Origin of the sequence: Amycolatopsis sp. NPDC051372 (genome assembly GCF_040682095.1) — a bacterium.
Lineage (GTDB): Bacteria > Actinomycetota > Actinomycetes > Mycobacteriales > Pseudonocardiaceae > Amycolatopsis.
Map to the genome: position 1 here is coordinate 56,505 of NZ_JBFBAF010000021.1, position 55,727 is coordinate 112,231.

The window sequence follows — 55,727 nt, forward strand, 5'->3', positions numbered from 1 at the left end:
GCTGCCGGTCGCCGCGCACGCCCACGGCGCCGGCGCGATCGCCGACTGCGTCGAGGCCGGTGTCTCGACGATCGAGCACTGCACGTTCATGACCGGCCCGCAGCAGACCGACCTGCGCCCGGAGGTCGCGCGCCGCATGGCCAAGGGCGGCGTCTCGGCGTGCTCCACGAGCAGCCGCAACTGGCGGATGATGGTCGAGCGCATGGGCGAGGAGCTCGCACGGCGCGTCTACGGGCGGCTGCCGTGGCTGGAGGAACACGGCGTGCGCCTGCTCTCGGGCACCGACGCGGGCCTGCCCGGCTCGACGTTCGACGACCCCGTGGGCGCGCTGGAGCTGTACGAATGGCTCGGCTTCTCGCGGCGGCGGATCCTCGAGATCGCCACCGAGGACAGCGCGGCGGGCCTCGGCCTGGGCGCGGTCACGGGCCGGCTGGAGCCCGGGCTGGCGGCCGACCTGCTGGTGGTCGACGGTGATCCGCTGGCCGAGCTGGCGGCGCTGGGCAAGCCGTTGCTGGTCATGGCGCGCGGCGTCGCGGCTTCTTGAACTACTCACTTGCTGAAGTACTGAGTCACTGAACAGGGTCGATCTTGACCTTGCTCACGCTCCCTTTCGATACATCGGTGCATTGAGTACGCTGGCGTATCGAAAGCGGGAGGCCTGATGATCGAACCGACGGCGGACCGCGTGCCGCGCCGTCGCGCGGAGACCCGCCGGCGCCTGCTCGAAGCCGCTCTTCCGGTGTTCGCCGAAGAGGGCTTCGGACGGTCTACAGTGGAGCAGATCTGCGAGCGCGCGGGCTACACACGCGGTGCGTTCTACTCGAACTTCGCCTCGCTCGACGAGCTGTTCCTGGCCATGTGGGAAGGGCGGTCGGCGGCGATGATCGCGGCCGTGCGCGCGGCATTCGACGCGTTCACGCCGGTCGAGCTGCCCGACGTGCGGGCGGTCGTCGAGCACGTGCTGCCCGCGATCCCCGTGGACGACGCGTGGTTCCGGGTGAGCGCCGAGTTCACCGCCCACGCCTTGCGCAACCCCAGCCTACGGCGCGTGATGACCGCGCGGGAGGAAGCCATCGCCGAAGCGCTGATGCCGCTGATGGTCGAGCTGCTCGCGCGCGCCGGCCGCTCGATCCCCGACCCCGTTGCGCTGGGCCAGGCGCTCGTCGCGATGCACGACGGCACCAGCGCGCAATGCCTGATGGACCCCGACAACCCGCTCGTGTGGCAGCGACGCCGTGAACTGTGCGTGCAGGTGATCACGGCCTACACCGAGGAGACTTGAGTTGGACGCAGCTTCTGCGGACGCGATCGTGGTCGGCGCCGGCCTGGCCGGGCTGGTCGCGACCCACGAGCTCGTGAAGGCCGGGCGCCGCGTGCTCGTGCTGGACCAGGAGAACCGCGCGAACCTCGGCGGCCAGGCGTTCTGGTCGCTGGGCGGGCTGCTGTTCGTGAACAGCCCCGAGCAACGCCGGCTCGGGATCAAGGACTCCTACGAACTGGCGTTACGCGACTGGCTCGACTCGGCCGGCTTCGACCGCGAGGACGAGGACCTGTGGGCGCGCAGGTGGGCCGAGGCCTACGTCCGCTTCGCCACGTACGAGAAGCGCGACTACCTGCATGAGCTGGGCCTGCGCGTGACGCCGCTGGTCGGCTGGGCCGAGCGCGGCGGCGGCAAGGCGGGCGGGCACGGCAACTCCGTGCCGCGGTTCCACCTCACGTGGGGCACCGGGCCCGAGGTGGTGCGGGTGTTCGCCGAGCCGGTGCTGGCGGCGGAGCAGCGCGGCCAGGTGCGCTTCGCGTTCCGGCACCAGGTCGACGAGCTGGTGGAGACCGACGGCGTGGTCACGGGCGTGCGCGGGACCGTGCTGGAGCCGAGTGATCTGCCGCGGGGCAAGAAGTCTTCGCGGGTCGCCGCCGGCGAGTTCGAGCTGTCGGCGCCGGCGGTGCTGGTGAGCTCCGGCGGCATCGGCCACAACCACGAACTGGTGCGGCAGAACTGGCCCGTCGACCGGCTGGGCCCGGCGCCGGCGACGATGATACCCGGCGTTCCGGCCCATGTGGACGGTCGCATGATCGGCATCAGCGAGGCCGCGGGCGCGCGCGTGGTGAACCGGGATCGCATGTGGCACTACGTGGAGGGCATCCACAACTGGGACCCGATCTGGCCGGACCACGCGATCCGGATCATCCCCGGACCGTCGTCGATGTGGTTCGACGCCAACGGGGTGCGGCTGCCCGCGCCGAACTTCCCGGGGTTCGACACGCTGCAGACGCTGAAGGCCGTGCTGTCGACCGGTTACGACTACTCGTGGTTCGTGCTCACGCAGTCGATCCTCGAGAAAGAGTTCATGCTGTCGGGCTCCGAGCAGAACCCGGACATCACGGGGAAAGACCTGAAGCAGACGTTGCTCAGCCGCGCCGCGAAGGGCGCGCCGGGGCCGGTGGACGCGTTCAAGCGGCACGGCGTCGACTTCGTGGTGGCCGACAACCTGGCGAAGCTCGTCGACGGGATGAACAAGATCGCTCGCGGGCCGGCGCTGGACGTTTCCTCACTGGAGCGCCAGATCGTGGCTCGCGACCTCGAGGTCGGCAACCGGTACTCGAAGGACCTGCAGCTGATGGCGGTGGCCAACGCGCGCAAGTTCGTCGGCGACCGCGTGGCGCGCGTGGCGAAGCCGCACCGGATCCTCGACCCGGCGCACGGGCCGTTGATCGCCGTGCGGCTGAACATCCTCACGCGCAAGACGTTGGGCGGCGTGCAGACGGACCTGGACTCGCGCGTGCTGCGGGCCGACGGTGCGCCGCTGCCCGGGCTGTACGCAGCGGGCGAGGTCGCGGGCTTCGGCGGCGGTGGCGTGCACGGCTACAACGCGCTGGAGGGCACGTTCCTCGGCGGCTGCATCTTCTCCGGCCGCGCCGCCGGGCGCGCCATGGCCCGGGCGGTGAAGTGACGCGGCGAACGACCGGCACCGTCCTCGACGTCGACGGGGTCGCCCTGCACCTGCGCGAAGACGGCCCCGCCGACGCGCCGGTGGTGTTGCTGGTACACGGCTTCAGCGGCTCGCTGCACTCCTTCGACCGCCTGGCGCCCCTGCTGGCCGACCGCTTCCGCGTGCTGCGTCCCGACCTGCGCGGCCACGGCTGCACGGGCGGCCACACGGGCCTCGACGCCGTCTCCCAGGCCACGACCCTGGCCGACGCCCTGAAGCTGATCGGCGCCGACCACGCGACGGCCGTCGGCCACTCCTTCGGCGCCGACGTGGTGCTGGCGCTGGCAACGCTTTCGGGGGCCGTGACCCGGACCGTCCTCATCGGACAGGCACCGGACTACAGCCACGCCACTTTCCCGCCGGGCAACGGTTTGCTCGCGGCGCCGTTCGCCGGCCGCTTGCTGCACCGCCTGGTTTCGTTCGCCCCAATCGGTTTCGTGTTGCGCCCCACCCCGCTACGCCAGGCCCACGCCGACTTCTCCGCCACCAGCCCGGCCATGGCCCACGCCGTCCTCACCGAACGGCGCCGTCTCCTGGCCGCCAACCCGCTCGACGCGCAGATCTCCGCGCTCGGCCTGCCCACCCTCGCGATCCTCGGCCGCCGCGACCGCCTCTACGACCACACCTCCGCCGCCACCCGCTACCGCACCGCCGGTGCCGACGTCACGTTCCTCGATTCCGGCCACACCCCGCTCGTCGACCAGCCCGCCGAAGTCGCCTCGCTGGTCGCCTCCTTCTCCCTCCGGCCCTGACCCGGCCCCGCCGAGGGGGCGGGACCGCTGCAGCGGCTGCGCGGGAGACACGAAACAGCCCCGCCGGGCTTGCGCCGGGCGGGGCTGTTTCGTGTGATCTACAAGGAAAAACTCAAGCCGGCGTAACCAGCCCACCCACGGTCGCGGCGACGTCGGCCAGCGCGACCTGCTGCTGTTCCCGCGTGGCCAGGCTCCGGACGGTCACATTGCCACCGTCCCAGTCCTCCTGGCCCACGATCACCACGGCCGCGGCGCCGGCTTTGTCGGCGCGGGTGAGCTCTTTGCCGAGCTTGCGGTGCTCGATCGGCGTCGACGTGCGGAGACCGGCCTTGCGCAGGGAGGTCGCGACCTGCCGAGCGGCGTCGGCGAGTTCCTCGGTGACCGGGATGACCATGACGTCCACCTCGTTGCGCGGGGCGGGCGTGAGGCCGTGGGTGTCGAGGAAGTCGATGAGCGTGACGTCGCCCATGCCGAAGCCGATACCCGGGATGCGCTCCTTGGTGAACATCGACGCCAGGTCGGCGTAACGGCCACCGCCGAAGAGGGCGCGGCGGTTCTTCGGCGAGGTGTCGAAGACCTCGAACACGGTCGACGTGTAGTAGGCCAGCCCGCGCACGATCATCGGCTCGAACTTCACCAGGCTCGCGGCCGAACTGGACAGCACGCGCACCAGGTTCGACTGCTCCTTGACCTCCGCGGGCAGCTCGTCGAGCAGCGCGGCGCCGGAGCCGAGGGCCTCGGTGAGCTTCTCGAACTGCTTGTCCGTGAGCCCGATCTCCTCGGCCGACGTCGCGTGCTCCTCCGCCGATGTCTTCTCCCAGCGGTCCACCAGGCCGAACACGGCCGGCAGGTGCTCCGGGGAGACGCCCACGACGTCGGTGAGCGCCGACGTGAGCAGGTTCCGGTCGTTCACGCGCACGGCGAACATGTCCGAAGACGCGCCCACCGACTCCATGAGGTCGTGGATGAGCTCGAACATCTCGATCTCGCAGTTCGCGCTCTCGGAACCGAAGATGTCCGCGTTGATCTGCCAGTGCTCCCGCACGCGGCCGCGCTGCGGGCGCTCGTAGCGGAAGCAGTTCGGGTGGCTGTACCAGCGCACGGGGAACGACAGCGACTTCGCGTTGCCGGCGATCATCCGGGCCACCGACGGCGTCATCTCCGGGCGCAGCGCGAGGCGCTCGCCGCCCTTCGTCGTCAGCGTGTACAGCTGCTGGTCGGCGATCTCCTGGCCGGACTTCCGCTCGTAGATCTCGGCGGGCTCCAGCACGGGACCGTCGTAGCGGAGGAAGCCGTAGCGCTCCAGGACGTCGTAGAGATGGCCGAACACCTGCGTGCGAACGGACATTTCGGCGGGGAGGAAGTCTCGGGTCCCCTTGACAGGCGCGGTCGACAGGTATTCAGGCACGTCATCAAGCTTAACGACCGCGCCCAACCCTTAAAGGAAGGCCACCCCGTACGCCGTGATCAGCATGGCCGCGCCGAGCAGCACGGCTCCGGCGGTGGTGATCGACATGCCGACCCGCGTGCGCAGCATCGCCAGGAAGAACCCGCCCGACTGCGCCAGCACGCCGAACAGCAGCAGGAGGCACACCACCCACCGCAGCGAATCCGACAGCCCGCTGTGGTCGAGCACCTGCAACGCCACCAGCGCGAGCACGAGCAGCACTCCGGCGTGCGCGTGGCCGGCGCGGAAGAAACTCTCCTGCTGGTCGTTGAGCACCCCGCGCTTGAGCAGCCCCATCAGCGCGTAACCCCCGTACATCACGGTGGGCAGCGACACGAGGGCGATGACGGTGAACAGCTGGACCGGTCCGTGCATGGCTTTCTCCTCCCAGAGCGTTCTGGGAGCAACCATAACACCGTTTTAAAACACTGTCACGGACGATGCTGCGCCCACGGCCGAGCCCGCTCGAAGTTGGCCGCCGCCCGCAGCACGGCGGCGTCCGCCTGCTGGCGCCCGGTGATCTGCAGGCCGACCGGACGGCCGTCGGACGTGAAGCCCGCGGGCACGGAGATGGCCGGCGTCGTGAGCATGTTGAACGGGAAGGTCAGCACCCACTCCAGCGCCTGGCGCCGCAGCGGCGCGTCGAGCAGCCGGTCGGGTGCGAACTGCGTGAGCGGGAACGCCGCGTCGGTCAACGTCGGGCAGACGAGCAGGTCGTAGCCGGTCATGAACTCGGCGAAGGTGTCCCACATGGCGCCGCGGAACACGTCGGCGCGCGCGACGTCGACGCCGGTCAGCCGCTCGGCCTCGTGCATCAGCTCGATGAGGTTGTCGTCGACGCGGCCGCGCTCGTTCTCCCAGTCGACCAGGTCGTAGCCGCTGCCGATGCCCGGCACCCAGACGCCGTTCCACATCGCCTCGACGGGGTCGCCCCACGCCGGCGTGGCCTCGGTGACATGGGCGCCCAGCTCCTCGAACGCCGCCACCGCCGTCCGGCAGATCTCGGCGACCTCCGGGTCGACGTGGGCGTAACCGAGGTCCGGTGAGTAGGCGACGCGCCAGCCCTTGATGTCGTGGTCGATCTCCGCGACGTAGTCGATCACGTCGTCAGGCAGGCTCGTCGGGTCGGAGGAGTCCTTGCCGGCGAGGATGTTCAGCATCAGCGCGTTGTCGGTGACCGTGCGCGTGATCGGCCCGTGGTGCACCCAGGTGTTGTAGCGGCCCGGCAGGATGCTCTGCGGGATCCGCCCGCCCGTCGGCTTCAGCCCGACGACCCCGCACAGCGAAGACGGCGAACGCACGGAACCGGCGCCGTCACTGCCTTCGTACAGCTGCCCCATCCCGGCCGCCGCGGCGGCGGCCGCCCCACCGCTCGACCCGCCGGCGATGCTGCCGTGCTTCCACGGGTTGTGTGTGGGGCCGAAGAGGTGGTTGTCGGTGCTCCCGCAGTGGTAGCCGCTTTCGATCGTGTTCGTCTTGCCGAGGAACAGCCCGCCGGACTCGCGCATCCGTGTCACCACCGCCGCGTCGCGGTCGGGGATGTTGTCCTTCAACGGCGCCAGCCCGAACGTCAGCGGCAACCCCGCCACAGCCGTGAGGTCCTTGATCGAGTACGGCACCCCGTGCAGTGGCCCGAGCTCGTCACCGCGCCGCTGCGCCTCAGTGAGCTCCGCCGCGTCGCGCAGCACCTGCTCGCGATCGAAGGTGACGAACGCGTTCACCTCGGGGTCGACCGCTTCGATCTTCGCCACCACCTGCTCGGCGACGTCGGTCGGCGTCACCTCGCCCCGGCGGATCTTCCCGGCCAGCTCGGAGGCCGGGATCCAGCACAGCTCGTCGGAGTTCGTCATCGCCGGTGCTCCTGGGTGGTCTGGACGGGGTGGCGTTCCACCCCGTCCTAGACCACTGCGCAGCGGCGCACTGTCTCATGTTGAGACGTCCGCTCAGGCCCTCGTGAACCTCAACGTGAACGTCGCCCCGACGCCCGGAACCCCGGCCGCCGCGATGGTTCCGCCGTGGCCCGTCACGACTTCGTGCACCAGCGCCAAACCGAGCCCGAACCGGCGGCCCTCACCCTGGCCGCCGTGCGCGAACCGCTCGAACAGCCGCTCCGCATCCCGTTGCGCGAAGCCGACGCCGGTGTCGGCGACGCGGATCTCGACGTGCCGGTCGTCCGGGTTCTCCAGCGTCACCTCGATCGACCCGCCGGGCGGGGTGTGGCCGATCGCGTTGTCCAGCAACGCCGACAGCACTCGCCGCAACGCCGCGGGCACGCCCGGCACCACGTCGAGCAGCCCCGGCGAACGGCGCACCTCGATCCGCACGCGCCGGTCCCCCGCGCGCACGGTTTCTGCCTCCACCGCCTGCTCGGCCAGCAGGCCGAGCTCCACCGGCTCCAGCAACGGCCGCTCGTTGCACGCCTGCGTCGACAGCAGCAGGTCTTCCACGACCTCACCCAGCTCGCGCGTGCCGGACACCAGCAGGTCGAGGTCGTCCGACGGCACCGGCGTCACCCGGGCCCGCCGCGCCAGCAGCTGCGCGCGCGTGTGCAGCCGGGTGAGCGGCGCGCGCAGCTCGTGCGACGCGTCGGCGACGAAGGTGCGCTGGCGCCGCAACGCCTCGCCCAGGGGCCGGATCGCGCGGGCGGCCAGGACGTAGCCGCTGAAGACGGAAACCAGCAGCACCACCAGTTCCGCGATCACCAGGCCCATCAGCAGCTGCTGCCGGTCGGCGGCCTGGTAGCGCTGGTCGACGAAGACCTGCCACACCTGGCCGCCGTGGTCGACCGCGCGGACCGTGAATGTCGAGCCGGCCAGGTCCTGTTCCGTGGTCACGGATCCACCGGGCGGCACCGCCGGCGCGGGCGGCGGCACGAACGGCAACGCGGCGGGCACGTGCCCGGCCGGCGTCACCAGGAACACGCAGCCCGGCGGCGTCGCCGACAGGCCCTGGGCCAGCGTGTAGTCGATCTGCCGGTCGACCTCTTCGCCCTGGCCGTGCACCAACACCCAGTACGCGATGGCTCCGGCGGCGAGCACGACCAGCGTGATCACCACCGCGATCTGGCTCGCGATCGTCCGCCGCGCGCGCCGCAGCGCCCGCGTATCGGGATCGACGACCACCGTCACATGGCCCCGATCTGGTAACCCAGGCCGTGGACGGTCTTCACCACCTCGCGCCCCAGCTTGCGCCTCAGGTAGTACACGTAGGTGTCCACAATGGATTCCCCCGTCGAGTCGGCGAACACGTGGGTGCGCAGCGCCTCCCGCGGGTGGATGGCCTTCGGCCGCTGCGCGAGCGTGCGCAGCAGCTCGAACTCGCGCCCCGACAACGTCACGCGCTCGCCGCGGGGCAGCACGACCTCGTGACGCAGCAGGTCGAGCGCCGCGGTGCCGAGCGGCAGGCACTCGGCGCCGTCGAGGTCCCGCCGGCACAACGCGCGCAGCCGGGCCAGCAGCTCGTCGGTCTCGAACGGTTTCACCAGGTAGTCGTCGGCGCCCGCGTCGAGACCGTGGACGCGGTCGGCCAGCTCGCCCAGCGCCGAGAGCACCAGCACGCGCGCCGTTACGGCCCGGCGCCGCAGCCCGGCGAGCACCTCCAGCCCGTCCATCACCGGCAGCCGCCGGTCGAGGATGATCACGTCGTGGTGGCCGGTGAGGCCGCGGTGCAGGCCGCGCTGGCCGTCGTGGGCGAGCTCGACCTCGTAGCCCTCGTCGGCGAGCAGCTCGGACAGCATTCCGGCCAGTTCACGATCGTCCTCCACGAGGAGCACTCGGGCTGCGCTTCCTGCCTCTTCGTGCACGTGTTCATACTCGCAGTCAGCGCGCCGATTGAACCCTCAACTTTCGTAGGGAATCGATCATTTACCAGCTGGTTGGGCCGAAAGGAGGAACTCCGGCAGCTGATCGGCCGAGTACTTCTTCCGGTCCCGCCGGTCGAGCCAGCTCAGCACCGGCGCGGTCATGATCGTGGTCACCAGCGCCACGAGTACCAGCACCGTGAACAGCGCCGGTGACACGATCCCCGCCTGCAGCCCCACGTTCAGCGCGATCAGCTGCATCAGCCCCCGCGCGTTCACGAGCACACCGATCCGCAACGCGACCGGCTGCGGCTCCCCGGCCAGCCGCGCCGCGCCCCAAGACGCCCCGAGCTTCCCGACGATCGCCACCACCACGCACAGCAGCGCGAACAGCAGCAGGTTCGGGTCGGCCAGCAGCGCGAACCGCGTGTTCAGGCCGGAGTAGGTGAAGAACAGCGGCAGGAACACGATGTTGCCCACCGGCAGCAGCTTCGAGACCACGGCATCCGCCGCTTCACCGCGCGGGAACGCGATGCCGGTGATGAAGGCACCGAACACCGCGTACAGCCCGATGGTGTCGGTGAACCACGCGGCGGCGAACAGGATCATGGCGGTGACGAGCAGCCGCTGGTCCACCGACATCCGCGGGCTGGTGAACATCTTCGCGAACACCCGCCGCGCCACGATCCACACGAACAGCGCGAACACCACGCCGCCGCCGAGCGCCAGCGCGATCGGCCCGACCGACCCCGCGTGCATGCCGACGACCACCGCCAGCAGGATCCACGCGAGCACGTCGTCGACCGCGCCGCACGCGAGCGCGAGCGAGCCGAAGCGCGTTTTCGTGAGGCCGCGTTCGGTGATGATCCGCGCGAGCATCGGAAACGCCGTGATCGCGATCGCGACGCCCACGAACGCCGCCGACACCACCGGCGAGACGCCCGGCTTGAGGATGCCGACCCAGCCGGTGCCCAGCACGGCGACACCGATCCCCAGCACGAGCGGAATCCCCGTGCCGGCGCTCGACACAGCGGCCACCAGCTTCGACGACTCCCGCACAGTCTTGGTGCGGAACTCGTAGCCGGCGCCGAACATGTAGAGCACGAGCCCGATCTGCCCGCCCAGGTACACGAGCGTGCGCACGGTGTCGGGGAACAGGTACGACTGGACGCCCGGCAGCAGGAGCCCGAGCAGCGACGGCCCGAGGAGCACCCCCGACACCATCTCGCCGACGACGGGCGGCTGCCCGAGCTTCACGGCGAGCATGGTCACGAGCCGCACCACCACCAGGATCACCACCGCCGCGAGGAAAAACGCGGGAGCCGCCTCTGACGCGGTCATCATTCGCCTCCGTGGTTCGCGAAGTAGTTCACGCACAAGCGTTTGTGCCGCGCGTCGAGCACCATGTAGGTGCCGAACACGAGCTGGGCGAGGCTGCGCCACACGTCTTCCCAGCGGTCGCGCACGGCGAGGTACGCCAGCGGGCCGCGGGTCGAGCGCGCCGAACCGCGCGGGGTGAGGAACACCGGGCCGCGGTTGGGGATCGAGCGCGTGTGGGCCGCGCTCGACGCGACGGAGTAGCGGCGCAGGAACTCCCGCGTCACCACGCGCATCGTGATGGGCGCGAGCCCGCGGGCCGGGCACGCGCGGTTCTGCGCGACGCCGAAGGGCAGGAAGTTCACGTCCTTCTTGGCGGGAGCTTTGCCGGGCACTTTGTCGGGCGCTTTGTCGGGCGCTTTGTCGGGCACTGCCCCGTGCGCCGGGCAACCGACGGGCGGCTCCCAGCGCGACGGGTCGAACTCGTCGGGCCGCTCGAAGCCCGCGTGGTGGAAGTCGGGGTAGCTGAACAGGAGCACGGTGCCGGCGTCGATCGTCGTGTCGTCGAGCTCGATGTCGCCGGTGGTGATGCGGTGGGCGATGCCGAAGAGCGGGTAGGTGCGTAGCCCCTCGTCGATCACGCGGTCGAGGTACTCGTCGTCGTCCGGGTCGGCCGCCAGCCGCCGCTGCACGTCCGGGTGCTGCGCGATGATCATCAGCAGGTGCGCCATCGCCTCCGACATCTGCACGACGGCGGTGTTGAAGAACGTGCCCTGCAGGTAGAACACCTGCTCGTCGCGCGTGAGCCGGGTCGGCAGCGCGTGCGGGATGTCGCCGAGGCGGCGGCGCAGGTACTTCGTGAGCTTCGCGCGGCGGCGCATGTTGCGGGGTCGCACGCACTTCAGCGCCGCGACGACGTCGTCGGCGTGGCCCACGATGAGGTCGCGCGCCTCGGGCGGGCACGGCTCGCCGAACACGAGCTCGTAGTACAGCTCGGCCCAGATCGGCATCATCTCGTCGCGCAGCCGGATCAGCCGGCCGTCGCCGACCCCCAGCCCGTCGAGCACGTGCTCGGTCACGCGGCGCGTGAGCTCTTCGGATTCAGCGCGCGTCTTGACGAGGATGTGGCGCGTGGTCTTGGCGACCTCGTCGTAACGCGGCCCCGCCTCCAGGTGCTCCTGGTGGACCTCCGGGCCGGGCGCGAGCCAGTACCAGAACAGGTCCGACAGCGCCGCGCCCTTGCTGCGCCCGTTGGCGGCCGGGTCGGCGTACACGCGGCGGAAGTCCTTGACCCCGACGCGGTGACCGGGGATCGGCAGGCCTTCGTCGCCGTTGACCAGCGCGAAGATCTTCACCCGCAACGCGACCACGCGGCCGGGCAGCCACTTCGGCAGCGAACCGACGAGCCCGGCCGCCAGCGCGGCCGTGAGCAGCCGCCTCATCGGACGAGGTCCGCGGTCAGGTCGCCGAGCGTCGCGGCCCCGCACAGCGCCAGCGTGTGGTCGGTCTCTTCCCGGAGGCGTTCCAGCACTTCCGTCACCCCTTCCTCACCCGCCGCGGCGAGGCCCCACACCACGGGCCGGCCGACGCCGACGGCGGTGGCGCCCAGCGCGAGCGCCTTCACCACGTCGGTGCCCCGCCGCACGCCGCCGTCGAGCACGAGCGGGATCTGCCCCGCCACGGCCTCGGCCAGCGCAGGCAGGGCGTCCACAGTAGACACGGCGGTGTCGAGCTGACGGCCGCCGTGGTTCGACACCACGAGCCCATCGACGCCCGCCTCCACCGCGAGACGGGCGTCCTCCGGATGCAGCACTCCCTTGAGCAGCACGGGAAGCGCCGTCGTTCGCTTGAGCCAGGCCACGTGTTCCCACGTGAACTCGGCCGACATCTCGATGTCGCGCACGCGGCCCAAGCCGTCACGCAGGTTCTCCACGACCAGCCCGGGCGGCAGGTCGTGGAAGCCGTTGCGGTGGTCGCGTTCGCGCCGGCCGAACACCGGCGAGTCGACCGTGACCACGAACGCCCGCACGCCCGCGCGTTCGGCCCGGCGCACCACGGACTCCGTGAACTCCAGGTCCGGCTGCAGGTAGAACTGGAACCACAGCGCCGGGTCGGCCGCGGCCTGGCGCGCGGCGTCGGCGATGTCCTCCACGGCCGTGGTCGCGGCCATGCTCACCACCAGCACCGTGCCGGCTTTCGCGACCGCCTTCGCCGTCGCCAGTTCGCCGTCGGGGTGCGCGAGCCGGTGGAACGCCGTCGGCGACACCAGCACCGGCATCGAGAGCGGCGAGCCGACCAGCTCCGTCGCGAGGTCGCGCTTGGCCGCGCCCCGCAGCACGCGGGGCACGAGCACGCGCCGCGAGAACGCTTCTTCGTTGGCCCGCAGCGTCAGCTCGTCGCCGGCAGCACCCGCGTAGAAGTCGTAGTGCGCCGGGTCGAGCCGCTCGCGCGCCGCGGCCTCGAGTTCCGCGATCGTGCGCACGGATCAGGCCAGCTGGTCGGTGAAGAACTTCGTGAGCGCGTCCACGTGCACGGGGCGGTCCCACTCGTTCTCGAGGTTCTCCGTCACGTGGTGGGTGGCCACGAGCTCGCCGCGCCGGTAGTGGCGGACGATCGGGTGCAGGTAGTGGCCCTCGCCGTTGTCGTTGGCGACGTCCTGGCTCGCGCGCTTAACGGTGAAGTCGAACGGGTCGACCTTGTCGTGGTCCGGGCCGTAGTCGAGTGTGATGAGAAACGCGTTTTCGGCGTCGTTGAGCGGAGTGTCGGCGAAGCGGGCCACCGGCATCTCTTCGAGGTAGCGCGCCTGGTCACCCTCGACGAGGAGGATGTCGGCGAGGAAACCGAACTGCTGGAACAGCCCGGACGTGCGATTGATCCGCTTGAGCACGGCGTCGACCAGCTCGCCGGTCTCGGCCTTGAGCACGGTCTGCGGCCACTCGTTGTCGTGGTAGCGCTCGTCGAGCACCTTCGACAGCGCACGCACGCCGTACCGGAAGCCGTGGATGAACCCGCTGGTGGCCTTCTTGAAGTCGCGAGCCTGTGTGATCGTGCCGGCGAAGTACAGGCCGGGCACGTTCACCGACTCCCACGACGACGTCTGAGCCGGGAAGCGGTCGTTGATCGTGAGCTCGGGGCGGCAGTCCTCGTCGAACATCGAGGCGTCGAAGCGGAAGCCGGTGGCGGCGATCACGCGGTCGTAGCGGATCTCCTTCACGACCTCGTCGGCGCGGGCGAAGGCGAACTTCACGTGGTAGCCGTCTTCGTCCTTGCGGATCTCCCGCACGTCGCCGTCGAGGATCGCGTGCTGCAGCTTGAGCTGGTACATGTCGAGCACGCCGGCGTTGAACGCACGCAGGTGGCCGACGAAGTGCGTGCGCCAGGCGAGCTTCACCGGCCGCGGACCTGCGACGTGCAGCACGGCCGCGTACGCGTTGATGCTGTCGGCGGTCTCGAAGGCCGAGTTGGCCTTGCCGAGGATGAGCACGCGCTTGTTGGTGAACTGCGCGGGGTCGGTGTCGAAGTCGGCGTACTGGTCCACGAGCTCCATGCCCGGAACGTCGGGGATGTACGGCTTGGTCACACCGGTCGCCATGATCAGGCGCTTGGTGGTGTAGATGTTCCCGTCGCCGTCGGTGATCGTGAAGAGAGCGCTTTCCTCGTCACGGCTGATCCGCGTCACCCGGGTGTCGTAGCGGATGGCGACTTTGTGCTTCGCCGCGTAGTCGGCGTTGTAGCGCACGAACGCCTCGGCGGGAGGGAACAGCTCGGCGCTGTAGTCGGTGAACAGCAGGGGGTCCGGGCCGTCGTCGAGGAGTGAATTCCAGTCGACGCGCAGGTTGAGCTCCGGGTCGGTCCAGCCGGTGTGCTTCTTGTTGATCGAGATCAGCGTGCGGTGACGCGGGAACCTCGTGAAGAACGTGGCCGGCGTGGGGCCGGCTTCGAGCAAGAGATAGCGGTGACCCGCCTGTTCGAGCTGCCGGCCGAGCTGCAGGCCCGCGGGCCCCGCGCCGACCACCAGATAGTCCAGAACGTCGTCCACCACACCGGCCTCCAGGCTCGATCTTCATCGTCTGACGGCCGACAGCCTGAACCGGAGATCTCAGAAAAGGCTCAGAGATCCCGATCAGTGGGTGGGTGAAAATCCGTGAAGGGCCCCTTGCGGGAATCAGCGTCCCTCAAGGTGCCCTTCACGGTCAGGTGGCTCAGCGTGACAGGAGCTTCATCGCCGTCTCGGAGTAACGCGGGCCGGCCACTTCGGCGGCGGGCACGGCGGTCTCGATCGCCCGGATGTCCTCTTCGGACAGTTCGAGCGCCACGGCGCCGACGTTCTCTTCGAGGTACTTGCGCCGCTTCGTCCCGGGGATCGGCACCACGTCGTCGCCTTGGGCCTGCACCCAGGCGAGCGCGAGCTGCCCCGCGGTCACGCCCTTCCGCTCGGCCAGCGCACGCAGCGCCTCGACCATCGCGAGGTTCTTCTCGAGGTTCCCCTCGGCGAAGCGCGGCTGCGTCTGGCGGCGGAAGTCGTCCTCACCGAAGTCGGCGGCGGAGGTGAACTTGCCGGTCAGGAACCCACGGCCCAGCGGCGAGTACGGCACCAGGCCGATGCCGAGCTCGCGGCACGTCGGCACCACGGCGTCCTCGATGTCACGCGACCACAGCGACCACTCCGTCTGCACGGCCGAGATCGGGTGCACGGCGTGGGCGCGGCGGATCGTCTCGGCGCCGGCCTCGGACAGGCCCAGGTGGCGCACCTTGCCCTGCCGCACCAGCTCGGCCATGGCCCCGACCGTCTCCTCGATGGGCACGCTCGGGTCCACGCGGTGCTGGTAGTAGAGGTCGATGTGGTCGATGCCCAAGCGCCGCAACGAGTTCTCCACCGCCTCGCGCACGTACGCCGCGTCGCCGCGCACCCCGCGCTTGCTCGGGTCCTCGCGGTCGCGCACGAAGCCGAACTTCGTGGCGAGCACGACCTTCTCGCGCCGGTCGGCGATCGCGCGGCCGACGAGCTCTTCGTTGGCCCCCAAGCCGTACATGTCCGCAGTGTCGAGCAGGGTCACCCCCAGCTCCAGCGCGCGGTGGATGGTGGCGATCGACTCGGTGTCGTCACCCTCGCCGTAGAACTCGCTCATCCCCATGCAGCCGAGGCCCTGCGCGCTCACTTCGAGCGTGCCGAGGCGGCGGGCGGGCAGCGTCGATCCAGCCATGTTTTCTCCTGGCGTTCGGTCTGTGAAGGGCCCCGGAAGTCCCTTGGGCCCTTCACGAAAGTGGTCTACTTGCCGGCTGCGCGAGCGAGCCGCTCGGGGTAACGAGCCCCGGCCACGGCGTCGGCCGGAGCCGCCTGCTCGATCGCCGCGATGTCCTCTTCGGACAGCTGCAGCTGCGCCGCGGCGACGTTCTCTTCGAGGTACTTGCGCCGCTTCGTGCCCGGAATCGGTACCACGTCGGCGCCTTGCGCCTGCACCCACGCGAGCGCGAGCTGCCCGGCCTTCACGCCCTTCGCCTCGGCCAGCGCGCGCAAAGCGTCCACAATGGCCATGTTCCGCTCGAAGTTGCCGTCGGCGAAGCGCGGCATCCCGCGGCGCATGTCGTCCTCGGGCAGGTCCTTCACCGACGTCACGGCTCCGGTCAGGAAACCGCGGCCCAGCGGCGAGAACGGCACCACGCCGATGCCCAGCTCCCGGCAGGTCGCGAGGATCTCGTCCTCGATGCCCCGCGTCCACAGCGACCATTCGCTCTGCAGCGCCGTGACCGGGTGCACCGCGTGGGCGCGCCGGATCGTGTCGGCGTTCGCCTCGGAAATCCCGGCGTAGCGGATCTTTCCGGCAGCCACAAGGTCGGCCAGCGCGCCCCACGTCTCCTCGACGGGCGTGTCCGGGTCCACGCGGTGCTGGTAGTAGAGGTCGATGTGGTCGACGCCCAGGCGCTGCAGCGACTCGTCGCAGCACTGCTTCACGTACGCGGCGTCGCCGCGCGCGCTCATGCCGCCGTCCTTCCACACGATGCCGAACTTGGTGGCCAGCACCACCTGGTCGCGCCGGTCCGCGATCGCGCGGCCGACCAGCTTCTCGTTCTCGCCCGCCCCGTACACGTTGGCCGTGTCCAGCAGCGTCACACCCAGCTCCAGCGCGCGGTGCACGGTGGCGATCGACTCGCTGTCGTCGTCGCGCACGCCGTAGGCCTGGCTCATTCCCATGCAGCCCAGTCCCTGGGCGCTTACTTCCAGCTCACCGAGTTTCCTCGTAGCGATCACGCGGAGATCTCCTCCATGGCGGACACGTGGCCGAGGACCTTGCGTTCCACCTGGTCGTAGTTGCTGATCTTGTAATCCAGAATGTCCAGGCACCCCTGGAGCTCGGCGATCCGGTCGGCTACCGACTGGCGCTGCTCCACGAGGATCGCCTTGCGGCGCCCGGCGCTCGCGACGCCGTGGCGCCGCAGTGACGCGTACTCGCGCATGCTCTTGATGGGCATGCCGGTGAGCCGCAGCTTGGTGAGGAACCCGAGCCAGTTCAGATCGTCGTCCGAATACGCGCGTCGCCCCGCCGCGTCGCGGGCCGGCGGGTCCAGGAGCTTGATCCGCTCGTAGTACCGAAGGGTGTCGATCGACAGGCCGCTACGTCGTGCGGCTTCCGCTATCGAGTAGCTCATACGCTCGACAGTACGACCTGGAGTGCGCTCCAGGTCAAATCCCGACCGGGTGGGGTGATGCCCGGATTGCGCAGGTCAGCCGGGCAACCCCGGTGAAATGCGCGCCGGCCCGCGAACTCACGCCCATCCCTCGACACCCTGGACCGACCACATCACCCGACTGACGGTCGCGTACCGTAACACCGTTGCGTTACCCTGAGCGCATGCCCCGTCCCCGTACGCACGACGAAGCCCTCCGGCTGAAGCTGCTGGACCGGGCCGGCGAGCTGATCTCCGCCGACGGCCCGAAGGCACTGTCCCTGCGCAAGCTGGCCGCCGACGCCGGGACGTCGACCACGGCCGTGTACTCGCTGTTCGGCAGCAAGCCGGACCTGGTCAACGCGCTGTACGTCGAGGGATTCCGCCGCTTCGGCGAGCGGCTGAACGCTGTGGCGCGGACCGGCGACGCCGTCGCGGATCTGGTGCGCCTCGGCGTCGCCTACCGCGCCAGCGCGCAGGCCGATCCGCACCTGTACGCGATCATGTTCACGCGCTCCGTACCCGGCTTCGAGCCCAACGCCGAGGCCGACCGCCTCGCCCGCACGACCCTCGAGCCGCTCGAGGACACCATCCGGCGCGGGATCGCGTCGGGGCAGTTCGCGGACGTCGCGCCCGAGGTGATCATCGTCAGCTCGTGGGGACTCGTGCACGGGCTGGTGTCGCTGGAGCTGTCGGGGAACCTGCCACCGGAGTTCAGCGTGAGCGGTGCGTACGAGGAAGCCTTGCGCGCCAACGCTTCTGGCTGGCTCAAGGGACCGAACCCGGCGTGAGCGCCACAAGGGGCGAGGATCGCCGCCGCCGTCAGCTCAGCTTGAGCGACGCCTCGATCACCACGTTTCCCGCGGCGTCGTAGGCCTTCACCTTCGACCCCGGGTCCGTATCCGGGTAGTTGTCGGCGTCGGTGTGCCAAAGCGCGAAGGTGCCGTGCGACAGCACCGCGTCCTGCGGCTGCCGGCCCGGGTAGGTGACCGAAACCCGCGTCACGTTCGGCGGCACACCGCCGGCGAACACCTGTCGCTCGGGCTCACCCGTTTCCTTCACCGGCGCCAGCACCGGGCTGAGCGCGCCGAACCCAGAGACCGGCTTCAGCTCACCCTGCCCGCCGGTCGGGTCGACCGCGTAGTAGGTGTCCCCCACCCTCCCCGGATAGGGGCGCGCCGAGCAGGTGATCACGTGCTGCCCCAGCCGCGCGACAACGAACTCGCGGTTGTTCCAGCTGAGGTAGGCGCCTGCCACGTAGGCGTCGCGGTCGGGCACCTGCAGCTGGGAACCGGCCAGGCACTCACCGAGGAACTTGCCCGCTTCCGACGTCCGCTCCTCCGGCGCCGGGAGATCGACCGTCGTCACCAACGGCGCCGGGACGACCGGCACGAGAGCGGACTCGTCCACCGGCCTGAGGGGCAGCACCGGTCCGAGGGCGACCGGCACGGCCGGCCCAGCGTCGGTGAACACCGCGAACTGGCGGGACTTCGACGAAACCGTCGAAACAGGAGGTCCGCCGAGCAGCAGGTTCGACCCCGGCGCAACCGCCTGCACGCTCTGCCATGACGGGTCCGCCAGCCCCGCGACCAGGCCGTCGGCCGTGCGCAGGAGCACCTTCGTGTTCGTGCCGGGCACCGGCACGGGCTTCGCCCCCGGGTCCGAGACGGTCACCGACGTCGCCGTCGCCTCGCAGAACACCGGCTTGTCCCCGATCGTCGCGGCGATCACGGTGGCGGCGCCGTGGACGGCGATGAACTCGATGTTCCAGCCCCGCGGATCGGTGATGGCGGAGCTGTAGGGCTTCGCCGCGTTCCAGCAACGATCGAGCACCGCCTGCCCGGCGCTACGCCCCTTGCTCGGCGCGGCGGGCGTGACCGGCCCGTTCGCGCCGTCGCGCAATACGCCCGTCGCGAACACCGCACCGGCCGCGAGCACCACGACGGCCGCCGTCGCCAGCCACATCGGACGGCGGCGCGGGGCCCGGCTCGCGTCGGCGAGCCCGGCTCGCACACGCAGCCGCATGCGGTCGCGCACCTCGGGCGGCAGTTCGCGGCGCGGGGGGAGGTTGTCGATCATTTGTCCTCCAGAAGGGCACGCAAATGGGCTCGCGCCCGGGACAGGTGCGAGCGGACGGTGACCTCCGCTACTTCGAGCAGCGCCGCCGCGTCGGTGGTCGGCACGTCGCCCAGCAGACACAGCTCCACGATCTGGCGCTGTGCCTTGGGCAACCGGGAGACGGCGTCAAGGATCGCCTTCAGGCGTTCCTCGCCGTCGAGCTGGGCCGCGACGGCTTCAGCGTGATCCCAAACCAGCTGCGGTTCCGGGATCCGGCTCAGCAGCCGCAGTCGCCGGTGGGCTCCACGGCGCTCCCTGCGGGCGAGATTGCCCGCGACGGTGTACAGCCACGGCAGCGCGCTGTCCCTGATCAGCTTCAGCTCGGCCCGCTTGCGCCAAGCGATCAGGAACGTGTTCGACGTCAGGTCCTCGGCCACCGCCCACGACCCGGTCAGCCGGTAGGCGTGGTTCCACACCGCCTGCGCGTGGCGTTCGAACAGCTCGCCGAACGCCCTCTCGTCCCCGCCTGCCGCGCGCCCGAAGAGCTCGGCGTCCACGGTTGCCCCTTGGATGGTCACACCGGGAAGTGGCCGGGAACCTCGGAAGTGTTGTGGGTGTTGTTCTGCTGGTTCAGACGGCTTGGTTCAGAGGGCTTGATTCAGACGGCTTGGTTCAGACCGCGCCGTACTGGCGGTCTCCCGCGTCGCCGAGCCCGGGGACGATGAAGCCGGAGTCGTTGAGCCGCTCGTCGATGCTCGCGGTGACCACGCGCACCGGCAGCCCCGTCTTCTCCAGGTGCGCCAGACCTTCGGGGGCGGCCAGGGCGCAGATGGCCGTGACGTCCGTGGCACCCCGGTCGGTGAGCAGCCGGATGGTGTATTCCATGGACCCGCCCGTCGCGAGCATCGGGTCGAGCACCATCACGGGCCGGTCGGCCAGCGACTCCGGCAGCGATTCCAGGTAGGGCGTCGGCTTGAGGGTCTCCTCGTCGCGCGCGAGCCCGACGAACCCCATCTGCGCGTCGGGGATCATCTTGTGCGCCTCGTCGGCCATGCCCAGGCCGGCGCGCAGCACGGGGACCAGCAGCGGCGGGCTGGCCAGCCGGTAGGCCTCCGTGCGCGCGACGGGCGTGTGGATCCGCTCGGTGCGCACCGGCACGTCGCGGGTGGCTTCGTACACGAGCATCACGGTCAGCTCGTGCAGCGCGGCCCGGAACGCCGCGCTGTCCGTCCGCGCGTCACGCATCGTGGACAGGCGGGCCTTGGCCAGCGGGTGATCGACGACGTGCACATCCATGCCGCCTAACTTACCGTCTAACTCAGCTGCCGGGTGTCGTCCGCGTCTCGGCTCATCTCGTAGTAGTTCACCGCCTCGAAGAAATGCCCGACGACAGGAGCCAGCTTGTCGAACGGCCACGCCGGCACATCCGCCACGTTCGCATCATCCGGCGGCTCGATGCAGACAATCATCCTCCAGTTGGCGTACGATCCACTGATCTTCCAAGACTGGCGCATGGGTTTCCTCCTCCGCGAGAACACGAGCCAAACGTTCTCCCGATGCCAGAACCGCACGCAACCTTCCTTCAGGTGAGCGATCTTTCGTGCCGACCGTGGCAAGAGGACAAAGTGTGCCCATGACGAAGAACAAAGGGGTTTCCGTTCGCCAGCGGAGAGTTTCCGGCGAACTGCGCCGGCTTCGGGTGCTGCGCAAAATGACCTGCAAACAGGTGGCCGAGGGCGTGGACTTCTCGGAGAGCAAGATCTCCCGCATGGAAACGGGCGACCGTGGCCTGTACCCCGACGACGTCGCGGCGATCCTGGGTTTCCTGCAGGCTCCGTCGGATCTGCGGCAAGAGCTCATGGCGCTCGTGAGGGGTGGCGAGGAGCGCAACTGGCATGAAGTGAACGGGAAGTTGCCACCAACGTGGAAGGACCTGATCCGGTTCGAGGAGCAGGCTTCGGTCATCAAGAACTACGAGACCCTGCTGATCCCTGGCATCGCGCAGATTCCAGAGTACGCCCGCGCCCTACTTCACGGCGGCGACCCGAAGCTCACAGAAGCAGAGCTCGAAAGCCTTGTTGCCGCGCGGGCCAAGCGCCAGTTGATTCTCAGCCGGAGCAACGCGCCCATTGTGCATCTTCTGGTCGATGAGATGGCCCTTCATCGGCCGATCGGCGACCAAGAAACCATGCGCGCCCAGCTCCACCACCTCCTGCTCGTCGGTCGCAGGTCGAACGTCACATTCCAAATTGTCCCCTTCGCGACCAGGGCGCATGCCGGATTACAAGGGCCGTTTGTCCTGCTCGAGTTCTTCAACGAACCAACACTCGCGCATGTCGAGACCCGCGGAACCAACAGCTTCCTCGAAGAAGACGACTTCGTCGACACGATCAAGTCAGCTTGGCGTGATGTTCGCTCGGTAGCGCTGTCAACTGGCGACTCGGCACGGCTGATTGCCGATATGATCGGCGAGACGTCTCAACGTGAGGAGTATGAAACATGATCGCCCCCGACTTCGCTCAGGCCGAGTGGCGCAAGAGCTCCTACACCACCAACCAGTCCAACTGCGTCGAGTTCGCAGCCTGGCGGAAGAGCTCCTACACCACCGACCAGTCCAACTGCGTCGAAGTTGCCACCTCACCGGTCGAGATCGGGATCCGGGACACCAAGGATCGCGCAGGTGGTCACCTGACCGTCTCGCCTGGCGCCTGGGTCGCCTTCCTCAGCTCCGCGCGCTAGCGAACCAGCGAACCCACTGCCGCTGCCAGGCCGTTTCGACGGCCCGGTGGTGGTGGTTCTCGCGTACCCATGTCACGGCTTCGTCGGCCCCGAGGCCGGAGAGTGTGGCAAGACAAGCGAGGACCGTCCCGGTGCGGCCGACCCCTCCGTAGCAAGCCACCTCCACCGATTCCCCCGCCAGCGCGCGGGCGTGCAGCGCCAGGATCTTGCCCCGTGCATCAGCCCAGTTCAGCGGCAGCAGGAAGTCCGGCCAGCGAATCCAGTCGTGGTCCCAGGTGAGCCCACCGTCGTACTTGCGCCGCAGCCGGCCCGACCCGAGGTACAGGCCATACGTCGGCTCCGGGCCTTCCGGGTTCGGCCGGCCGAGGCCACGTCCGCGCAGCACGGCGCCGTCGGGCAGTGCGAGGGTCCCCACCAGAGCAGATGCCATCGCCCCATCTTGGCCCTTATCCGTCGTTGGATGGACCCCGAGCGACCCCGACCGGGCTAGGCTGCCCCGGGTGAGTGACGACGCAGCCCTTCCGAGCCCCGACCAGATGCGGGCCTCCGACGCCGACCGCGAGCAGGTCGCGCAGGTTCTGCACCAAGCCCTGTCCGAGGGCCGCATCACGATCACCGAGCTCGAAGAGCGGCTCTCCACTGTCTACGCGGCGAAGACCATCGGCGAGCTGAAGCCCGTGACCCGCGACCTGCCGATCGGCGCGTCGCCGACCACGCCCGCAGCGCCCTCTTCGGCCCTGCAGCCGGCCACCAGCCGTGCCCTCGGCCTCCCCGACAACCGCATCGGCGGCCACCCGGGCTCGAACGTCTCGATCGGCGTCCTCTCCGGCGCCGTCCGCAAGGGCAGCTGGGTGCTCCCGCCCCAGCACACCAGCGTCGCCTTCTGGGGCGGCGCGGAAATCGACCTCCGCAGCGCCCGCTTCGCCGACAAACAGTCGACCATCACCGCCGTCGCCATCATGGGCGGCATCGAGATCACGGTCCCCGACGACATCAACGTCGACGTCACCGGCCTCGGCCTCATGGGCGGCTTCGTCCTCGAAGACAAATCCGGCGCCCCACCCGCGCCCCCCACGGCTCCCACCCTGACCATCAACGGCCTCGCCTTTTGGGGCGGCGTGGTCGTGTACCGCAAGAAGGCGAAGAAGGACAACCGGCAAATCGAGTCCTGAGCCGCGTTCCGATGTCCGTGGAGGAGGTTGTCCGCGCAGTCGCCGCCACGATCAGCGCACTCCGAGGCGCCTCCCTCGACCACGCCGGACGAGCGCTCGAGGACGCTCATGCGGCTCTTCGCGACGCAGTCATAGGCACCGACGACCAGGACGCCGGCGATGCAGTAGGCCTTCTCGCCGAAGCGATGCGATCGCTGGATCGTGTGAACCAGACTCTGGCTTCGACCGCCCGACGGCTCACCGACTACCTGGCCAAGATCGGAGAGGCGGAATCGCCACGGCCGACGTCCGAGCGACCGGAGGCTTCCGGAAAAGGGTCCTCGACAGCGACTGAAGGACTACCACCAGGCAAGATCGAGGAATTGCGTGCCGGTCTCCCCACCCCTGTGCCCAAGCCGAACCCCGACGGCAAGAAAACGCACGGCACTTGGATCGACGAGTCGGGTGTCATCCGGCAGATCGCCAGCGGAAGAGATGACGATGCCGAGGAAGCCTGGCGCCAGCTGCAAGCGGCGGGTCTCTCATCGGCCAGACGGCCCACAATCACCGAACACGTGGAAATGAAATCGCGGTGCGGATGGTGGAGCAGGGAATGCGGCACCTCGACCTCGTGATCAACAATCGACCGTGCGTCGGGCTGCTCGGGTGCGACCGCCTGCTCCCCGTCATCCTGCCGACGGAATACTCGATCACCGTGCACGGACCGAACTACCGCAAGACGTTCAGGGGAGGAAAGAAGTGGTCGAGCTAGAGATCTGGTACGACCAACAGCCGGAGAACGATTTCGCCGAAGGCGACCCGGCCATCGTCGTGAGCACCGCCGCCGCGCTCGACCAACTGCTCGACCGCGTGCTCAACGAAACGCGGGACAACCGGCTCGGCCAGATGATCCAGGTCGGCATCAAGGGCCGCACCGGCTACCCCGTGCTCGAGGTGGGCCTCGGCGAGGCGGTCGGCTTCATCATCTACCACGACGAGCCGGGTGGGAGTACCAGTGGCAGCGGCAGCCCCGACGAGTTTGTCGAGTACGTCTACCAGGGCAACCTTTCCGAGGTCCCGGCCGACGCCGAAGTGCCCATCGCCACTGTGCGCCGCGGACTGCACGAGTTCCTCACGAACGGGAAACAGCCCAGTGTCGTGCAGACCACCGTCGAGTAATCCACAGATTTCCGTGAGTGACCCGGCACAGGACGTGGCCGACCTACACTCACAGGCATGACCACAACCACCAGCCCGAACGCGGCACCGGACACCCCGGCGCCGCTGGCGGACGTGACTCGCGACGAGGCGAGCCTGCGGCGGTTCCTGCACGGGCTGCCCGGCGTCGACCAGGTCGGGGTCGAGCAGCGAGCGGCGGCCTTGGGCACACGCAGCATCAAGAAAGACGCCAAGCGCTGGGCGATCGACACCGCCATCTCGATGGTCGACCTGACCACGCTGGAAGGCGCCGACACACGCGGCAAGGTCCGCGGGCTGGCGGCGAAGGCCCTGCGCCCGGACCCGGAGCGGCAGGACTGCCCGCGCGTGGCCGCCGTGTGCGTGTACCCCGACATGGTCGAGGCCGCGGTCGACGCGCTCAAGGGCAGTGCCGTGCACGTGGCGAGCGTCGCGACCGGGTTCCCGTCCGGGCGCACCAGCCGTGAGGTCAAGCTGGCCGACACGAGGCTGGCCGTGGAGTACGGCGCCGACGAGGTCGACATGGTGATCGACCGCGGCGCGTTCCTCGAGGGCCGCTACATGGACGTCTTCGACGAGATCCGCGCGATCAAGGCGGCGTGCGGGGAAGCGCATCTGAAGGTGATCCTGGAAACCGGCGAGCTGGCGACGTACGACAACGTCCGCCGCGCGTCGTGGCTCGCGCTGCTGGCGGGTGGTGACTTCATCAAGACGTCCACCGGCAAGGTCTCCCCCGCCGCGACGCTGCCGGTAACCCACGTGATGCTGCAGGCGGTGCACGACTGGCACGAGCAGACCGGCGAGCTGCGCGGCGTGAAGCCCGCGGGCGGCATCCGCACGGCGAAGGACGCGATCAAGTACCTCGTCGCCGTGCACGAGGTGGCCGGCGAGCAGTGGCTGACCCCGGACCTGTTCCGCTTCGGCGCGTCCAGCCTGCTCAACGACCTGCTGCTGCAGCGGCGCACCCAGGTGGACGGCCACTACAGCGGCCCCGACTACGTGACGGTGGACTGACCATGGGCATCTTCGAATACGCCCCCGCGCCCGAGTCGCGCGACATCGCGAACCTCAAGGACCACTACCGGCCGTTCATCGGCGGCGAGTTCGTCGACGGTTCGGGCGAGCCGCTCAAGACGGTGAACCCGGCCACCGAGGAAATCCTCGCCGAGGTCGGCACGGCGTCGGTGTCCGATGTGGACACCGCGGTGCGCGCGGCGCGCAAAGCCTACGACACCGTCTGGTCGAAGATGCCGGGCAGCGAACGCGCGAAGTACCTCTTCCGCATCGCTCGCCTGATCCAGGAGCGCTCGCGCGAGCTGGCCGTGCTGGAGTCGCTCGACAACGGCAAGCCCATCAAGGAATCGCGCGACTCCGATGTCCCGACGGCCGCCGCGCATTTCTTCTACCACGCCGGATGGGCCGACAAGCTGGAATACGCCGGCTATGGCCCGAACCCGAAGCCGCTCGGCGTCGCGGGTCAGGTGATCCCGTGGAACTTCCCGCTGCTGATGCTGGCGTGGAAGATCGCGCCCGCGCTGGCCACCGGCAACACCGTCGTCCTCAAGCCGGCGGAGACCACGCCGCTCACGGCGCTGGTGTTCGCCGAGATCTGCCAGCAGGCGGAACTGCCGCCGGGCGTCGTGAACATCCTGCCGGGCGCCGGGGACATCGGTGCGGCCATCGTCGAACACGGTGACGTCGACAAGATCGCGTTCACCGGCTCCACCGAGGTCGGCAAGCTGATCCAGCGCACGGTGGCGGGCACGCGCAAGAAGCTCACGCTGGAGCTGGGCGGCAAGGCGGCCAACGTCGTGTTCGACGACGCGCCGCTGGACCAGGCCGTGGAGGGGATCGTCAACGGGATCTTCTTCAATCAGGGCCACGTCTGCTGCGCGGGTTCTCGGCTGCTGGTGCAGGAATCCGTGGCCGAGGAGGTCATGGAAAAGCTGCGCTACCGCGTCTCGACGCTGCGGATGGGCGACCCGCTCGACAAGAACACCGACATCGGCGCCATCAACTCCGCCGAGCAGCTGGCGAAGATCCGCGGGCTCGTGGAATCGGGCGACGCTGAGGGCGCGCAGCGCTGGACCAGCCCGTGCCCGGTGCCCGACCGCGGATTCTTCTTCGCTCCCACGGTGTTCTCCGACGTGCACCAGTCGATGCGGATCGCGCGCGAGGAGATCTTCGGGCCAGTGTTGTCGGTGCTCACGTTCCGCACGCCGGACGAGGCCGTCGCGAAGGCCAACAACACGCCGTATGGGCTATCGGCCGGCATCTGGACCGAGAAGGGCTCGCGCATCCTCTGGATGGCGAACAAGCTCCGGGCCGGCGTCGTCTGGGCCAACACGTTCAACCGCTTCGACCCCGCCGCGCCGTTCGGCGGCTACCAGGAGTCCGGGTTCGGCCGCGAGGGTGGCCGCACGGGGCTGGAGGCCTACCTCAGTGTCTGATTCAAAGCAGTCTGAGTCGCGCATATCCGTCGCGAAGACGTACAAGCTCTACATCGGCGGGGCCTTCCCCCGTTCGGAGTCGGGCCGGGTCTATCCCGTCACCGATCCGCAGGGGAAGTTCCTGGCCAACGCGGCGCACGCGTCGCGCAAGGACGTGCGTGATGCCGTCGTGGCGGCGCGCAAAGCCTTCCCCGGCTGGTCGGGCGCCACGGCCTACAACCGCGGCCAGGTGCTCTACCGCGTCGCCGAGATGCTGGAGGGCCGGCGCGAGCAGTTCGTGAGCGAGGTCGCCGCGTCGGAAGGCGTCTCGCCGAGCCAGGCGGAGTCCCTTGTGGACGCCGCCATCGACCGCTGGGTCTGGTACGCCGGGTGGACGGACAAGATCGCGTCGGTGCTCGGCGCGGCGAACCCCGTTGCGGGGCCGTACTTCTCGTTCACCGTGCCCGAGCCCACGGGCGTGGTCGGCGTGCTCGCGCCGCAGGAGTCGTCGCTGCTCGGCCTGGTAAGCGTGCTGGCGCCGGTGCTGGCCGGCGGTTCCACGGCCGTCGTCGTCTCGAGTGCCGAACGGCCGCTGCCGGCGATCACGCTGTCGGAGGTCCTGGCGACGTCCGACCTGCCCGGCGGCGTCGCCAACGTGCTGACCGGCCGCGCGGCCGAGCTCGGCCCGTGGCTGGCCTCGCACGGTGACGTCAATGCCCTCGACCCGACGGGCGCCACACCGGAAGACCGCATCACGCTGGCGCGCGAGGCCGCGGGCACGGTCAAGCGTGTGCTCACGGTCCCCGACGCCGAACCCGACTGGACGCCGACTCCGGACCTTTCGCGCCTGCGCCGGTACCTGGAGACGAAGACCGTCTGGCACCCGCTGGGCGTCTGATCCCGGACTGACCAACGGAAAAGGGGCGGGCGGCACCCCCTGGTGTGCCGCCCGCCCCTGAAACAAGAGCCGTCACGCAGTCGGCGCGAGCCCCTGCGTCACCGCGCCGACGTCGATGGTGTGGCTGACCGAGTCGGCGTCGACCTCGCCGAGGGTCCAGTCCACGGTGATGTTCGGGTTGATGTAGTCACCGTGCTGGTTGGAGTCGGACGGCGCCACGACGTTGAGCCCGTTGGGCGTCTGCTGCTGGGCGTAGGGCTCGATGCCGGTCCAGTGCAGCGGCACGTAGGCCGAGGAACCGTCGACGAGCGCCACGGCGGGCGCGTCGGCCGGGGCCTGGTTGTTGATCAGCACGTTGTGCGCGCCGACGAGGTCCACCTCGAGGTTGCCGGGCAGGTAGCAGCGCTCGCCCGGGTTGGCGGTGAACTGCAGGGCGCCGTAGCGGTTGCCCGCGCCCGCGCCGCCGTAGACGAGCTTCGAGGTGAACTGGTTCGACGTGCACGCCTGCACCGACGAAGCAGACGAAGCAGGCGCCGCACTCGCGGTCCCGGCGGCCAGAGCCGTTGCCCCGGCGGCGATCCCGGCCACGGCGACGGCGGCGACAACGCGGCTGATGGTCTTGCGTGTGGTCATTTCGGACTCTCCCCTTGTTCGAAGCCCGGGCAGCCTTTCCGCCCGGCAGAACGACCGTTTTGGTGATTCATTCCCCTCGGTCGCTCTCACCAGGAAAGACGTCCACGCCACAAGCGGGATGTCCGGCTGTGGGATCAGCCGCAGAAACGCAACCCCAGCCGCCCCGAAGCGTCACAAAGAGTGAACCCGCGCGCGGGCGCGGTTCAGTTGACCAGTGCCGTTCAGCCGGTCAGCGCGATTCAGTTGATGTCGTGCCGGCCCAGCGGCCGACCCGGCAACGGCGTCCCCGGCCGGGCCTGCAGCCCGTCGATCATGATCGCGATGCTGCGTGCGGTGGACATCTTGGCGACTTCCGGCGAACGAGACTCCAGCTGACGCAGCAGCAGCGCGAACAGCATGGCCACGTCGCCCTCGGCGACGTCCGTGCGCAACGTCCCCTCGTTCTGCGCGCCCCGCACCATCGCTTCCAGCTCGATCAGCAGCTCTTCGCGCAGCGTCGCGATCGCCGGGTCTTCCTTCAGGATCTCGTGCGCCTTCTTCGACAACATCGCCAGCTGCACGGAAAGGTGCAGCTCAACCGACTGGTGCAGCAGCCGCACCAGCGCCTGCCAAGACGTCGGCTCCTGCTCGGCCGCCTCACGCGCGTCGTCGAGCACCCGCGAGAAGTTGTCGACGGCGACCGCCCGGATCAGCGCTTCGCGATCAGGGAAGCGCCGGTACAGCGTGCCGACGCCGACGCCGGCCGCGCGGGCGATCTCCTCCATCGGCACCTCGGGCCCGAACTCCGCGAAGATCGTGCGCGCCGCGGCGATGATCTGGTCGCGGTTGCGCCGCGCGTCCGCGCGCAAGGGGACCTGGGGATCCGCACTCATGGCCCACCTTCCGCTCGCCGGAAACTCGTTACGCGCGCAAATTCTCGCATGGACAGCGCTCCGCGTATTGCGACCACAACCCGTCACCCCTTTGCTAGTGGACGAAGATCCTCCGTTTCGGTACCGTGGGCAATGAACCGGAATGTAATCCTCCACATACATTGCGTAAAGGTTCAAAACCACCAAAAGGGGATCCCACCATGACAGAAGTTGCCGAACCCGAGCTCGCCAGCTTCCCGATGGCGCGCACCTGCCCGTTCGCGCCGCCGCCGGAGTACAAGCGTTTCGAGGACGAGCGGGCGAAGCTCGTCGAGCTCGACTCCGGGCAGCGCGCCTGGGTGCTGTCGAAGCACGAGGAGGTGCGCGCGATGCTGAACGACCCCAGGTTCAGCTCCAACCGCTTCAACCCCGGCTTCCCGGTACTGTTCCGCGATGGAGCCCCGCGGCGCGAACGCAAGCTGAACCCGTCGCTGATCAACATGGACGCGCCGGAGCACGGCCCCGCACGCCGCGAGGTCGTCGGTGAGTTCACCGTGAAGCGGATGAAGGCGCTGCAGCCGCGCATCCAGGAGATCGTCGACGAACACATCGACGCGATGCTGGCCGGCGACCAGCCCGCCGACCTGGTTTCGGCGCTGTCGCTGCCAGTGCCCTCGCTCGTGATCTGCGAGCAGCTCGGCGTCCCCTACGCCGACCACGACTTCTTCCAGAAGCACAGCTCGCGCATCCTCAACCGCGAGGTCACCTCCGACGAGCGGCTGGAATCCGTTCTCGCCCTGGAGGAGTACCTCGACAAGCTGGTCGCGGCCAAGGAAGAGACGCCCGCCGACGACCTGCTCGGCCGCCAGATCGCGAAGAAACGCGAAGAGGGCGAGTACGACCGCGACGACCTCACGTCGCTCGCGTTCCTGCTGCTCATCGCCGGTCACGAGACCACGGCGAACATGATCTCGCTCGGCACCGTCGCGCTGCTGGAGAACCCCGACCAGCTCGAAGCGATCAAGGCCGACCCCGGCAAGACGCTCGACGCCGTGGAGGAGCTGCTGCGCTACTTCACCATCGCCGAGTTCGCTACCACGCGCGTCGCGGTCGAGGACGTGGAGCTCGCGGGCGTCACGATCAAGGCCGGCGAGGGCGTGCTGGGCCTGAGCTACGCCGCCAACTTCGACGGCGACGCCTTCCCCGAGCCCGAAAAGCTCGACATCACCCGCGGCGGGCGCAAGCACGTGGCGTTCGGCTTCGGCGCGCACCAGTGCCTCGGCCAGAACCTCGCGCGCATGGAGCTGCAGATCGTGTTCGACACGCTCTTCCGCCGCATCCCGACCCTGAAGCTGGCCGCCCCGGTCGACCAGCTGCCGTTCAAGCACGATTCCGCGATCTTCGGTCTCCACTGTCTGCCCGTCACCTGGTGAGGGAGGAAGCATGACCGCGATGGAGGAACTCCCGGTCGCCCGGAAGTGCCCGTTCGCGCCGCCGGAGGAGTACACGGCCACGCGCGAAGAGGCACCCGTGCACCGGGTGAAGATCCCGGACGGCAAGCAAGCCTGGACGGTCTCGCGGCACGAGGACGTGCGGGCCGTGCTCAACGACCCGCGGTTCTCCGCCGACCGCCTCCACCCCGACTTCCCGACGCTCGTCCCGGGCGGCAACGTCATCCGCCGCACCGAGGCCGAGCGCACGATGCTGGCGATGGACGCGCCGCAGCACGGCCCGGAACGCAAGGCGGTGCTCGGGGAGTTCACCGTCAAGCGTGTCGCGGAGCTGAAGCCGCGGATCCAGGAGATCGTCGACGGCCTGACCGACGACATCCTCGAAGCCGACGGGCCCGTCGACCTGGTGGAGAAGCTCGCGCTGCCGGTCCCCTCGCTCGTGATCTGCGAAATGCTCGGTGTCCCCTACGAAGACCACGACTTCTTCCAGGAGAACACCAAACAGCTGATCAACCGCGCGACCACCGCGGAAGACCGGCGCGCCGCGTTCGAGCGCGTGCAGGCGTACATGGGCGAGCTCATCGCGAAGAAGGAAGCCGACCCTGGTGACGACCTCATCAGCCGGCAGATCGCGAAGCGGCGCGAAGACGGCACGTACGACCGAGCGAAGCTCGTCAGCCTCGCGTTCCTGCTGCTCGCGGCCGGACACGAGACGACGGCGAACATGATCTCGCTCGGCACCGTCGCGTTCCTGCGGAACCCGGAGCAGCTCGCGCTGATCAAAGCCGACCCGGCCAAGACGCTGACCGCCGTCGAGGAGCTGCTGCGCTACTTCTCCATCGTCGACAACACCACGCGTATGGCGAAGGAGGACGTCGAGATCGGCGGCGTCACCATTCCCGCCGGCGACGGCGTGGTGGTGATGACGTACGCGGCGAACTGGGACCCCGAGGCGTTCGAGGATTCGTCGGCGTTCGACATCGAGCGCGGGGCTCGCCACCACGTGGCGTTCGGATTCGGGCCACACCAGTGCCTGGGCCAGAATCTCGCGCGGACGGAGCTGCAGATCGTGTTCGACACGCTGTTCCGCCGGATCCCTTCTCTGCAGCTGGCCGTCGACGTCGACGAGCTGCCGTTCAAGGACGACGCGCTCATCTACGGCCTCTACGAACTGCCCGTGACCCGGTGAAGGAGCAGCGATGACCACGGCCGAGGAACTCGAACTGCCGGTGGCGCGAAAGTGCCCGTTCGCACCGCCCGAGGAGTACACGCAGATCCGCGAGGAACAGCCGATCACGCGCGTGAAGATCCCGGATGGCAAGGAAGCCTGGGTGGTCTCGCGGCACGAGGACGTGCGGACGGTGCTCAACGACCGCCGCTTCTCCTCCGACCGCTTCAACCCGAACTTCCCGATCCTGGTCAAGGGCGGCAACGTCTTCCGCCAGACCAACGCCGAGCGCACGATGATCACGATGGACGCGCCGGAGCACGGCCCCGCGCGCAAGTCGGTGCTGGGCGAGTTCACGGTGAAGCGCGTGAACGCGATGCGGCCGCGGATCCAGGAGATCGTGGACGGGCTGATCGATGAGATCCTCGCGTCCGAAGGGCCTGTCGACCTGGTCGAGAAACTGTCGCTGCCGGTCCCGTCGCTCGTGATCTGTGAGCTGCTGGGCGTGCCGTACTCCGAGCACGACTTCTTCCAGGAGAACACCGCGAAACTGCTCAAGCGCACGGTGAGCTTCGAAGAGCGGCGCGCGGCGTTCGAGCGCGTGCGCGGTTACCTCGGCCAGCTGATCACCACGAAGGAAGCCGACCCGGGCGACGACCTGCTGGGCCGGCAGATCGTGAAGTTGCGCGAGGAAGGCAACTACGAGCACGGCGCGGTGCTGGGCCTGTCGTTCCTGCTGCTCGTCGCGGGCCACGAGACCACGGCGAACATGATCTCGCTCGGCACCGTCGGCTTGCTGCAGAACCCCTCGCAGCTGGAGACGATCAAGGCCGACCCGGGCAAGACGCTCGATGCGGTCGAGGAGTTGCTGCGCTATTTCACGATCGTCGACACGGCCACCGCGCGCGTCGCGGTGGAGGACGTGGAGCTCGACGGCGTCACCATCCGGGCGGGTGAAGGTGTGCTCGCGCTCGGGTACACCGCCAACTGGGATCCGGCCGTGTTCGACGAGCCTTCGAAGCTGGACATCACGCGCGGGGCGCGCCACCACGTCGCGTTCGGTTTCGGGCCGCACCAGTGCCTGGGCCAGAACCTCGCGCGCGCCGAGCTGCAGATCGTCTTCGACACGCTGTTCCGGCGCATCCCTTCGCTGCGGCTGGCCGTCGACGTGGACGACCTGCCGTTCAAGGAAGACGCGTCGATCTACGGGCTGTACCGGCTGCCGGTGACCTGGTAGAGATCAGTCTGCTCCCACCACGAGCCAGGAAGAGGAAGTCATGAAGATCATCGCGGACACCGGCAAGTGCGTCGGCGCCGGCCAGTGCGTGCTCACCGAGCCCGCCCTGTTCGACCAGAGCGAGGACGACGGCACGGTGATCGTGCTCAACGAGACGCCCGAGGGTGAGCTCGTGGAGAAGGCTCGCGAGGCCGTGAACGTCTGCCCGAGCCAGGCGCTGTCGTTGCAGGACTGAGTCAGCTCTTCGCGGCGGTGAAGAGCACCGTCGTGTAGTCGCAGGTGAACTGACCGCCGCGGGCGTCGATGACGGCGCCCACGGCGGTCAGTACCGCGTTTCGCTGTTGTTCGGAGACGCGCGTGAGGACCCCCTGGGTGGGGAGCAGGTCCAGGTATTCGTCGCGGCTGTAGTTCTGCTGCCAGCGGTATTCGTGCTTTTGTGGTTCATTCCAGCCGCTGCTGAAGGTTTTTTCGATCAACGGCCGGTACGCGTCGGGCGTCGGCGCTTTGGTCGCGTCGAACTTGATCGGTGATTCCGGGACGGCTCGGGTGAAGGCCTCGCCGAACGCCCGTGCGATGTCCCGCGGTGGCACGAACAGATGCCAGAACAGGACGAGCACTCCCCCGGGCCTCAGCACTTCGGCCGCCTTCTTGGCGCCCTCGACGGGATCGACCCAATGCCAGGCTTGCCCGGAGACGACGGCGTCGAAGGTGCGGCCCTTCGCGTCCCAGGTCTCGAAGGAGGCCACTTCGACGTCGACGTTCTGCCTTCGCGCGAACTCGGCCATCCGCTCGTCGGGCTCCACGCCGAGCACCGCCTTGCCCCTTTCCTGGAGCTGCCGCGCGACGATTCCGGTCCCCGTACCGACGTCGAGCACCTCCGACCCGGCGATGGCCAGGCGGTCGATCAGCTCCTCGGGATACCTGGGCCGCGCACGGTCATAACGCGCGGCATCAACACCGAACGACTCGGCGGTCGCCCTCAGCTCATGCGGCTCCGTTGCCCCCATCACGCATACTCCCGTCAGCAGGCACGTTCCGTCCGGCAGTCTCCCGCCGGGCATAACCCCACCCTCCCGAGGGGGCGTCCCATGTCCAGTTTACCGGCCACCCCCTGGCAAAACCCGTGCCCAAGCCGGAAACGCCCTGAGTAGTCCACAACTCGGCGGCCCTGTGGACAACCTTCGACTGAACTCGGGGCCACGCGCTCCTTCGGCAACACCCTCGCCGACCAGCGACGTCTGGCTCTTCGCTCGTGGATAGCTCGCGCTGAGCGCGTTTCTGCCGCCGCTCCGGCCCGCCCGCAAACACCCGTCCGGTCCGCACCCACCCATCCAGCCGAGCCTTGACAAAAAAGGTGGCCACCCCACCAAACGGGGATGGCCACCCCCGAACCAACGAGGATGGCCACCCGAAAAAACAGAACCTACTTCACCGCGCCCATCGACAACCCCCGCACCAGGTGGTTCTGCGCGAACCACCCCACGATCATCACCGGCAGCGAAGCCAACAGCGCAGCAGCAGACAGCTGCGCCCAATACAAACCTTCACTCGTGATAAACCCGACCAAAAACACCGGCACCGTCCCAGCACGGGCGGCCGTCAGGTTCACCGCGTAGAAAAACTCCGTCCACGAGAAAATCACGCAGATCAAAGCCGTCGCGGCGATGCCCGGGGCGACGACCGGCATGATGATCTTGCGCAGCAGCGTCGGGAGGTTGGCCCCGTCGATGTGGGCCGCCTCGATCATCTCGCCGGGGACCTCGAGGAAGAACGAGCGCATCATCCAGATCGCGAGCGGCAGGTTCATCGACGTGTACAGGATGATCAGCGCCCACACCGTGTCGAGCAGGTTGGTGTTCTGGGAGATCACGTACAGCGGGATGATGGCCGCGACGATCGGCAGCATCTTCGTGGACAGGAAGAAGCTCAGCGCGTTCTTCGTCTTCTTCACGGGCGCCAGCGAAAGGGCGTACGCCGCCGGGATGCCGAGCAGCAGCACCAACAGCGTGGACACCACGGTCACGAACGCCGAGTTCGCCAGGTACGGCAGGAAGCCGCCCTTGAGAACCCCCGAGATCTGGTCGAGCGTCGGGCTGAAGAAGAGCTTCGGCGGGTCCGTGTAGGCGTCGGATTCCTGTTTGAACGCCGTGAGGATCATCCACAGCAGCGGGAACACGAACAGGATCGCGACGATCCACGTGACGACCGTGAGCGAACCCGCCCCGTAGCGGCGCTTGCGCCCGGAAACCCCCGAAACCCCGGAAACAGCCGTGGTCATTTCGTCCCTCCGTCCACGGAGAACGCGCGGAACATCAGGCGCAGGGCGAACGTCGCCACGATCATCGTGATGATCACTACCACCACACCCATCGCCGACGACTGGCCGATGTCGAAGCCCTCGAACGCGCGCTGGTAGATGTAGAACGGCAGGTTGGTGCTGGCCGTGCCCGGACCGCCCTGCGTCATGAGGAAGATCGCGTCGAAGCTGTTCACGATGTAGATCGCGCCCAGCAGCGTCGCCAGTTGCAGAAACCGCGACAAGTGCGGCAGCGTGATCGACACGAACGTGCGCCAGCGGCCCGCGCCGTCGACCGACGCGGCCTCCAGCACGTCCTTCGGCTGGCTCTGCAGGCCGGCGAGCGTCAGCAGCATCATGAACGGCGTCCACTGCCAGATGATCTGCGCCATCACCGCGGCGAGCGGGAACTGCGAAAGCCAGTCGACGTCGGTGCCGAACACGAAGTGCAGCAGGCCGTAGGTCGGGTCGAACATCGTGGTCTTCCACAGCAGCGCGCCGGCCGCCGGCAGGATCAGGAACGGCGTGATCAGCAGCGTGCGCACAAAACCGCGGCCGACGAACTTGCGGTCCAGCAGGATCGCCAGGCCCAGCCCGATCAGCAGCGACAGGAACACGCACACCACGGTGAGCACCACGGTGTTGAGCAGCGCGCCGAGGAACGTCGAATCGGTGAAAACGTCGGCGTAGTTCTGGAAGCCGACGAAGTGGAAAGAACCCGGCCGCACCAGATTCCACGACTGGAACGAGTAGTAGATGGTGAGCAGGAAGGGAATCTGCGTCACCGCGATCACGAAGATCAACGCGGGCAGCAACGGCAACCGCCGCTTCCCGGCTTTGTTCGTGGCTTTCTTGGTGGTTGTCGTACGGGTGGTGGCCGGCGCGGTGCCGGCGGGGACCGAAATCGTACTCATGGCTGCACCGCCTGATAGGACTCGCCGACTGTGGCCGCGTACTTCTGGGATTGCGCCAACGCATCAGCCACCGACGTCTGGCCCGCGATCGCGGCGGAGAGCTGCTGGCTCACGCGCGTGCCGAGGTCCTGGAACTCCGGGATCCCGACGAACTGGATGCCCGGGTATGGCACCGGGCTCACCATCGCCTTCTGCTGGTTGGCGTCGGCGATGCCGTCGAGTGTCGGCTGGGCATACGCCTTGGCCGCGTCGCGGTACTGCGGGATCTCGTACGTCGACTGGCGCGTGCCCGGCGGCACGCGGTTCCAGCCGTAGGTCTCGCCGACCTTCTTCGCGTACGCCTTGTCGGTCATCCACGCCATGAACTTCCAGGCGTCGCCGGAGTCCTTGGCGACCTTCGGGATCCCGAGCGCCCACGTGTAGAGCCAGCCGCTGGCTTGCGTCTTCTCGACCGGGGCCGGCGCGTAGCCATTCTTGCCGACAACCTTGCTGCTGGTGGGGTCTTCGGTGGTGCCGGTCATCGACGTGGCGTCGTACCACATCGCGGCCTGGCCCTGGGCGTAGCGAGTGCCGCACTCGGAGAACCCGGCGCTGGAGGCGCCGACCTCACCGTGGTCGCGCACGAGGTTCACGTAGAAGTTGGCCGCCTGCGTGAACTCCGGGCTGGTGAGCTTGGCGTTCCAGTCCTTGTCGAACCACTGCGCGCCGAAGGTGTTGGCGACCGTGGTGAACGGCGCGAGGCTCTCACCCCAGCCCGGCTTGCCGCGCAGGCAGATGCCCGCGATGCCGGCGTTCTTGTCGTCGAGCTTCGCCGCGTAGTCCGCGATCTGCTGCCACGTGGGGTGTGCCGGCATCGTGATTCCGGCTTTCTGGAAAAGGTCCTTGCGGTAGACCACAAAGGACGATTCCCCGTAGAACGGCACCGCGTACATCTGGTTCTCATACGACAGCGACTGCCGGATGCTGGGGATGAAGTCGTTCTCGTCGTAGCCCGGGGTGGCCTTCATGTGCGGTTCGAGGTTCTCGAGCCAGCCGTTGGCAGCCCACTGTGGGGCCTCGTAGTTGCTGATCATCACCACGTCGAACTCGCCGCCCTGCGTTGCGGTGGACGCGGTGATCTTCGCGCGCGCCTCGTTCTCCGGCAGGGAGACGAACTTGAGGTGCACGCCCGGATTCGCCTTCTCGAACTCACTCGAGAGCGAGATGGCGTCCTTCATCTGGGGGTTCGAGACGATCGCGATGACGAGCGTCCGCCCACCGTTGCCGAACGATCCAGCTCCGGCGCATCCCGTGACGAACAACGCTGTCGCGGCAAGGAGGCACAGGAGCTTACGCACGGCCACCTCCGGGGAGCACCTGGATCTTGAGGCCGGAGCCGCCGCGCATCTTGGCCAGCGCGTCGGGGTACTGCTCCAGCCCCACGGTGTCGGTGATCAGGGCTTCAGTGTCGATGAAGCCCTTGGCGACGAGGTCGAGCGCGCTCGCGTAGCTGTTGAGCACGGCCATGGAACCGACGATGGTGATCTCGTCGTTGTAGATGCGGAAGGGCGAGAGCGCCACGCGGGCCTCGGCGGGCGCGACGCCGAACACGAGCAGACGGCCGCCGCGGCGCAACGCGTCGAAAGCCGACTCGATGGCGGGGGCGGCGCCGGTGCAGTCGACGGCGGCGTCGTAGAGCTCATCGTCCAAAGCGGACACGTCCTCGGCCACGGCGGTGGCGCCGAGGTCGGTGGCGCGCGGCAGGCGGCTCGCGTTGCGGTCGACGACCGTGACTTCGGCGCCCGCGCGCTGGAGCAGCTGCTGCATGATCAGGCCCATCGTGCCGGCGCCGACCACGAGGAACCGTTCGCCGGCCTCGACGCCGATGCGGCGCACACCGTGCACGGCGCACGAGACGGGTTCGACGAGCGCGCCCTGCTCCCACGTCATGGAGTCGGGCATCTTGTGGCAGGTGTCGGCCGGGACGGCGACGTACTCGGCGAACGCGCCGTTGACGGTGTCGCCGGTGGCGTTCCAGTTGGCGCAGAGGTTGCCGTGGCCGGAACGGCACGGCGTGCAGTAGCCGCAGTACAGCGACGGGTCGACGGCCACGCGGTCGCCGATCTTCCACTCACGCGGCACGTCGGCGCCGAGCTCGACGATCTCGCCGGCGAACTCGTGGCCGGGAACGATGGGGTACGGCGTCGGCGGGAAGTGCCCGTCGGCGATGTGCAGGTCGGTCCCGCAGATCCCGCAGGCGCCGACCTTCACGACGACCTGGCGCTCTCCGGGCTTCGGATCGGGAACGTCGCCGACCCGGATTTCCCCGGGCCGGTCCACGATCGCGGCACGCATGCCTCATCCCCTTCCTGGGCGCTCTTTTGAGCGGTATTAACGTGTGGCGCAGCTAATTGGTGGAAGCATTACAGGTGTTTTCTAGGGGTTTCGTCAACCTTTTGGGTTGAATTCTGCGCTATGGTGCTCATATGAGCAGGAAGAAGGCTCGGCCGCTGCTGACCGAGAGCTTGGAGCTGGCCACCGTGGCCCGCCGCTTCTACGTGCAGGGCCGCTCGAAGCTGGAGATCGCCGAGGAGTTCGGTGTGAGCCGGTTCAAGGTCGCGCGCCTGCTCGACACCGCCCGCGAAACGGGCCTGGTCAGGGTGGAGTTCGAGCTGCCCGCGCCGCTCGACGTGGAGCTGTCCGACGAGGTCAGGCGTGCGTACGGGCTTCGCCGCGCTTTGGTGCTCGAACGAGCGGCGGCGAAGGAGCCACGCGAGGTGGTGCGCAAGAAGGTCGGGACGCTCGCCGCGCACCTCCTCGAGGAGATCGCCCGCCCGACGGACGTCATCGGGCTGTCGTGGGCCCGGTCGGTCAACGCGATGACCGAGGCCATCAGAACACTTCCGCGCTGCCCGATCGTGCAGTTGTGCGGCGTGCAGGCCGGCATGGACATGCGCGGGCGCTCCGTTGAAACCGTGAGCCGCGTGACCTCGGTCTCCGGCGGCGACGCTTATCCGCTCTTCGGCCCGCTCGTGCTGCCGGACCGGCGGACCACGGAGATCCTGCGCCACCAGCCTGGCATCGCGGAGACTTTCGGGCAGTTCGGCAAGCTGACGAAGGCCGTGGTGAGCATCGGCGCCTGGTCACCCGGCGAGTCCACCGTGTACGACGCCCTGGACGAAGCCGAGCGCGCCGCCATCGCCGCCCGCGGGGCGACGGCCGAGGTCGCGGCTCGCCTGTTCGACGCTTCGGGAAACGCTCTGTCGACGGGTCTGGCGCACCACGTCCTGGCGATCAGCACGGAGAAGCTGCTCGCAGTGCCCGAGGTGATCGCGATCGGCTACAGCGAACCGAAGGCGGCCGCGGTGGACGCCGTGCTGAGGTCCGGCATGGTGTCGACGCTCATCACGGACGCGGCAGCCGCGGTGCCGTTGCTGGAGCTGGCGGAGAAGCGACCTCTGTCAGAGTGAGCTGTCGACCGCGAGGATGTGGCCCGGCTCGCCGCGGCCCTCGGGCGCGCTGCAAGTTTGAGCGGCCAACGCGAGCACGCCGCTCGGGCGTCGAGGTCGGCGAAGGCGAGTCGCTCCCGACTGTCGTGAAGTGCGGTGGCATCACGTCGGGCCGACGCTCATCACGGACGCGGCGGCCGCGGTGCCGTTGCTGGAGCTGGCGAAGAAGCGGCCTCTGTCAGAGTGAGCTGTCGACCGCGAGCACGCCGGCGAGGATGACGAAGCAGATGCCCGAGCCGGCGTCGACCTTCTGCTGGGTCTTGGCCTTGACGCCGGCGACGCCGATGGCGCGGCCCACCAGCACGTAGGCGAGACCGACGACGAGCTCCACCCCGAGGTAGGCGGCGCCCAGCTCGGCGAGCGCTTGAGGCGTGCCGGTCGTGGTGAACTGCGGCAGGAGGGCGGCGAAGAGCAGCAGCGCCTTGGGGTTGCTGATGGCGACAGCGAACTCGTTGACCACTACGGCTCGCAGGTTCTTGCTCTTCGGCGGATCCTGCGTCTGGCTCATCTCGCGGCGGGCCTTGAGGATGCTGCTGATGCCGAGCCACAGCAGGTAGGCGACGCCGATCCACTTGAGGATCGTGAGCAGCTCGGCGGACGCGGCCAGCAGCGTCCCCAGCCCGGCCGCGACGAGGGCGATCAAAACCACGAACGCCGCGAACCTGCCGCCGATGCCGGCCATGGCGTAGCCGATGCCATAGCGGGCGGCGTTGCGCAGGCCCAGCAGCTGGTTGGCGCCCGGGATGAGCGACACCAGGACCGCGGCGGGGATGAATCCGGCCCAATCGACCATGGCTCGCCTCTCTCAGGTGTGAGGGCGACGGTAACCCGCGTTTGTCCGGCCGGGGCGGGGTTTGTGACGAAGTCTTCAGGCATTGGCACGTACGGGCCGGCGATGTCTTCGCCCGGGCGTTCGTCTCGGGGTGATCTCAGGGTGTTCACCGGATGTGCCCGCAGCGGTGTCCAGGCGATTGTTACTGCCGTGACTCGGGTTTCGCCGCGGTGGCGGCAGGCGGTGGTGTGGCTGCACGCGGTGTCGTCGATCGCGTGGATGAGCCAGGCGTTCGGGCTCATGACGCTGACGCTCGTGGCGCTCCAGGGCGACGCGGCCACGCGCGCCGCCGCGATGAACATGGCGCGGCACCTGGACACGGCGTTGCTGGCACCCATGGCGAACGCCGCCGCGTTCACCGGATTGGTGCTCGCGGGGGCGACGGCCTGGGGGTTCTTCCGGCATTGGTGGGTGCTCGTGAAGTTCGGGCTCACGCTGGTGCAGCTGTACGCCGAGATCTTCCTGCTGTCACCCGCCCTCGAGAACGCCGCCGCGACGGCCACCCCGACGTGGCAACAAGCTGCCGGCGCGGGGCTCATGGCGGGTGGATTGGCCGTGCAGGCGTGGATTTCCGTGGCGAAGCCGTGGTCCCGCACGCCCTGGTCCCCCGCCGCGAAACCCGCGACGGCGCCCACGTGGGTGTTCGTGGCGGCGATCGTCGCGCCGGTTCTGGACACCACCGTGGGTCTGGTGCTGGGCTACCCGTTGCCCGCGCTGTCCCTGGTGATGCTCATCGTCCTGCTCAGCGGGCGGCGGCAGCGCCTGGCCGTGGCCTGACGCTGCCGCTCTTTCACTCGACGTCTCCGCCGCTCGCGGGCTTGGCCTCGACGTCGCCGCCACTCGCCGGCTTCGCCTCCACATCCCCGCCGCTGGCCGGCTTGGCCTCGACGTCACCACCGCTGTCGTTCTTGTCCTCCACCATGGTTCCCTCCTCCTACTCGGCCCGCCCAACGCTAGGGCGCGCCGCGGAGCCCCACGGCCACTTGGACAAACCTCACTCAAACGGACGCGCGTCGTCAGAGTTGGTTGACGTCCGTGATGCGCACGACGGCCGAGCCGATCTCGTCCGAGGCGCGCAGGTCGACCTCCGCGCTGATGCCCCAGTCGTGGTCACCTGCGGGGTCGTCGAAGATCTGACGGACGCGCCACACGTCGGGTTCCTTCTCGATGAGCAGCAACGCGGGCCCGCGGGCGTCGGGGCCGATGCCCAGGGAATCGTGCTCGTCGAAGTAGTCCTCGATGGCGTCTTCCCAGGCGTCCGCGTCCCAGCCGGCGGCGGCGTCGAGCTCGCCAAGGGCGTAGTAGTTGCGGCGGGCGGCGAGTTCGACGCGGCGGAAGAGCTCGTTGCGCACCAGGACGCGGAAGGCGCGTTCGTTGCGGGTGACCGCGGGTGGTTCGGAGGGCGGGCGCTCCAAAGGAGAACCGTCCGCAGACGGATGCCGCAACGCTTCCCACTCGTCGAGCAGGCTGGAGTCGACCTGGCGGACGAGCTCGCCCAGCCATTCGATGAGGTCCTGCAGCGCCTCGGTCTTCGCCTCGTCCGGGACGGTGTGGCGCAGAGCGTCGTACGTGTCCGCCAGGTACCGCAGCACCAGGCCCTCGGAGCGCGCCAACTGGTAGAAGCCGATGTACTCCACGAAGTTCATCGCGCGCTCGTACATGTCGCGCACCACGGACTTCGGGGACAGCTCGTAGTCCGCGACCCACGGGTGACCCTGGCGGTAGCTGGAGTACGCCGCGGAAAGCAGCTCCTCCAATGGCTTCGGGTACGTTACCGCCTCGAGCAGCTCCATGCGCTCGTCGTACTCGATACCCTCGGCCTTCATCGCCTGCACGGCCTCGCCGCGGGCCTTGAACTGCTGCTGCGACAGCACGGGCCGCGGGTCGTCCACAGTGGATTCCACAATGGTCACGACATCGAGTGCGTACGAAGGCGATTCCACATCCAGCAGCTCCACCGCCGCCAATGCGAACGGCGACAACGGCTGGTTCAGCGCGAAGTCGAACTGCAGATCCACCGTCAGCCGCACGATCCGGCCATCAGCGTCCGGAGCGGACAGACGCTCGACGACACCCGCGGCCAGCAACGCCCGGTAAATGGCGATCGCCCGCAGGATCAGCTTGCGCTGCGCCGGACGGTCGGAGTGGTTGTCCTCCAGCAGGTGGCGCATGTGGTCGAACGCGTTGCCCGGCCGGGAGATCACGTTCAGCAGCATCGAGTGGCTGACCTGGAAACTCGAGGTCAACGGCTCGGGGTCGGCCGCGATCAGGCGGTCGAACGTGCTCTCCGTCCAGTTGACGAACCCCTCCGGCGCCTTCTTCCGGACGATCTTCTTCCTCTTCTTGGGGTCGTCGCCCGCCTTCTCCAGGGCCTTCGCGTTCTCCACGACGTGGTCGGGCGCCTCGACGACCACGTACCCGTCGGTGTCGTACCCAGCGCGACCCGCGCGGCCGGCGATCTGGTGGAACTCGCGCGCCTTCAGGTGGCGCTGGCGCACGCCGTCGTACTTGGTCAGGGCGGAGAACACGACCGTGCGGATGGGCACGTTGATACCGACGCCGAGCGTGTCCGTCCCGCAGATCACCTTGAGCAGCCCGGACTGCGCGAGCGTCTCGACCAGGCGCCGGTACTTCGGCAGCATGCCCGCGTGGTGCACGCCGATCCCGTGGCGCACGAGCCGCGAGAGCGTCTTGCCGAAGCCCGCGGAGAAGCGGAAGTCGCCGATGAGGTCGGCGATCGCGTCCTTTTCGGCCTTCGTCGTCACGTTGATGCTCATCAACGTCTGCGCCCGCTCGATGGCCGCGGCCTGGGAAAAATGCACGACGTAGACGGGCGCCTGGCCGCCGTGGAGCAGCTCGGACATGGTCTCGTGGATCGGCGTGAGCGCGTAGCGGAAGGTCAGCGGCACCGGCCGCTCCGCCGACGTGACGACCGCCGTCGAGCGGCCGGTGCGGCGGGTGAGGTCCTTCTGGAAGAACGTGACGTCACCCAAAGTGGCCGACATGAGCACGAACTGCGCGCCCGTCAGCTCGATGATCGGGACCTGCCACGCCCAGCCGCGGTCGGGCTCGGAGTAGAAGTGGAACTCGTCGGCGATCACCTGGCCCACGGGCGCGTCGGCACCGAAGCGCAACGCGATGTTCGCCAAGATTTCCGCGGTGCAGCAGATGATCGGCGCGTCCGCGTTCACGCTGGAGTCGCCGGTCATCATGCCGACCTTGTCGGCGCCGAAGATCTCGATGAGCTGGAAGAACTTCTCCGAGACCAGCGCCTTGATCGGCGCGGTGTAGTAGCTGCGGCGGCCGTGGGCGAGCGCCGTGAAGTGGGCGCCGACGGCCACGAGGCTCTTCCCGGAGCCGGTGGGCGTCGAGAGGATCACGTTGGCGCCCGAGACGACCTCGATCAGCGCCTCCTCCTGGGCCGGGTACAGCTGGATACCCCGCTCGGCCGTCCAGGTGGAGAAGGCTTCGAACAGGGAGTCGGCGTCGGGATCCGCTGGCAGGAGGTCTGTGAGTGTCATCGCGCTGCCCATCGTGCCATCCCCGGGCCGCCGGTTCCGCAGGGGCGATCGCGGGTGCTTGCCTCAACCCGTAGGCTTCGCGGTACCGCGCACCGACCGGGGGATACTTCCGGGCACGCGCGCGTACACGGGCGTTACTCCGGAGGGTTCAGGCATGGCACAGGACATCATCCCGATCGAGCTCGGGCTGCCGCAGGGCGACGTCGTCACCCTGTGGGCTCCGCGGTGGCGGGAGGACGGCGAGGAGTGGGAAGCGTTCCTCGGCGACGAGGACGACCTGTACGCCTTCCCGGACGCCGCTCACCTGGCCGCCTTCGTGCGCACGTCCGACCAGCACGACCTGCTCGACCACCCGGCGTGGGACGCGGTGCCGGCACTCAACGTGCCCGAGCTGATCCCGGACGACGACCACTCCTACGACCTCGTCGGCGTGCCCGAGCTGGTCGCCGAGGAGCCCGACTCGTGGACGATCGCGGAGCTCGCGGAGATCGTCGGCATCGTCCGCTCGCTCGCCGACGTCTGCGAGCTCGAAGAGGTGCACGAGGTCCTCGACGCGTATGAGGGCTTCTCGCTCTTGGAGCAGGGCCGGCTGCCGTTCACCGGCCGCGAGGGCGAGGCCCTGTGGAACGACCTGTCGAAGGCCGTGTCCGAGAAGTGGGACATCGTGCTCGACGCGATCGACAACCTCGTGACCGTGCCCGAGGTCGACGCCGCCGTGCTGGAGCAGACCGCCGAGGAGCTGGCGGCGTTCCACGAGGAGTCGGCCGAGGCCGAGGTCGCGCAGCCGGAGGACCTCGAAGCCGTGGACGCGCCCGACTCCGACGAGGAGGAGGACGACGAGCCGGTCGGCTTCTGGGGTGAGGTCGGCATCGACCCGATCAAGATCGTCACGGCCGGCGCCGAGTACTACACGCTGCGCTGCTACCTCGACGACAAGCCGATCTTCCTCGGCAGCGAGGGCGAGATCGACGTCTTCTCCTCCGAGAAGGCCCTGCTCGCCGCCCTCAAGGACGGCAAGGACGTGGCCGACACCGACCTCGCCGACGTGTCCACTTGGGACGACGTGCTCACGAAGGCGGCGGCGGACGACCTCGAGATCGACATCGACGCCGAGAACACCTACGTGCTCACCGGCCTCGACGACGACATCGCCGAGGGCGTCGAGTCCATCGACCCCAACCAGCTGGAGCTGGCGGTCGAGCTCATCACCGACGCCGCCGACTGGGCCGAGGACGACTCCGTCGAGACGGCGCTGTCGCAGAACGAAAGCCTCGGCTGGCTGGTCTCGTTCGTCCTGCGCCCCGACCCGACGCGCCTGGAGCCGAGCGCGCCGTTCGACACCGAGCAGAGCGCGTGGCGCAAGCTGGTGGAGTCGTTCGAGAACCGCCTGACGGTGGTCTGAACCTCTTTGGTTTGAGGAAGGCCATCCGCTGGGGATTCCCGGTGGGTGGCCTTCTTCGTTGTGGGCCTCGGGCAGACCCCGGCAGACAATCCCGGCCTCCTGAGGGGCGAGGGCGGGCTGAGCTGTCCACAACCCGGCCACTGTGTGGGCAACCAGCGGTCCCCAACCACAAGGTGTGCCGGGCTCGTCCCGCTCATCGGTCCGCCGAAGGACAGCGAGGGCGTCAAGCCACGGGTGCGTTGCGGTGTGGGCATCAGCGGTCCCTTCGCTCGGCGTTGTCGCCCCGAAGTCGAGAGTGCTCTCGACTTCGGACCGCGTCCCGGTCAGTGGGCCATCTCAGCTTCCGCGCGGACCGGGACCACGGCGATGGCCAGCGCGGGGAAGATCGCGACGAGGCAGAACGCCAGCGCGTAGCGGCTGTCACCGATGACGAGGCCGAGCAGGGGCGGCGTGAGGGCCCCGGCGATGTTCTGCGCGGTGTTCTGGGTGGCCATCGCGCGGCCGGACCAGGCGACGCCGGCGAGCTCGGCGGAGGCGGTGAAGCCGAGGCCGTTGTCGGCGACCGTGATGATCGCGGCGAGGACGAGGGCGATCAGCACGAGCCACAGCCACGTCACGTCGCCGAGGGCCACGAGCAGCATTACGACCACGCCGGCCACCGCGAGCTGGCGCATCGGGCGAAGGCGGCTGCCGACGCGGTCGGACCAGTAGCCCGATCCCAGCCGGCCCGCCGCGCCGAGCACCTGGGCCACCGCGAGGAACACGCCGGCGCCCGACGGGCTCCAGTGCTGCTGCGACACGAGGTAGACCGGCGCGAACGCCGACACCGTGAACTGAGGCACGACCAGCAGCGCGCTCGCGCCGTGCACACGCCACAGCCACGGCTTGCGGTATGGCGAAGGCGGCTTCGAAGCGCCGGCAGCGGGGCGCGGCGGCCGCGGCGGGTCGGCCACGAACAGCGCGACCAGCAGCGCGACCACGATCCCGAGCACGGCCGGCAGCAGCATCGCGGCCTGGAACCCCCAGCGCGCGGCCAGCGGCGGCAGGCCCAGCGCGGCCACGCCGACACCCAGCGGCTGCGCCGTCTGCCGGATGCCCATCGCCATGCCGCGTTCGGACTTCGAGAACCAGCCCATCACGACGCGGCCGCTCGCCGCGTTGACCGAAGCCGTGCACGCTCCGGCAACAAGGAACACGCCGAAGAGCAGCCCGACCGGGTGATGCCACAGTGCGGCGTACACCAGGAGTAACCCCGAACCGCCCAGTCCGAGGGCCATGATCAGGCGCTCTCCGTAACGGTCCGCAGCCGCGCCCCACACGATCAGGGTGAGCAGCAGGCCGATGCTCGGCGCGGCGACGACGGTGCCGGCCTCGGCGAGCGTCAGGTCGTCGGCGGCGCGCATCGCGGGGATCAAAAAGGGCAGCCCGTAAAGGAAGGAACAGCTCGCGGTCTGCGCGGCGAGGCCGAGCGCGAGAATGAGCCACCGTCGAGAACTGGGCTTTTCGCGTATCGACTCACCGGCCGCGACCTGCGACATCTTTCCCACCGTCTCATATATTGAGATTTAGTTCCTACATTCTGAACTTTAGTTGGGTATGCTAACGAACGCAACCGCCAAGGAGGCGGTCACGTCCGGAAGCGTCGGGAGTCAGGCCAGAGCGGCGTACCCGGGCTTGATCACGTCGTTGATCAGCGACAACCGGGCATCGAAATCGAGGAACGCGGATTTCATGGCATTGATCGTGAACCAGCGAAGATCATCAAGACCGAACCCGAACGTGGTCGCCAGAGCGGTGAATTCACTGGTCATCGTGCATCCGCTCATCAGCCGGTTGTCGGTGTTCACCGTGACCCGGAAGTGCAGCCGGGCGAGCTGGGCGATCGGGTGCTCGGCGAACGACGCGACGGTGCCCGTCTGCACGTTCGACGTCGGGCAGATCTCCAGGGGTATGCGGCGGTCCCGAACGTAGCTCGCCAACCGTCCAAGGTGGACCGTTCCGTCCGAATCGGTCTTGATGTCCTCGACTATCCGGACACCGTGGCCGAGCCGTTCGGCGCCGCAATACTGGATGGCCTCCCAAATGGACGGCAAGCCGAATGCCTCGCCCGCGTGAATCGTGAAATGCGCGTTGTTCTGACGCAGATATTCAAATGCGTCGAGATTTCGGGTCGGCGGAAAGCCGTCCTCGGGGCCGGCGATGTCGAAGCCCGCCACGCCGCCGTCGCGGTGGCGCACCGCCAGCTCGGCGATCTCGAGGGCGCGGGCGTGCTGACGCATCGCGCAGAGCAACGTGCGGACCTTGATCGCACCGCCCGCGGCGGCCACGCGCTGTGTTCCCTCGTCGAGACCGGTCTGGACCGCCTCGACCACCGCATCGAGTGACAGGCCGCGTTCGACGAACAGTTCGGGCGCGTAGCGCAGCTCGGCGTAGACCACGCCGTCGGCCGCGAGGTCTTCCACAGCCTCGGCCGCAACCCTGACCAGCGCTTCCTCGGTCTGCATCACGCCGCAGGTGTGGGCGAACGTCTCCAGGTAGGACACGAGCGAGCCGGAGTCGGCGGCTTCGCGGAACCAGCGGCCGAGGGCCGCGACGTCGGTGGTCGGCAGAGCGTCGTAGCCCGTCGCTTCGGCGAGCTCGACGACGGTGGCCGGGCGAAGGCCGCCGTCCAGGTGGTCGTGCAGCAGGACCTTGGGGGCTCGGAGCAGGGTCGCTGCGTCGAGCGGGGTTACGTCTGACATGCACCAACGGTAGTCTCGTTGTCATTCCCCTACATGGCGGTAACTCTCAGCGTCGAGGCAACCCTCAGCTTTGACGATCAAGGAAGGAATCGGCCATCCGGGTAACGCCAGCGTTATCCCGTCTTAGCGGGGCCCATACGCACAGCAATTTTTCACTGGATAAGCTTCGTGCCACGTCCCTTCCATTTCCCCGCCGACGAAGGACACAGCAGTGACCACTGACAACCACATTGCCGCTCCGTCCTTCGACCGGATGCGCAACATGCTGGTGCGCGCGGCCGAAGTGCGCGAGAGCGAACAGCAGCAGATCTTCGACGCGCTGGACGACATCTACGCCCGGCTCGCCCCGGTCGACTCGCTGGGCGCCGTTCGCAAGCGGCTGTCCGAGATGCCCGACCGCACCGAGGTCGGCGTGATCGCGGAGCGCCTCGACGAGGCCATGACGCGGCTGGAGGCCCAGGACAACGCGATCGCCGCGATCACCCACGCGGTCGAGAGCATCGTCGACAAGCTGGCCAAGCCGTTCGCGCAGCTCGACGGCCGGCTCGACGGCGTCGCCGCGCGCTTCGAGGGCGTCGCGGGCCGGATGGACGGGCTCGAGGACAAGCTGCAGAACATTCACCGCCGGCTCGACGAGCTGGGCGGCCACCTGGACAAGCAGGACGCCAAGCTCGACTCGATCCCGCAGACCACGCAGGCCCCAGTGCGCGAGCGCATCGAGCTCGCGGAGGCCACCCTGCGCGAACGCATCGAGACGGCCGACCACGAGCTGCGCACCCGCGTCGACGAGCTCGACCGCGCCACTCGCGAGCGCTTCGACAGCACCGCCGACGCGCTGCGCACCGCCATCACGGAGACCGGCGAAATGGTCGACGCCTCCGAGCGCCTCGAAGGTCTGGTCAACCGCCTCGACACGGTCACCCAGCGCCTCGACGACCTGGGCAACCGCCTGGACAAGGTCGAAGACGGCTTCGTCTCCCAGCTGGGCGACCTGGACGGCTCCATCAAGTCCGGCCTCTCCAAGGTCGAGGGCACGCTCGCCAAGCAGCCCGACACCGACTCCGTCGACTCCCTGGTGCGCCGCTCGAACGACGAGTCCGTGCGACGGATCGGTGGCCAGCTGGACGAGGCCATGGCCACCTTCGCCGAGCTGATGCTCGGTGGTGGGCCGGCCGTGCAGCAGATCGCCCCGCCGGCTCCGGCGCCGCGTCAGCCGCGGCGCAGCTCGCGCAACGGACGGTCCCCGAAGGCGGTGGACCCGAAGGCGAAGAACGGGTCTGAGCCCGAAGATGCTGCTGGTGAGTGAGGTTCAGTCCTCTTGAAGAAAGCCCCCGTTTCGGCGGGGGCTTTTTTCGTCTGGACCACTTTGCCGACGTTGGCTACTGCGGGTCGTCGGTTCGCCAGGGATAGCCGAACTGGTCGGGATGCAAGTGCCACGCTTCGAGGGTGGCGGTCAAATCCAGCTCACCGGCGACGGTCGAGGCCTTGACCAGGATCGCTCCGACGTCGTAGCCGAAGCCGTCGAGACGGTCAGCGGCGTAGTCCCAGTGCTGGAGTGTGAAGGTGCGGGCGTGGTCGGCTCGTTTCCAACCTTGGTTGAGGGCTTCGATGTCCGCCGTGGTCATGCGCGGGGTGATGTCGAGGAACGCCCGCCGACCGGGTTGGGAGACCGGCAGCTCGGCGACCAGTCGCTGGCCGAGTCGCAGCGCGGTCAACGTGTCCGTGGGCCACTGACGTGTGCTGCCGGTCGGGTCGGCTGGAGTGCTCACGTGGGCACCGCCTCTCCCCGCCGTGCGACGAGCCGGCCGTTGTCGAACTGGGCACCCGCGCAGGCAAGAACGACGAGCTGCGGTGCATTCACTGCCCGACGACAGCCCTGGACGGACTCGATCAGTGTGAACGCCATGCCAACCCTGCCTCGCGGGAGCCTGGTCCTGGCGTGCTCGACGCGGTGGCACACCGCCACTGACGGCGCGCGACAGCCGCGTCCCCGCGTCTGCTTTCCAGCGGGCCAAACCCCCTCCGGCCGGGAGGCAAGCCCCCACCCTCCCAAGGGGGCGTCCCCACATCCATCCAAGACCGCAAGCCCAAGCAATCGCCGAAAACCCAGGCGACCAGCAAAAACCCACCGCTCCCAAGGCGTCAGGACCGGATCGTCTCCAAAACTATCGGTCCCGGCACCGGAGCAGCCGACGACACCGTGAACGCGCCGTCCAACGCCTCCAGAGCGCCGGCCACCGCTGAAGGCGTATCGGTGTGCAGCTCCAGCAGCGGCTCCCCCGCCACCACCTGATCACCAGGCTTCGCGAGACACAACACCCCAGCCGCGGCCTGCACCGGGTCTTCCTTCCGAGCCCGCCCGGCACCCAGGCGCCAAGCAGCCACACCAACGGCGTAAGCGTCCAGCGAAGCCAGCACCCCCGAAGAAGGCGCGGGAACCACGTGCACACAAGAAGGCTGAGGCAGCGGAGCCGAAGGATCACCGCCCTGAGCAGCGATCATCCGGCACCACGTCTCGTACGCCTCGCCCGAAGCGAGCACCGCCGCCGGATCCACTGAGGACAGTCCGGCCAGCGCGAGCATCTCGCGAGCCAGCGCCACGGTCAGCGAGACCACGTCCGAAGGCCCACCGCCCTGCAGGACGGCGACCGCCTCGGCGACCTCCACGGCGTTGCCCACCGCGCGGCCCAGCGGCACGTTCATGTCCGTGATCAGCGCCGTCGTGGGAACACCGTGATCAGCGCCGATCGAGACCAGCGTGGAAGCCAGGGCGCGAGCCGAAGCAACGTCCTTCATGAAGGCGCCCGTACCCGCCTTCACGTCCAGGACCAGGCCCGATGCCCCCTCGGCGATCTTCTTCGACATGATCGACGAAGCGATCAGCGGCACGGACTCGACCGTCGAAGTGACGTCCCGCAGCGCGTACAGCTTCTTGTCCGCCGGCGCCAAGCCCTCGGTGGCCGCGCAGACGACCGCGCCCACCGAAGACAGCTGGTCGGTGATCTCGGAAAATGACAGCGCCGCCCGCCAACCCGCGATGGACTCCAGTTTGTCGAGCGTGCCGCCGGTGTGGCCGAGGCCGCGGCCGGAGAGCTGGGGCACGGCGGCGCCGCAGGCCGCGACGAGGGGCGCCAGTGGCAGGGTGATCTTGTCGCCGACGCCGCCCGTCGAGTGTTTGTCCACGGTCGGCCGGGAAACGGACAGCCTCAGGCGTGAGCCCGAAGCGATCATCGCCGCGGTCCAGCGGGAGATCTCGGCCGAGGTCATCCCGCGCAGGAAGATGGCCATCGCCAGGGCGGCCATCTGTTCCTCGGCGACCACGCCGTGGGTGTAGGCGTCCACGACCCAGTCGATCTGCGCATCCGAAAGAACGAGACCGTCGCGTTTCGCGCGGATGATGTCCACGGCCGCGAAAGTCACGGGAGGTCCTCGGGCCCGAAGGCGTCGGGCAAGACGTCGGACATCGGCAGGACCCCGCGTGGAGTGTCGACCAAACACGACGACCCGCCCAGCTCGAACAGGATCTGCCGGCACCGCCCGCACGGCATGAGCAGCTCACCGGCGCCGCTGCGGCAGGCGACGGCCACCAGCCGGCCCCCGCCTGACAAGCGCAGCTGGCCTGCCATCGTGCATTCTGCGCACAGACCCAAGCCGTACGAGGCGTTCTCGACGTTGCAGCCCGTCACCATCCGGCCGTCGTCGACGATGCCCGCGACGCCGACGTGCAGGCCGGAGTAGGGCGCGTACGCCGAAGCAGCAGCTGTGACCGCCGCCACGCGCAGGGCTTCCCAATCGAACGAGGTCATCAGTCCCCCTCCCCTCGCCGATAAGGCGCACCATCAGCCTTCGGTGGACGAAGCCGTTGCGACGCCACCGCCAGCACGATCAGCGTCACGAAGTGCGCCGTGTACGGGATCAGGTCGCTCGGCAGCGTGTCGTTGGTCCAGTAGATCGCATACAGCGCCCCGGCGGCGATCACGCCGAGCGCGGCCGCCAGCCAGCGCTTCCGGATCAGCTGCACCACCACGATGATCGCCAGCAGGATCACCGCGCCGTACAGCAGCGCGAGCACCGCCTCGCCACCGCCGGCGAGCTGCAGGCCGTCCGCGTACCCGAACAGCGCCGCACCGCCGAGCAGGCCGCCCGGCCGCCAGTTGCCGAAGATCATCGCCGCCAGGCCGATGTACCCGCGGCCGTTGGTCTGGTTCTCGAGGTAGTCCGCGCCGCCCTTGAGCAGCACCAGGGAAGCGCCACCCATGCCGGCGAAACCGCCGGAGATCAGCACGCCGAGGTACTTGTAGCGGTACACGTTGACACCCAGCGACTCCGCGGCCACCGGGTTCTCACCGCACGAACGCAGGCGAAGGCCGAAGCGCGTGTGCCAGAGGATCCAGTAACTCACCGGCACCAGCACGATCGCGATCATCGTCAGCGGCGCGATGCCGGTGATCAGGCCGCGCAGCACGCCGGCGACGTCGGAGATCACCACACGCTGCCCGTTCTCCAGCGTGCCCAGCCAATCGGACAGGCCCGTCGCCGAGTACGTGTCGAACTTCGGCACCGGCGGCGACTGCCGTGGGTTGCCCGAAATCGGCTCGAAGATCAGGTTCGCCAGGTATTTCGCGACGCCCAACCCCAACAAGTTGATCGCCACACCGGAGACGATGTGGTTGACGTTGAAGGTCACCGTCGCGACCGCGTGCAGCAGGCCGCCGAGGGCGCCGAACGCGATGGCCGAGATCAGGCCGACCCACACGCCGCCGTAGTACGCGCCCCAGGCCGCGCCGAACGTGCCGAGGATCATCATGCCCTCGAGGCCGATGTTGACCACGCCCGCGCGCTCCGACCACAGGCCGCCGAGCGCACACAGCAGGATCGGCAGCGCGAGCCGCAGCGCCGTCGACGTCGTGTTGCTCGACGTCAACGCCGAAACGCCCGTCGAGTACGACGCCGTGGACATCACGCCGATCGCCACGACGGCCCAGATCACACCACGCAGCCAGCCCGGGAGCCGGCGCCGCCGTTCCACCACCGGCTCCGGCATCCCGGAGGCCGGCTCCGGCATGGGGAACTCCGTCACCTGGCTCACACCGCACCGCCTTCCGCGACGGAGGCACCCTTGCGCCCGTTGCGGGCGAGCGCCCGGCCCACCCTGCGTTGTTCGGCCGCGAGGTCGGCGCGGCGCACGATCTCGTACGCGACGACGACCGACAGCACGATGATGCCCTGCATGATCGTCGCGATCTCCTTGGACACGTTGATCTGCTCCAGCGACACCGCCGAGGTGTCGAGGAACGCCCACAGCAGCGCGCCGAACGCGATGCCGCCGGGGTGGTTGCGGCCCAGCAGCGCCACGGCGATGCCGGTGAAGCCGTACATCTGCGTGGCCGTGATGCCGTAGCTGTAGTCGCGGCCGAGCAGCTCCGGCATGGCGACGAGACCCGCCACCGCGCCCGAGAGCAGCATCGCGATCAGCGTCATCCGCTTCGCGCTCACGCCACCGGCCGCCGCCGCCGTCGACGACTCACCACTCGCCTTGAGCTCGAAACCGAACCGCGTGCGGTTGAGCATGAACCAGTAGGCGATGCCGATCACGATGGCGATGAAGAAGAACCCGAACAGCACGCCCGAGCCGAGGGGGATGCCCGGGATCCGGCCCGACGGCGCGATCGTGCGCGTGCCGATGTTGTTGCCCGACTGCACGCCGAACTGGTCGGCGTTGACGAGGAACGCGATGATGCCGGCGACGATCGAGTTCAGCATGATCGTCGAGATGACCTCACTGACGCCGCGGGTCACCTTCAGCACGGCGGGGACCAGCGCGTACAGCGCGCCCGACGCGACCGCGACGATCAGGATCACGATGGTGTGGAGGACCGGCGGCAGCTGCAGCGCGCCGCCGATGATCGCGGCGACCACGGCCGCGAACCGGTACTGGCCCTCGACACCGATGTTGAACAGGTTCATCTGGAAGCCGATGGCCACCGCGAGCCCGGACAGGTAGTACACCGTCGCGAGGTTCACCGTGTCCACGGCGGTGGAGCCCTTGAAGAGCTGCCCCACCATGGTCCCGTACGCCTCCAGCGGGTTGGCGCCGGAGATGACGAGCGCGATCGCCGTGAGCAGCACGGCGAACACGATCGCGAGCAGGGGCGGCAGCAGCCGCGTGCGCCACGAAGTCATTACGCTTCTTCACCTTCTTCGGCACCGGTCATGGCGGAACCGAGTTCCTGCGGGGTCACCGTGGCGGGGTTCGCCTCGCTCACCAGGCGCCCGCGCAGCATCACGCGGATCGTGTCGGAGAGCCCGATCAGCTCGTCGAGGTCGGCGGAGATCAGCAGCACCGCCAGGCCGTCGGCGCGCGCCTGCCGGATCTGCTCCCAGATCATGGCCTGCGCACCGACGTCGACCCCGCGCGTCGGGTGCGAAGCGATGAGCAGCACGGGGTTGCCCGACAGCTCGCGTCCGACGATCAGCTTCTGCTGGTTGCCGCCCGAGAGCGCGGCGGCCGGCACGTCGATGCCCGGCGTGCGCACGTCGTACTCGCGCACGATGCGCTCGGTGTCGCGGCGCGCGCCGGCGATGTCGAGCAACTGTCCACTCGAGACGGGTTTGCGCGTCTGGTAGCCGAGGATCCGGTTGGCCCACAACGGTTGCGTGAGCAGCAGGCTGTGGCGCGTGCGGTCTTCAGCGATGTAGCCGATGCCGGCCTCTCGCCGCGCGAGCGTGCCCAGCTTCACCAGGTCGTGGGTCTTGCCGTCGGCCTCGGCGAGCTCGATGTGCCCGCCGCTGGCCTTGCGCATGCCCATGATGGTCTCGACGAGCTCGGTCTGGCCGTTGCCCTCGACGCCCGCGATGCCGAGCACCTCACCCGCGTGCACCGTGAACGCGATGTCGTCGAGCAGCTTCAGCTCGGAGTTCTCGGCCGTGAGGCTCAAGTCCTTCAACCGCAGCACGTCGCGGTCGGTCACCGTCGACTCGCGTGTCTCGGGGCTGGGCAGCTCCGAACCGACCATCATCTCCGCCAGCTGACGGCTGGTGATGGTCTTCGGGTCGGCCGTGCCGACGGTGGTGCCGCGCCGGATCACCGTCACGGTGTCGGCGATGGCCCGCACCTCGTCGAGCTTGTGGGAGATGAAGAGGAAGGTGTAGCCGTCGGCCTGCATCTCGCGGACCGTGCTGAACAGCGCGTCGACCTCCTGCGGCACGAGCACCGCGGTGGGCTCGTCGAGAATGATGATCTTCGCGCCGCGGTAGAGGACTTTCACGATCTCGACGCGCTGGCGGTCGGCCACGCCGAGCTCCTCCAGCAACGCGTCCGGCTTGGCGCGCAGGCCCGTCTGCTCCGAGAGCTTCTTGAGCCGGGCGCGCGCCGCACCGCCGATGCCGTGCAGGGCCTCGGCTCCGAGAAACACGTTCTCGGAGACGGTGAAGTTGTCGGCGAGCATGAAGTGCTGGTGCACCATGCCGATCCCGGCCTGGATGGCGTCCTGCGGGTTGCGCAGCTTCACCTCGGTGCCGTTGATGGCGATGGTTCCCTCGTCGGGCTGCTGCATCCCGTAGAGGATCTTCATCAGGGTCGACTTGCCCGCGCCGTTCTCGCCGCAGAGGGCGTGCACCTCGCCCGCGGCCACGGAGAGGTTGACGTCGGAGTTGGCGACCACACCCGGGAAGCGCTTGGTGATCCCGGTCAGCTGGACGGCCGTCGTGCCCCGGTCGGGGACGGCTTCGGCCTCGGCAGTGCTCATCG

The 55,727-nt window shown here is 68.8% G+C and carries 55 protein-coding genes and 2 pseudogenes (1 of these 57 only partly in view); 21 read left to right on the top strand and 36 right to left on the bottom strand.

Annotated elements, in window-relative coordinates; translation table 11 throughout:
- The 4 genes from AB0M56_RS29260 to AB0M56_RS29275 all read left to right on the top strand — a co-directional run.
- Nucleotides 1-544, top strand: partial view of an amidohydrolase family protein gene (locus AB0M56_RS29260; protein ID WP_364181561.1) — the 3' portion only. The gene continues 605 nt to the left of window position 1, outside the view; only the last 544 of its 1,149 coding nucleotides appear in the window; its start codon lies off the left edge, out of view; the stop codon is at nt 542-544.
- A 117-nt stretch (nt 545-661) separates the two neighbouring features.
- On the top strand, nt 662-1,282 hold the full coding sequence (locus tag AB0M56_RS29265) for a TetR/AcrR family transcriptional regulator (protein WP_364181563.1): 621 nt from the start codon (nt 662-664) through the stop codon (nt 1,280-1,282).
- A 1-nt stretch (nt 1,283) separates the two neighbouring features.
- Complete coding sequence (locus AB0M56_RS29270) at nt 1,284-2,951, top strand: FAD-binding dehydrogenase (RefSeq protein WP_364181566.1); 1,668 nt, start codon at nt 1,284-1,286, stop codon at nt 2,949-2,951.
- Complete coding sequence (locus AB0M56_RS29275) at nt 2,948-3,742, top strand: alpha/beta hydrolase (protein ID WP_364181569.1); 795 nt, start codon at nt 2,948-2,950, stop codon at nt 3,740-3,742. The genes AB0M56_RS29270 and AB0M56_RS29275 overlap by 4 nt, the downstream gene beginning before the upstream one ends.
- A gap of 112 nt (nt 3,743-3,854) precedes the next feature.
- Here AB0M56_RS29275 and hisS read toward each other — a convergent pair whose 3' ends face one another.
- The 12 genes from hisS to AB0M56_RS29335 form a co-directional block, all read right to left on the bottom strand.
- Complete coding sequence (gene hisS / locus AB0M56_RS29280; RefSeq protein ID WP_364181572.1) at nt 3,855-5,150, bottom strand: histidine--tRNA ligase; 1,296 nt, start codon at nt 5,148-5,150, stop codon at nt 3,855-3,857.
- Between the two features lie 30 nt (nt 5,151-5,180).
- Nucleotides 5,181-5,564, bottom strand: coding sequence for a hypothetical protein (locus tag AB0M56_RS29285; RefSeq protein WP_364181575.1), 384 nt, complete (start codon nt 5,562-5,564; stop codon nt 5,181-5,183).
- A 56-nt stretch (nt 5,565-5,620) separates the two neighbouring features.
- Entirely contained in the window at nt 5,621-7,039 is a 1,419-nt protein-coding gene (locus AB0M56_RS29290) for an amidase family protein (RefSeq protein WP_364181576.1), read from the bottom strand.
- 93 nt (nt 7,040-7,132) lie between these two features.
- Nucleotides 7,133-8,311, bottom strand: a complete 1,179-nt coding sequence (locus tag AB0M56_RS29295; RefSeq protein ID WP_364181579.1) for a HAMP domain-containing sensor histidine kinase — start codon at nt 8,309-8,311, stop codon at nt 7,133-7,135.
- Between the two features lie 2 nt (nt 8,312-8,313).
- Nucleotides 8,314-8,961 (bottom strand): response regulator transcription factor, encoded by a 648-nt coding sequence (locus tag AB0M56_RS29300; protein WP_364181582.1) that lies wholly within the window; start codon nt 8,959-8,961, stop codon nt 8,314-8,316.
- A gap of 87 nt (nt 8,962-9,048) precedes the next feature.
- Entirely contained in the window at nt 9,049-10,329 is a 1,281-nt protein-coding gene (locus AB0M56_RS29305) for a cation:proton antiporter (protein ID WP_364181584.1), read from the bottom strand.
- Nucleotides 10,329-11,747, bottom strand: coding sequence for a cytochrome P450 (locus AB0M56_RS29310; protein ID WP_364181586.1), 1,419 nt, complete (start codon nt 11,745-11,747; stop codon nt 10,329-10,331). The genes AB0M56_RS29305 and AB0M56_RS29310 overlap by 1 nt, the downstream gene beginning before the upstream one ends.
- Nucleotides 11,744-12,787, bottom strand: coding sequence for an alpha-hydroxy acid oxidase (locus AB0M56_RS29315; RefSeq protein WP_364181588.1), 1,044 nt, complete (start codon nt 12,785-12,787; stop codon nt 11,744-11,746). The genes AB0M56_RS29310 and AB0M56_RS29315 overlap by 4 nt, the downstream gene beginning before the upstream one ends.
- A gap of 3 nt (nt 12,788-12,790) precedes the next feature.
- Nucleotides 12,791-14,344: an NAD(P)-binding domain-containing protein gene (locus AB0M56_RS29320; protein ID WP_364181591.1), complete on the bottom strand. Its 1,554-nt coding sequence runs from the start codon at nt 14,342-14,344 to the stop codon at nt 12,791-12,793.
- Nucleotides 14,345-14,507: 163 nt separating this feature from the next.
- The gene (locus tag AB0M56_RS29325; RefSeq protein ID WP_364181594.1) at nt 14,508-15,509 is read right to left on the bottom strand and encodes an aldo/keto reductase; all 1,002 of its coding nucleotides are present in this window, start codon (nt 15,507-15,509) and stop codon (nt 14,508-14,510) included.
- A gap of 65 nt (nt 15,510-15,574) precedes the next feature.
- On the bottom strand, nt 15,575-16,555 hold the full coding sequence (locus tag AB0M56_RS29330; RefSeq protein ID WP_364181597.1) for an aldo/keto reductase: 981 nt from the start codon (nt 16,553-16,555) through the stop codon (nt 15,575-15,577).
- On the bottom strand, nt 16,552-16,953 hold the full coding sequence (locus tag AB0M56_RS29335) for a MerR family transcriptional regulator (RefSeq protein ID WP_220246259.1): 402 nt from the start codon (nt 16,951-16,953) through the stop codon (nt 16,552-16,554). Before AB0M56_RS29335 ends, AB0M56_RS29330 begins: the two co-directional genes overlap by 4 nt.
- Nucleotides 16,954-17,156: 203 nt before the next feature.
- On the opposite strand from AB0M56_RS29335, the gene AB0M56_RS29340 reads away from it, so the two are divergent.
- On the top strand, nt 17,157-17,762 hold the full coding sequence (locus AB0M56_RS29340; protein WP_364181598.1) for a TetR/AcrR family transcriptional regulator: 606 nt from the start codon (nt 17,157-17,159) through the stop codon (nt 17,760-17,762).
- Nucleotides 17,763-17,793: 31 nt separating this feature from the next.
- Here the strand turns inward: AB0M56_RS29340 and AB0M56_RS29345 are convergent, their stop codons facing one another.
- The 4 genes from AB0M56_RS29345 to AB0M56_RS29360 form a co-directional block, all read right to left on the bottom strand.
- A complete protein-coding gene (locus AB0M56_RS29345; protein ID WP_364181600.1) occupies nt 17,794-19,050 on the bottom strand; it encodes a hypothetical protein in 1,257 nt (418 codons plus the stop codon).
- Nucleotides 19,047-19,586 carry an RNA polymerase sigma factor gene (locus AB0M56_RS29350; RefSeq protein ID WP_364181602.1) on the bottom strand — a complete coding sequence of 180 codons (540 nt, stop codon included), beginning with the start codon at nt 19,584-19,586 and terminating at the stop codon, nt 19,047-19,049. The genes AB0M56_RS29345 and AB0M56_RS29350 overlap by 4 nt, the downstream gene beginning before the upstream one ends.
- 115 nt (nt 19,587-19,701) lie before the next feature.
- On the bottom strand, nt 19,702-20,325 hold the full coding sequence (upp, locus tag AB0M56_RS29355; RefSeq protein WP_220246256.1) for a uracil phosphoribosyltransferase: 624 nt from the start codon (nt 20,323-20,325) through the stop codon (nt 19,702-19,704).
- A 17-nt stretch (nt 20,326-20,342) separates the two neighbouring features.
- Nucleotides 20,343-20,543: a hypothetical protein gene (locus AB0M56_RS29360; protein ID WP_220246255.1), complete on the bottom strand. Its 201-nt coding sequence runs from the start codon at nt 20,541-20,543 to the stop codon at nt 20,343-20,345.
- 119 nt (nt 20,544-20,662) lie between these two features.
- Here AB0M56_RS29360 and AB0M56_RS29365 point away from each other — a divergent pair, with 119 nt between their 5' ends.
- Entirely contained in the window at nt 20,663-21,532 is an 870-nt protein-coding gene (locus AB0M56_RS29365; RefSeq protein ID WP_364181606.1) for a helix-turn-helix transcriptional regulator, read from the top strand.
- A complete protein-coding gene (locus tag AB0M56_RS29370) occupies nt 21,529-21,768 on the top strand; it encodes a DUF397 domain-containing protein (protein WP_364181608.1) in 240 nt (79 codons plus the stop codon). The genes AB0M56_RS29365 and AB0M56_RS29370 overlap by 4 nt, the downstream gene beginning before the upstream one ends.
- Here AB0M56_RS29370 and AB0M56_RS29375 read toward each other — a convergent pair.
- A complete protein-coding gene (locus AB0M56_RS29375; protein ID WP_364181611.1) occupies nt 21,752-22,198 on the bottom strand; it encodes a protein tyrosine phosphatase in 447 nt (148 codons plus the stop codon). The genes AB0M56_RS29370 and AB0M56_RS29375 overlap by 17 nt on opposite strands.
- Nucleotides 22,199-22,304: 106 nt before the next feature.
- Between AB0M56_RS29375 and AB0M56_RS29380 the strand changes: the two genes are divergently transcribed.
- The 6 genes and pseudogenes from AB0M56_RS29380 to AB0M56_RS29405 all read left to right on the top strand — a co-directional run bounded on the left by AB0M56_RS29380 (nt 22,305) and on the right by AB0M56_RS29405 (nt 27,443).
- A complete protein-coding gene (locus tag AB0M56_RS29380) occupies nt 22,305-22,940 on the top strand; it encodes a DUF1707 domain-containing protein (RefSeq protein ID WP_364181854.1) in 636 nt (211 codons plus the stop codon).
- Between the two features lie 185 nt (nt 22,941-23,125).
- Nucleotides 23,126-23,691: pseudogene (locus tag AB0M56_RS29385) on the top strand (DddA-like double-stranded DNA deaminase toxin).
- Nucleotides 23,679-24,098 carry an Imm1 family immunity protein gene (locus tag AB0M56_RS29390; protein ID WP_364181613.1) on the top strand — a complete coding sequence of 140 codons (420 nt, stop codon included), beginning with the start codon at nt 23,679-23,681 and terminating at the stop codon, nt 24,096-24,098. The pseudogene AB0M56_RS29385 and the gene AB0M56_RS29390 overlap by 13 nt, the downstream one beginning before the upstream one ends.
- A gap of 57 nt (nt 24,099-24,155) precedes the next feature.
- Complete coding sequence (gene deoC / locus AB0M56_RS29395) at nt 24,156-25,130, top strand: deoxyribose-phosphate aldolase (RefSeq protein WP_360597305.1); 975 nt, start codon at nt 24,156-24,158, stop codon at nt 25,128-25,130.
- Nucleotides 25,131-25,132: 2 nt separating this feature from the next.
- Entirely contained in the window at nt 25,133-26,566 is a 1,434-nt protein-coding gene (locus tag AB0M56_RS29400; protein WP_220246249.1) for an aldehyde dehydrogenase family protein, read from the top strand.
- The gene (locus AB0M56_RS29405; RefSeq protein ID WP_364181617.1) at nt 26,559-27,443 is read left to right on the top strand and encodes an aldehyde dehydrogenase family protein; all 885 of its coding nucleotides are present in this window, start codon (nt 26,559-26,561) and stop codon (nt 27,441-27,443) included. Before AB0M56_RS29400 ends, AB0M56_RS29405 begins: the two co-directional genes overlap by 8 nt.
- 72 nt (nt 27,444-27,515) lie before the next feature.
- Here AB0M56_RS29405 and AB0M56_RS29410 read toward each other — a convergent pair whose 3' ends face one another.
- Nucleotides 27,516-28,076, bottom strand: coding sequence for a DUF4232 domain-containing protein (locus tag AB0M56_RS29410; protein ID WP_364181619.1), 561 nt, complete (start codon nt 28,074-28,076; stop codon nt 27,516-27,518).
- A gap of 239 nt (nt 28,077-28,315) precedes the next feature.
- Nucleotides 28,316-28,948 carry a helix-turn-helix domain-containing protein gene (locus AB0M56_RS29415; RefSeq protein WP_364181621.1) on the bottom strand — a complete coding sequence of 211 codons (633 nt, stop codon included), beginning with the start codon at nt 28,946-28,948 and terminating at the stop codon, nt 28,316-28,318.
- A gap of 200 nt (nt 28,949-29,148) precedes the next feature.
- On the opposite strand from AB0M56_RS29415, the gene AB0M56_RS29420 reads away from it, so the two are divergent.
- Genes AB0M56_RS29420 through AB0M56_RS29435 form a run of 4 tightly spaced genes read left to right on the top strand, consistent with a single transcriptional unit; the run spans nt 29,149 to nt 33,018 of the window.
- Nucleotides 29,149-30,360 carry a cytochrome P450 gene (locus AB0M56_RS29420; protein ID WP_364181624.1) on the top strand — a complete coding sequence of 404 codons (1,212 nt, stop codon included), beginning with the start codon at nt 29,149-29,151 and terminating at the stop codon, nt 30,358-30,360.
- Between the two features lie 10 nt (nt 30,361-30,370).
- Nucleotides 30,371-31,567, top strand: a complete 1,197-nt coding sequence (locus AB0M56_RS29425; RefSeq protein WP_364181627.1) for a cytochrome P450 — start codon at nt 30,371-30,373, stop codon at nt 31,565-31,567.
- Nucleotides 31,568-31,577: 10 nt separating this feature from the next.
- Nucleotides 31,578-32,783 carry a cytochrome P450 gene (locus AB0M56_RS29430; RefSeq protein ID WP_364181629.1) on the top strand — a complete coding sequence of 402 codons (1,206 nt, stop codon included), beginning with the start codon at nt 31,578-31,580 and terminating at the stop codon, nt 32,781-32,783.
- A 40-nt stretch (nt 32,784-32,823) separates the two neighbouring features.
- Entirely contained in the window at nt 32,824-33,018 is a 195-nt protein-coding gene (locus AB0M56_RS29435; protein ID WP_326568260.1) for a ferredoxin, read from the top strand.
- Nucleotide 33,019: 1 nt separating this feature from the next.
- Here the strand turns inward: AB0M56_RS29435 and AB0M56_RS29440 are convergent, their stop codons facing one another.
- The 5 genes from AB0M56_RS29440 to AB0M56_RS29460 form a co-directional block, all read right to left on the bottom strand.
- A complete protein-coding gene (locus tag AB0M56_RS29440) occupies nt 33,020-33,844 on the bottom strand; it encodes a class I SAM-dependent methyltransferase (protein ID WP_364181633.1) in 825 nt (274 codons plus the stop codon).
- A gap of 362 nt (nt 33,845-34,206) precedes the next feature.
- Nucleotides 34,207-35,061, bottom strand: a complete 855-nt coding sequence (locus tag AB0M56_RS29445; protein WP_364181636.1) for a carbohydrate ABC transporter permease — start codon at nt 35,059-35,061, stop codon at nt 34,207-34,209.
- On the bottom strand, nt 35,058-35,993 hold the full coding sequence (locus AB0M56_RS29450; RefSeq protein WP_364181639.1) for a sugar ABC transporter permease: 936 nt from the start codon (nt 35,991-35,993) through the stop codon (nt 35,058-35,060). Before AB0M56_RS29450 ends, AB0M56_RS29445 begins: the two co-directional genes overlap by 4 nt.
- Nucleotides 35,990-37,330: a sugar ABC transporter substrate-binding protein gene (locus AB0M56_RS29455; RefSeq protein WP_364181641.1), complete on the bottom strand. Its 1,341-nt coding sequence runs from the start codon at nt 37,328-37,330 to the stop codon at nt 35,990-35,992. Before AB0M56_RS29455 ends, AB0M56_RS29450 begins: the two co-directional genes overlap by 4 nt.
- Complete coding sequence (locus tag AB0M56_RS29460; protein ID WP_364181644.1) at nt 37,323-38,327, bottom strand: zinc-dependent alcohol dehydrogenase family protein; 1,005 nt, start codon at nt 38,325-38,327, stop codon at nt 37,323-37,325. The genes AB0M56_RS29455 and AB0M56_RS29460 overlap by 8 nt, the downstream gene beginning before the upstream one ends.
- Nucleotides 38,328-38,458: 131 nt before the next feature.
- Here AB0M56_RS29460 and AB0M56_RS29465 point away from each other — a divergent pair, with 131 nt between their 5' ends.
- Nucleotides 38,459-39,442 (top strand): sugar-binding domain-containing protein, encoded by a 984-nt coding sequence (locus tag AB0M56_RS29465; RefSeq protein WP_364181647.1) that lies wholly within the window; start codon nt 38,459-38,461, stop codon nt 39,440-39,442.
- A 217-nt stretch (nt 39,443-39,659) separates the two neighbouring features.
- Here AB0M56_RS29465 and AB0M56_RS29470 read toward each other — a convergent pair whose 3' ends face one another.
- Complete coding sequence (locus tag AB0M56_RS29470) at nt 39,660-40,274, bottom strand: LysE family translocator (RefSeq protein WP_364181650.1); 615 nt, start codon at nt 40,272-40,274, stop codon at nt 39,660-39,662.
- Nucleotides 40,275-40,463: 189 nt separating this feature from the next.
- Here AB0M56_RS29470 and AB0M56_RS29475 point away from each other — a divergent pair, with 189 nt between their 5' ends.
- Nucleotides 40,464-41,090: a hypothetical protein gene (locus AB0M56_RS29475; protein ID WP_364181652.1), complete on the top strand. Its 627-nt coding sequence runs from the start codon at nt 40,464-40,466 to the stop codon at nt 41,088-41,090.
- A 13-nt stretch (nt 41,091-41,103) separates the two neighbouring features.
- Here the strand turns inward: AB0M56_RS29475 and AB0M56_RS29480 are convergent, their stop codons facing one another.
- Together AB0M56_RS29480 and AB0M56_RS29485 are read right to left on the bottom strand one after the other, a co-directional pair.
- Entirely contained in the window at nt 41,104-41,235 is a 132-nt protein-coding gene (locus tag AB0M56_RS29480; protein ID WP_364181655.1) for a hypothetical protein, read from the bottom strand.
- A gap of 94 nt (nt 41,236-41,329) precedes the next feature.
- Complete coding sequence (locus AB0M56_RS29485; protein WP_364181658.1) at nt 41,330-43,834, bottom strand: DUF3516 domain-containing protein; 2,505 nt, start codon at nt 43,832-43,834, stop codon at nt 41,330-41,332.
- 154 nt (nt 43,835-43,988) lie between these two features.
- Between AB0M56_RS29485 and AB0M56_RS29490 the strand changes: the two genes are divergently transcribed.
- Nucleotides 43,989-45,236: a primosomal protein gene (locus AB0M56_RS29490; protein ID WP_364181661.1), complete on the top strand. Its 1,248-nt coding sequence runs from the start codon at nt 43,989-43,991 to the stop codon at nt 45,234-45,236.
- 323 nt (nt 45,237-45,559) lie between these two features.
- Here AB0M56_RS29490 and AB0M56_RS29495 read toward each other — a convergent pair whose 3' ends face one another.
- Together AB0M56_RS29495 and AB0M56_RS29500 are read right to left on the bottom strand one after the other, a co-directional pair.
- Complete coding sequence (locus AB0M56_RS29495; RefSeq protein ID WP_364181663.1) at nt 45,560-46,774, bottom strand: MFS transporter; 1,215 nt, start codon at nt 46,772-46,774, stop codon at nt 45,560-45,562.
- Between the two features lie 111 nt (nt 46,775-46,885).
- The gene (locus tag AB0M56_RS29500) at nt 46,886-47,977 is read right to left on the bottom strand and encodes an adenosine deaminase (RefSeq protein WP_364181666.1); all 1,092 of its coding nucleotides are present in this window, start codon (nt 47,975-47,977) and stop codon (nt 46,886-46,888) included.
- Nucleotides 47,978-48,188: 211 nt separating this feature from the next.
- Here AB0M56_RS29500 and AB0M56_RS29505 point away from each other — a divergent pair, with 211 nt between their 5' ends.
- Nucleotides 48,189-49,283 (top strand): PA containing protein, encoded by a 1,095-nt coding sequence (locus AB0M56_RS29505; RefSeq protein WP_364181669.1) that lies wholly within the window; start codon nt 48,189-48,191, stop codon nt 49,281-49,283.
- A gap of 73 nt (nt 49,284-49,356) precedes the next feature.
- Here the strand turns inward: AB0M56_RS29505 and AB0M56_RS29510 are convergent, their stop codons facing one another.
- The 7 genes and pseudogenes from AB0M56_RS29510 to AB0M56_RS29540 form a co-directional block, all read right to left on the bottom strand.
- Nucleotides 49,357-49,746, bottom strand: a complete 390-nt coding sequence (locus AB0M56_RS29510) for a hypothetical protein (RefSeq protein ID WP_364181672.1) — start codon at nt 49,744-49,746, stop codon at nt 49,357-49,359.
- A pseudogene (locus AB0M56_RS29515) lies at nt 49,743-49,918 on the bottom strand (IS256 family transposase); the annotation flags it as partial. The pseudogene AB0M56_RS29515 and the gene AB0M56_RS29510, both read right to left, overlap by 4 nt.
- 201 nt (nt 49,919-50,119) lie before the next feature.
- Complete coding sequence (locus AB0M56_RS29520; protein WP_364181675.1) at nt 50,120-51,397, bottom strand: thymidine phosphorylase; 1,278 nt, start codon at nt 51,395-51,397, stop codon at nt 50,120-50,122.
- Complete coding sequence (locus AB0M56_RS29525) at nt 51,394-51,783, bottom strand: cytidine deaminase (RefSeq protein ID WP_364181676.1); 390 nt, start codon at nt 51,781-51,783, stop codon at nt 51,394-51,396. Before AB0M56_RS29525 ends, AB0M56_RS29520 begins: the two co-directional genes overlap by 4 nt.
- The gene (locus AB0M56_RS29530; protein WP_364181857.1) at nt 51,783-53,042 is read right to left on the bottom strand and encodes an ABC transporter permease; all 1,260 of its coding nucleotides are present in this window, start codon (nt 53,040-53,042) and stop codon (nt 51,783-51,785) included. The genes AB0M56_RS29525 and AB0M56_RS29530 overlap by 1 nt, the downstream gene beginning before the upstream one ends.
- Nucleotides 53,043-53,062: 20 nt before the next feature.
- Nucleotides 53,063-54,160, bottom strand: coding sequence for an ABC transporter permease (locus AB0M56_RS29535; protein WP_364181679.1), 1,098 nt, complete (start codon nt 54,158-54,160; stop codon nt 53,063-53,065).
- Complete coding sequence (locus AB0M56_RS29540; RefSeq protein WP_364181682.1) at nt 54,160-55,725, bottom strand: ABC transporter ATP-binding protein; 1,566 nt, start codon at nt 55,723-55,725, stop codon at nt 54,160-54,162. The genes AB0M56_RS29535 and AB0M56_RS29540 overlap by 1 nt, the downstream gene beginning before the upstream one ends.
- Nucleotides 55,726-55,727: the final 2 nt, after the last annotated feature.

What these genes read in the sequence shown, in the direction of transcription:
- AB0M56_RS29265 (WP_364181563.1), top strand. Translation starts at nt 662, where the DNA reads ATGATCGAACCGACGGCGGACCGCGTGCCGCGCCGTCGCGCGGAGACC.
- AB0M56_RS29285 (WP_364181575.1), bottom strand. Translation starts at nt 5,564, where the DNA reads ATGCACGGACCGGTCCAGCTGTTCACCGTCATCGCCCTCGTGTCGCTG.
- AB0M56_RS29290 (WP_364181576.1), bottom strand. Translation starts at nt 7,039, where the DNA reads ATGACGAACTCCGACGAGCTGTGCTGGATCCCGGCCTCCGAGCTGGCC.
- AB0M56_RS29305 (WP_364181584.1), bottom strand. Translation starts at nt 10,329, where the DNA reads ATGACCGCGTCAGAGGCGGCTCCCGCGTTTTTCCTCGCGGCGGTGGTG.
- AB0M56_RS29310 (WP_364181586.1), bottom strand. Translation starts at nt 11,747, where the DNA reads ATGAGGCGGCTGCTCACGGCCGCGCTGGCGGCCGGGCTCGTCGGTTCG.
- AB0M56_RS29325 (WP_364181594.1), bottom strand. Translation starts at nt 15,509, where the DNA reads ATGGCTGGATCGACGCTGCCCGCCCGCCGCCTCGGCACGCTCGAAGTG.
- AB0M56_RS29335 (WP_220246259.1), bottom strand. Translation starts at nt 16,953, where the DNA reads ATGAGCTACTCGATAGCGGAAGCCGCACGACGTAGCGGCCTGTCGATC.
- AB0M56_RS29340 (WP_364181598.1), top strand. Translation starts at nt 17,157, where the DNA reads ATGCCCCGTCCCCGTACGCACGACGAAGCCCTCCGGCTGAAGCTGCTG.
- AB0M56_RS29345 (WP_364181600.1), bottom strand. Translation starts at nt 19,050, where the DNA reads ATGATCGACAACCTCCCCCCGCGCCGCGAACTGCCGCCCGAGGTGCGC.
- upp (WP_220246256.1), bottom strand. Translation starts at nt 20,325, where the DNA reads ATGGATGTGCACGTCGTCGATCACCCGCTGGCCAAGGCCCGCCTGTCC.
- AB0M56_RS29360 (WP_220246255.1), bottom strand. Translation starts at nt 20,543, where the DNA reads ATGCGCCAGTCTTGGAAGATCAGTGGATCGTACGCCAACTGGAGGATG.
- AB0M56_RS29365 (WP_364181606.1), top strand. Translation starts at nt 20,663, where the DNA reads ATGACGAAGAACAAAGGGGTTTCCGTTCGCCAGCGGAGAGTTTCCGGC.
- AB0M56_RS29370 (WP_364181608.1), top strand. Translation starts at nt 21,529, where the DNA reads ATGATCGCCCCCGACTTCGCTCAGGCCGAGTGGCGCAAGAGCTCCTAC.
- AB0M56_RS29375 (WP_364181611.1), bottom strand. Translation starts at nt 22,198, where the DNA reads ATGGCATCTGCTCTGGTGGGGACCCTCGCACTGCCCGACGGCGCCGTG.
- AB0M56_RS29380 (WP_364181854.1), top strand. Translation starts at nt 22,305, where the DNA reads ATGCGGGCCTCCGACGCCGACCGCGAGCAGGTCGCGCAGGTTCTGCAC.
- deoC (WP_360597305.1), top strand. Translation starts at nt 24,156, where the DNA reads ATGACCACAACCACCAGCCCGAACGCGGCACCGGACACCCCGGCGCCG.
- AB0M56_RS29400 (WP_220246249.1), top strand. Translation starts at nt 25,133, where the DNA reads ATGGGCATCTTCGAATACGCCCCCGCGCCCGAGTCGCGCGACATCGCG.
- AB0M56_RS29410 (WP_364181619.1), bottom strand. Translation starts at nt 28,076, where the DNA reads ATGACCACACGCAAGACCATCAGCCGCGTTGTCGCCGCCGTCGCCGTG.
- AB0M56_RS29415 (WP_364181621.1), bottom strand. Translation starts at nt 28,948, where the DNA reads ATGAGTGCGGATCCCCAGGTCCCCTTGCGCGCGGACGCGCGGCGCAAC.
- AB0M56_RS29420 (WP_364181624.1), top strand. Translation starts at nt 29,149, where the DNA reads ATGACAGAAGTTGCCGAACCCGAGCTCGCCAGCTTCCCGATGGCGCGC.
- AB0M56_RS29425 (WP_364181627.1), top strand. Translation starts at nt 30,371, where the DNA reads ATGACCGCGATGGAGGAACTCCCGGTCGCCCGGAAGTGCCCGTTCGCG.
- AB0M56_RS29430 (WP_364181629.1), top strand. Translation starts at nt 31,578, where the DNA reads ATGACCACGGCCGAGGAACTCGAACTGCCGGTGGCGCGAAAGTGCCCG.
- AB0M56_RS29435 (WP_326568260.1), top strand. Translation starts at nt 32,824, where the DNA reads ATGAAGATCATCGCGGACACCGGCAAGTGCGTCGGCGCCGGCCAGTGC.
- AB0M56_RS29440 (WP_364181633.1), bottom strand. Translation starts at nt 33,844, where the DNA reads ATGCCCGGCGGGAGACTGCCGGACGGAACGTGCCTGCTGACGGGAGTA.
- AB0M56_RS29445 (WP_364181636.1), bottom strand. Translation starts at nt 35,061, where the DNA reads ATGACCACGGCTGTTTCCGGGGTTTCGGGGGTTTCCGGGCGCAAGCGC.
- AB0M56_RS29450 (WP_364181639.1), bottom strand. Translation starts at nt 35,993, where the DNA reads ATGAGTACGATTTCGGTCCCCGCCGGCACCGCGCCGGCCACCACCCGT.
- AB0M56_RS29460 (WP_364181644.1), bottom strand. Translation starts at nt 38,327, where the DNA reads ATGCGTGCCGCGATCGTGGACCGGCCCGGGGAAATCCGGGTCGGCGAC.
- AB0M56_RS29465 (WP_364181647.1), top strand. Translation starts at nt 38,459, where the DNA reads ATGAGCAGGAAGAAGGCTCGGCCGCTGCTGACCGAGAGCTTGGAGCTG.
- AB0M56_RS29470 (WP_364181650.1), bottom strand. Translation starts at nt 40,274, where the DNA reads ATGGTCGATTGGGCCGGATTCATCCCCGCCGCGGTCCTGGTGTCGCTC.
- AB0M56_RS29480 (WP_364181655.1), bottom strand. Translation starts at nt 41,235, where the DNA reads ATGGTGGAGGACAAGAACGACAGCGGTGGTGACGTCGAGGCCAAGCCG.
- AB0M56_RS29485 (WP_364181658.1), bottom strand. Translation starts at nt 43,834, where the DNA reads ATGACACTCACAGACCTCCTGCCAGCGGATCCCGACGCCGACTCCCTG.
- AB0M56_RS29490 (WP_364181661.1), top strand. Translation starts at nt 43,989, where the DNA reads ATGGCACAGGACATCATCCCGATCGAGCTCGGGCTGCCGCAGGGCGAC.
- AB0M56_RS29495 (WP_364181663.1), bottom strand. Translation starts at nt 46,774, where the DNA reads ATGTCGCAGGTCGCGGCCGGTGAGTCGATACGCGAAAAGCCCAGTTCT.
- AB0M56_RS29500 (WP_364181666.1), bottom strand. Translation starts at nt 47,977, where the DNA reads ATGTCAGACGTAACCCCGCTCGACGCAGCGACCCTGCTCCGAGCCCCC.
- AB0M56_RS29525 (WP_364181676.1), bottom strand. Translation starts at nt 51,783, where the DNA reads ATGACCTCGTTCGATTGGGAAGCCCTGCGCGTGGCGGCGGTCACAGCT.
- AB0M56_RS29530 (WP_364181857.1), bottom strand. Translation starts at nt 53,042, where the DNA reads ATGCCGGAGCCGGCCTCCGGGATGCCGGAGCCGGTGGTGGAACGGCGG.
- AB0M56_RS29535 (WP_364181679.1), bottom strand. Translation starts at nt 54,160, where the DNA reads ATGACTTCGTGGCGCACGCGGCTGCTGCCGCCCCTGCTCGCGATCGTG.
- AB0M56_RS29540 (WP_364181682.1), bottom strand. Translation starts at nt 55,725, where the DNA reads ATGAGCACTGCCGAGGCCGAAGCCGTCCCCGACCGGGGCACGACGGCC.